The sequence below is a fragment of the Haloferax sp. KTX1 genome, from assembly GCF_902410085.1.
Taxonomy (GTDB): Archaea; Halobacteriota; Halobacteria; order Halobacteriales; family Haloferacaceae; genus Haloferax; species Haloferax massiliensis.
In genome coordinates this window covers 284926-342596 of record NZ_CABPRH010000003.1, presented here as the reverse complement: position 1 = coordinate 342596, position 57671 = coordinate 284926, and the positions used below count along the sequence as shown (strand labels likewise).

Sequence of the window (57671 nt, the reverse complement as noted above, 5' to 3'; positions counted from 1 at the left end):
CCCCGAGGTTGTAGTCGGGTTCCGGGATGGCGAGCTCGTCGAAGAACACGCCCGACATCGACTCGTCGTAGTGCTGGCCGGTGTGGACGAGCACCTCGTCGTGGTCGCGCCTGAGCGCGTCTGAGACGGGGAACGCCTTGATGAACTGCGGGCGCGCGCCGACGACCGAGAGCACCTTGAGACGGCTCATCGCCCCGGCCCTCCGTGCGGCGCGTCGGCCGCAATCTCGGGGTCGGCCTCGGTCTCGGATGCCCCGCCCCGCGGTCCGCTGCCGATTTCGTACACGCGGTGGCCGATGTCGCCGAGGGTGCCGCGGCCGTCGACGACGACGAGGTCGTCGAAGGCGGTCCAGTCGATGCCGTCGAACTCCTCGTGCGGCGTGACGACCACGGCCGCGTCGATAGCGCGGGTCGGCAGGTCGGCGAGCACGACGGGGGTCGCGCCGAACGAGGCGACGACCTCGTCGGAGAGCATCGGGTCGACCGCGAGGACGGTCGCGCCGAGGTCGTTCAGCCGGTCGATGACGCCCGCGGCGGGCGTCGCGCGGGTCTCGGCGACGCCGGGGCGGTAGGTGACGCCGAGGACGGCGACGGTCGCACCTTCGACGTCGCGTCCCGCCGCGGCCAGTTCGTCGCGGAGCTTGTCGGCGGTGAACGCCGGCATGCTGTCGTTGACCTCGCGGGCGGTCAGGAGCAAGGGTGTCTCGGCCTCAACCCGGCTCGTGATGAAGTACGGGTACCACGGGATGCAGTGGCCGCCGACGCCCGGGCCGGGCGCGTGGATGTCGCAGTACGGCTGGGTGTTGGCCGCGTCGATGGCCTCGGTCACGTCGATGCCGAGGTCGTCGCGGAGCCGCGCGAGCTCGTTGGCGAGCGCGATGTTCACGTCGCGGTAGACGCCCTCGAACAGCTTCACGGCCTCCGCGGTCGTCGCGTCGCGCACGGGAATCACCTCGTTCGAGGTAATCTCGCCGTAGACGAGCGCCGCGACGCGGGTGCTCTCGGCGTCGACGCCGCCGACGATTTTCGGGTGCGACTCGGCGATGTCGCGGAGCGCCCGGCCCGACGAGGTCCGCTCGGGGCAGAACGCCACGCCGAACTCGCCGGCCGAGAGACCGCTTCGCTCCGCGAGGTACGGGACGACGAGGTCTTTGCTCGTCCCCGGCGGGACGGTGCACTCGACGACGACGAGGTCGCCGGGCGCGAGCCCCCGTGCGATGCTGTCGAGGACGGCCTCGAACGCCGCGAGGTCGGGCTCGCGGTCGTCGGTCAGCGGCGTCGGGACGATGATGACGTGCACCGCGGCTCCCTCGGCCGCGGCGACCCCGTCGGTGGTCGCCCGGAGCGCGCCGCGGTCGGCCTGCTCGGCGACTAACTCGGGCAGTCCCGGTTCCTTCGCCACGTGGCACTCGCCGTCGTTGACGCCGCGGACCACGTCCTCGCTGATGTCGACGCCGGTGACGTTGCCCGTCGCGCGGGCGTAGACGGCCGCCAGCGGGAGGCCCATCTTTCCGAGGCCGTACACCGCGACGGGGACCTCGCCGGCGCGCAGGGCCCGCGTCTGTTCGTCGGCCGAGCGGTCGGAGCCGTACAACCCGGGGCGCTCGCGGCTCATCGCTGTCCCTCCGTGGTTTCGGTGGTCTCAGAGCTTTCCGCGGTTGCAGCGCCCTCGACGCTCCGAGCCGTCACCTCGGCGTCGGCCTCGATGCGCCGGGCGAGTTCGATGGCGCGCAGGCCGTCGGCCGGCGAGACGAGGACCGGGCCGCCGTCGGTCGCGGCGTCCACGAACGCCTGTAGCTCGCGTTTCAACGGCTCGCCGGTGGAGATCATCGGCTGTTCCATGACCACCTCGTGGCGGTAGCGGACGCCGCCGTTGTCCCGGAGGTAGTCCGGCCGCGACTGGCGGAAAATCTGGACCGACTGGTTCAGGTAGTCGACCCGGATGAGCCGGTCGCGCGCGGTGATGTCGAGGGTCCGCGTCTTCTGCTGGGTGAGCCGACTCGCCGTGAGCGACGCGATGACGCCGTTCTCGAAGGTCACCTGCGCCGTCGCGTACTGCTCGTCTGGCGTGGCGGTCGCGGCCACGCGGTCGACGTCGGCGTCGACGAGCGAGAGCACCACGTCGATGTCGTGAATCATGAGGTCCATGACGACGCCGTCGCCCATCTCGCGGTTCAGCGGCGGGCCGAGTCGATTCGCGGTGATGGCGATGGGTTCCACGCCGTCGAGGAGGTCGGGGAGGGCGCGGACGGCCGGGTTGAACCGCTCGATGTGGCCCACTTGGAGCACGACGCCGCGCTCTGCGGCGCGCGCGGCCAACTCCGCGCCCGCGTCGAGGTCGTCGACGAAGGGTTTCTCGACGAGCGCGTGGACGCCGGCGTCGATGCACCGCCGGGCGACCGACGCGTGATAGGGCGTCGGCACCGCGACCGTCACCACGTCCACGCGGTCGAGCAGGTCCTCGACTCCGTACGCGTCGGTGCCGAAGTCGGCGGCGACCTCGGCGGCGCGGTCGGCGTCCGCGTCGGCGACGCCGACCAGTTCGACGCCGCGCAACTCGGCGTAGACCCGCGCGTGGTTGGTCCCCATCGAACCGACGCCGACGACGCCCGCGCGGACCGGGCGCTCTCGGCCGCCGTCGGTGCGGCGTCCGGCGGGGTCTCGGCTCACCTCGCCACCTCCGCGTAGTTGGCGACCGCGGTCCCGACGCGCTCCACGTCGGCCTCGCTGAGCCCGGGGTGGACCGGGAGGGAAAGCACCCGCGTCGCGGCTTCCTCCGCGACAGGGGCCGACACCGCGAGGTGTTCGTACGCGGGTTGCTCGTGGACGGGTTTCGGGTAGTAGACGCCCGTGGCGATGCCCTTCGCGTCGAGGTACGACTTGAGGGCGTCGCGCTCGATACCGTCGCAGGCGACGGTGTACTGGTGGAAGACGTGGGTCCGGTCCGGCGGCGTGTGGGGCGTCGTGACCGGCGAGTCTTCGAGGTACTCCGTGAGCGCGGCGGCGTTCGCCTGCCTCGCGCGAGTGAACTCGGGGAGGCGTTCGAGCTGGACCCGGCCGATGGCCGCGGCGATGCTCGTCATGCGGAAGTTGTGGCCGACCTCGGCGTGTTCGTAGCCGGAGACGCGGCCGTGGTCAACGAACCGGGCGGCGCGATCTGCGACGTCCGCGCGGTCGGTGGTAATCATCCCGCCCTCGCTCGTGGTCATGTTCTTCGTCGGGTAGAACGAGAAGCACGCGGCGTCGCCGAGGGAGCCGACGCGCCGTCCCTCGACGTCCGCGCCGTGGGCCTGCGCGGCGTCCTCGACGAGCAGGAAGTCGTACTCCTCGGCGAGTTCCGCGAGGCGCGTCATGTCCGCCGGGAGACCGTAGAGGTGGACCGCGATAACCGCGTCCACCTGTTCGCCGGCCCGCAGTCGCGCTTCGAGCGCGTCGGGGTCGATGTTGTACGTCCGCGGGTCGATGTCGACGAAGCCCACCTCCGCGCCCGCGAAAGCGACGGCGTTGGCCGTGGCGATGAACGTGAAGGGCGTCGTCAGGACGCGGTCGCCGGGACCGATACCGAGGGCGTGAAGCGCGGCGTGGAGCGCCGTCGTTCCGTTCGAGGTGGCGACGCCGTGGTCGGCCCCGCAGTAGTCGGCGAACTCCCGTTCGAAGCCCCGAACCTCGGGGCCGTCGGCTATCATGCCGCTTTCGAGGACGGCGGCGATTCGGTCCCGTTCGGCCGCGCCGAGTTGTGGCGCGGCGATTGAGATGTGGTCTGAACTCATCGTCGTATCCTGTTTTCTCCCCGCAGTTGTTCCGGCAGGTCGCGGTGGACGGCGGGGACGCCCACGGCGAGGGTGCGCGGCGGCACGTCGTTCACGACGAGCGCGCCGGCGGCGACGAACGCGCCCTCGCCGATTGTCACGCCGGGGAGGAGCGTCGCGTTCGCGCCGATGGAGGCGTGGTTCTCGATTATCGGTCCGACGAGTTCCGCGTCGGTGCGGACCGGGTAGGGGTCGTTCGTCATCACCACGCCCGGCCCGACGAACACGTCGTCGCCGATGCGGGTGTTGGTGGGGATGTAGACGTTCGTCTGGATGCTCACGCGCGACCCGATGGTCGTGGTGCCGTCGACGACCGTCTCGGTCCCGAGAAGCACCTGGTCGCCGATGGTCGTGTGCTCGCGGACGAGGACGTTGTGGCCGGTGACGAAGTCGTCGCCGATGGTCACGTCGTCGTAGACGATGGTGCCGGCGCGGATTCGCGCCCGGTCGCCGATGACCGGGTCGTCGCCGTCGCCGTAGCCGATGGTGACGCCGTCGTCGACGTGGGATTCGACGCCCACCTCGGCGCTCATCGGCGTCCACCTCGCGTCGGTCGCGCTCCGTCGGCCGTCTGTGCCGACTCGGCGGACGGCCGGGTCGACTGGAAAATCTGGAATCTCATATCATGTCGGCGGGGAGTCTGCCTGCCTTAGCGAAATTCAGTCTCGGTGAGGGCTTTGTTATGGAGTGGTTGCCGCCCGAAATCCGGTCGCAGTCACTTCGTAACGCTGCGTCGGATTCCGGTCACAGAGCGCTTGAGAAGCCCCACACCGGGCACGCCGTCGCCGACCCAGAGCCAGAAGGCGCTCCCGAGCAACGCGAGTTCGAACGCGACCAGCACCCACGCCTCGGGCCGGCGGAGAAAGACGACGAAGCGGCGCAGGTAGAACCACGTCTGGGCGAAGAAGCCGCCCATCGACGACTCGCTCCCGTGGGACAGCGGCCAGAGGAACGCCCGAATCACGTCGTAGTTCCCGAAGAAAAAGCCGTTGTACAGCAGGTCAGCGGGGATGTGCGAGAGGTAGCCGAGGGCGAAGGCGACGCCGACCGTCGCCGCCCGGTAGCGCCGCGCGACGGCCACGACGACGACCGAGACCGGAACCGAGACGAGAATCGAGTGCGCCACCGAGATACCGCTCGGGAGGACGCCGAACGACCACGCCAGCGGCTTGTCGACGAGGTCGGGGAACTGCGTTCCGACGAGCACCGCCAGCGCGGCCCAGCCGTCGAGCTTCCGGCCGGTCGCCCGCGCCCACAGCGAGACGATGATGTAGCCGACGGCGGCGTGTTCCCACGGGAACATCAGCGGTCGCTCCGGGCGGTCGCGTCCGTGTCGTCAGTTTCTCGTCGCGGCGTGGTGGGGATACGTGTCTGAAACATCTGGGTTGTGGGGCGCGTCGCGGTCGGTCGTGGAGGCGAGAGTTCCGCCCGCGTCGGGTGCGGTGTTAGGCGATAACGGCGCGCGAGCGCCCGGTCAGGGAACCCGAGTGTTCGTCCGGGTTTTGTTATGGCGACCGTAACGGCTCCGGGGTGATTTTCGCGGCCGGAAACGGGCGGCGATTCCCCCGAATGCGGCGGGTAGACGCCGTATAACTACTCCCGCGGGGCGCGTGGCATTCCCAGAGAGTATGCGATACCTGTTCTTCACCAACACGCCCGCACACGTCCACCTCTACAAGTACGCCGTCAGAGAGCTTCAGGCGATGGGTCACGACGTGCTCGTCCTCGGCCGCGACTACGGCTGTACCACGGACCTCCTCGAATACTACGACCTCCCCCACGAGATTTACGGCTCCTGCGGGACGACGAAGTACTCGCTTTTCAAATCGCTCCCGTTCCACTACGTCAACATCTTCCGGGCCGTGCGGCGGTTCAAACCCGACCTCATCTTCGGGATGGGCGGCTACGCGGCCCACGCCGGGGCGGTTTCGCGGACGCCCGTGGTCCTCCTTCTCGACTCCGAGCCGACCTCGCTGGACCACGTCGTCTCCCGGCCGTTCGCCAAGGCGATTCTGACGCCCCACACCTTCGGGAAGGACCTCGCGGAGAACCACTACCAGTTCCGCGGGTTCAAAGAGACGGCCTATCTCCACCCCGACGTGTACGAGCCCTCGGTCGACGTGCGCGCCGAACTCGGTCTCGACCCCGACGAGAAGTTCGTCGTCGTCCGATTCAACGCGTTCGGCTCGCACCACGACGTTGGCCACGGCGGCTTCACCCCCGAGCGCCGCCGCGAACTCATCGAGATGCTGGGCGAGCGCGCGACCGTCTTCGTCCTCGACGAGAGCGAGGAGCGCCGCGACGGCGACCTCGACACCCGCCCGTTCGACTTCCACCCCGCGCTCGTCCACGACGTGCTCGCCGAGGCGAACCTGCTCGTCGCCGACACCCAGACGATGGTCACCGAGGCGGCGCTCCTCGGGACGCCCGCCATCCGGTCGAACTCCTTCGTCGGCGACGACGACATGGGCAACTTCATCGAACTCGAACGGCAGGGGCTCATCTCCAACCGCAAGTCGTTCGACGACGTGATGGCCCGCGCGGAGGAACTCCTCGCCGACGACGGCGCGAAGGCCCGCTGGGCCGACAAGCGCGACGCCTTTCTCGCGGACAAAGTCAACCTTACCGACGTCATCGTCCAAGTGGCGCTGAACTACGGCTCCGTCGAGACGGTGGACTCGCTGACGCGACACACCGTGCCGGCGTAGTCGTCGTTGCGCCATAGCTGGCCTCACGCCGCCGGCGGAATCGAAGCCCCACCCGCTGCTTCCGTCCGCCCCCGAAGACGGTCAATCGACCCATAACTAACCGCCGAACCGTCCAATTTTCGCGCATCGACCGGCGCGCGCCCGCGTCCGCCTCGACGCGTCCGTGACACGGAATCGGAATCCGCGATTCCCCGACCACGACCCGCAGAATCACCAGAACCAACCCATGAAGCCCAAGCAAACACTCCTCATCGTCGGCCCGAAAGGCACCGGCGGCATCGACCGATACATCACCGAACAACGTCGCTACCTCGAAGACCGGATGGACGTTCGCGTCTACACGCGCTACACCGCGCCGAAGGGCGAGGGGCTCGAACTCGCCGCGCGGATGCTCCTCTCGTCGCTCGTCGCCGTCGCCCTGTTTCCCTTCCAGCGACGCCCGGACATCGTCCACGTCCACTCGTCGCACACCTACTCGTTCTACCGCGCGGCGTTCTTCGCCCTGTTTTCGAAGTACGTCTGGCGCGTCCCGGTGGTCTTCCACATCCACGGCTCGTCGTTCGACGACTTCCTCGCCACCGACTCGCGGGCCGTCCGCCGACTCCAGTCGCTCGTGTTCGACGCCGTCGACGACGTGGTCGTCCTCTCGGAGTACTGGCGCGGCCTCGTCTCTCGCCTCGCCGGCGAGGAGAAAGTCCACGTCATGGCCAACGCCGTCGAACCCGCGGAGTACGACCCGGCGTACCCGACCGACCCCGTCCACCTCGTCTTCGTCTCGAACCTCATCGAGCGCAAAGGCATCCGCGAGTTCCTCGACGCCGTCGAGAGACTCGAATCGACGCCCGGCCTCGACTTCGAGGTGAGCATCGGCGGCCGCGGCCCCCACGCCGACCGCGCCGAAGCGGTCGCCGCCGCCTACGACAACGTCTCGTACCTCGGCTTCCTCTCCGAGGAAGACAAACGCGATCTCATCAGCCGCGGGACCGTGTTCGTCCTTCCGACGTACGCGGAGGGGCTCCCAATCGCCATGCTCGAAGGCATGGCTGGCGGCAACGCCATCGTGACCACGCCCGTCGGGAGCATCCCCGAGGTCATCACCGACGACCGCGGAATTCTCGTCGCGCCCGGCGACGCCGAGGAGTTGTCGCGGGCGCTCGCGCGACTCGTCTCCAATCCCGAGGAGGCCGTCCGCATGGGTCGGACGAACCGGGCGGCTATCGAAGAGCGCTACTCGTGGCAGTCGAACGCCGAGGAGTTGGTGGCGATGTACGCCGAGGCGGTGTAGCGCCGAGATCTCCGGCCTCTGTCTTTTTCGTGGGCGTTCCGCCGCCGGCGAATCTCGCCGGTGCCCCTTTGTACGTGTACGTGTACACTATGGGGACGAAGACAATTACCGTGACCGAGGAGGCGTACGAGCGACTCCGGGAGATGAAGCGGGGCGACGAGAGCTTCACTGACGTCCTCCTCCGGATGACCGGGGGAGACAAAGACGTGATGAAGGGCTTCGGTTCGTGGACGGAAAGCGGGCTTCGCGACGCGGTCGACGACGCGCGCGAAGAGTTTGACGACGACTTCGAAGAGCGGCAGGCGTCGCTGTGAACTGTCTGGACACCAACGCCCTCATTGATTACCTTGAGGGCGAACCGGAGATTGCGACGTTCTTGGAGACGAGCCAGCAACCCTACTTCGCGCCGACCGTCGCGCTCCACGAAATCCTCGTCGGCGCCGCGAGACTCCGGGGAGCCGAGGGGTCGAGCGAACCCGCGACGACTTGGACTGGTTGGAGCCGCTTCCGCTGACGTTCGACGGAGCCGCCGAAGCCGCCGAAATCGATGCCGAACTCCACGCCGACGGCGCTCCCATCGGGGCGCTCGACACGCTCATCGCCGGCTTCGCTCGCGAGGCCGGCGCGACGCTGGTCACGGCCGACGACCATTTCGACCGCGTCGACGGACTCGTGACGATCGATTACCGCGCCGCCGAGGACGACTGACTCGTCTCTGCCTCTCACCCGACGTCGCGTCGATCGCTCTGTCCGAGTCGCGTTCGATTTACGCCGACGTTAGCCCACCTGATCTGTGACGAACGTCTGGTGGTGGTGTAATCGGCTCCGTGAAGCTACAAGTCCACGCTTCAATCTCACATGGGGTTCGTCTGAAACTACTCATTAGCTATCCTCTGGAGAAGGACATAATGATGAATTATATCCAAATAATCAAGTTGGAGTGTCACAGGAGGGTTCAAGGGCACTGTCTAGTTAGTGACCTCGTCAACCGGCGTTCGTTCATCAAGCGCTTGATTCCGTCTTTGAACGCTTTAGTATTACACAAATCATATAAAAAATATGGGCACTCCCATGACTACCCGCCCACAAATCATCGAAGCAGTCGACCCGCATTTTGAGGGTGTAAATGATTTTTCGATGAGGTTTCGCTCATTATAACCAAGCCGACCACTCAATCCTAATCGAGACATGGCAGTCTGATAGACGTAGTCATCAACGAGAAATATAGTGTCTGATAGATCGTGTTTCTCCGAGAGTCGATGGAGAAACGCAGCAGGCGGATCAGTCCCATGTGTCCGAACAGTTTGGCGTCAAGAAGCAGTTATAGTAATCATTAGAATTATTTGCTCGGAGGCTGTTGCATGAGAGAGTGAAGCATCTCGACGAGATCTCCGTCGAGGAACTGCAAGACGCCCTCGACAACGTAGACGGGAAGAAGCCGACTCAACGGCTCTTAGCCGCAATTGCCTACAAGAACGGTGTCACGCAAACCGAGCTAGCCGAGTGGTACGACGTGCAGCGGCGAACGATCTACAGCTGGCTCAAGCGACTCGACACCGACGAGTCGCTTGAGCAGGCTGTCTCTAATGCTAAACGAACTGGGAGAACACGAAAAATATCAGATTCTAAGCAAGAAACATTCGAAGAGACGGTTCACGACCCACCTGAAGAGGCCGGGATCGACGCGCCGGCGTGGACGCCGGCGCTCGTCCAAGCGTATCTCGAAGAAGAGTACGGCGTCGAATACTCAATCCCGAGTTGCCGGCGGTTACTGAAAGAAGCGGGATTGAGCTATCAGAAACCACGCCGGAGAGCCGCCGAAGCCGACGAAGACGACCAAGAGGAGTTTCACGATGAGCTCAAAAAAAGCGGCGGGAGATGGACGCCACCATAGTCTGTATCGATCAAACCAAGAAATCTGTGCAAGTTGAGCCGCGTGCCGCGTGGTTTCCGCGCGGCACGCGGCCCTCGGTCGAACTCTCTGGACAGCGTGAGTGGACGTGTTTCCTCGGCGCGATCATCGAAGACGGTGATCGCTTCTTCTCCCGGTTCACTGAGTACGTTACCGCTGAACACGCGAAACATTTCATTTTAGCACTATGTAATGAATTCGAAGATAATCTGATCGTTATGTTGGATGGAGCGCCGTACTTTCAGGCGTCGGCCGTCACGGACCTGGCGGCCCGTGACGATCGCCTTCGTGACGTTCCCATCGTATTCGCCGGAGTTGAACCCTGTCGAGGAATGCTGGAGACAACTTGGCTCTCAGCAACCGCTTCTTTGACTCGCTCGACGAGCTTACAACAGCGATTGACACCGCTCTCGACCAACTCTCTGTGCCGGATATGAGTAATTACTTCTAAACGTTACTATAGTCTTGATTTTTATTGCAGCGCACAAGACTACTCGCTATTGATTTTGACCGCGGTCTCGTCGACCGCAACCCGATTCGGTTTTGCCTCGGGCGAGTTGTGACCACTACCAGCTAGTCGATGTATCCATTGCCAAGCAACTTGGTGAGAGTGTTCAACGTCGAGATATCGAAGAATTTGGCTCTGTTGAAATCCTTCAGCATTGACATTGGTGAGAACTACTCTCCCCACCGGGTCCTACGGATCCGATGCGAAACTAGCTTCTCAGCAAATCGCCAGGTGTAAAGAGGATTTCAACAGAGCCAAGAATTTCTTTTGTCTCTCTGAGTGAACAGCGGGTCGCGTGGAGCTAGACGGCGAACGCCCTGACGAACGTCCCCCAGAACGCTCTGCGTTCTGGTTGCAAACGAGACGCTTTGCGTCTCGTTAACGTCGCCGTTCGCTCACGCTCCCAAGTTTCTTCAAAATCCGTCTCAAAGCACTCGCTGAGTAGGTTGGCGAGTATCTTTCCAAACTCACTCAACGACCTGCTCGTTCCTCAAACTGGCTTAACTAGACAGTGCTGATTCTCCATCTCCTCGGCGTAGAACGCTCGTTTCAAGCGATTTTCCAGTGGGTACATCGGCTGGCTGACAGCGTCTCAGACCCACCGAAGGCGCAGCCGAGGCGGATCGCGGTTGACGAGACAGCTGTCAAAATCAACGGCGAGTGGTCTTGGTTGTACACTGCAATAGACCTCGATACAAAAGTGATTCTTGATGTCGCGTTGTTCAAACATCACGGGACTGATCCGGCGGCTGCGTTTCTCCATGGACTCTGCGAGAAACACAACTGTTCTGAGACTGTGTTTCTGGCCGATGATTTCGGCTATCAGACTGCATTCTCTCGATTAGGACTGAACACTCGAGTCGACTATTCGGAGCGAAACCTGATTGAGAAGTGGTCTCTCACGTTCAAAATGAGGGTCGACCGTTTCCATAATTCATGGGTGGGCAGTCGGCTGAGCGTCCGCCAGTGGCTTGCAGTTTTCATTCACTACTATAATTTTCAGCGACCACATCAATCGCTCAACGGTCGAACGCCAGCTCAGGAGGTTAACTAGACAGTGCCGACTGACATCATACTTAGTGTTCATCTGACCTCTGCCATGTGAGAACACCATATTGTCTGAGTGACGTGGCATTTAGCACGTCAGCAATTGCAAACGCTCTGAGGGAGGCCTATATCTAGTCTTCGCATATTGGAACGGCCCTTACTCATCAACTACCACGATCCGTCTCCCCAAAAAATGTCGTATTATTTTTACTATTGTCTGCAAATGGACAAATATTGCTGTCGACACGGCTCCAGAATAGACAGACAGTTGCCATCATACGGTTCAATGGGCTATTTAATCCTCGAATTCAGATACTTTTGGCCTACCTAAATCGCAAACCCTATATAATTTAGGCCGACCTAAACAAATGATGGAGAATAGGAAATTAACGCGGCGTACGACCCTAACGATTGGAGCCACCGCGCTCGCGGGGCTCACGGGACTCGCCGGATGTACCGGCGTAGCCGAGGAAATCGGGGGCGATAGTGAGTCAACATCACTCCGAATCGCAACTGATTCCGATCCGAGCTCGCCGCTAAATATCTACGTGAGTAGCGGCAGTTCGTTCGACTGGCTGAAGGACCTCGTGTACGACCGCCTGCTCGCGCCGTCGCCGTACGTCGAAGATCCGATGCCCGGGTTGGCGACGGAGACGACGCAGATCGACGAGACGACGTGGACCGCGACCGTTCGCTCGGACGCGACGTGGCACGACGGCGAACCGTTCACCGCTGACGACGTAGTGTTTACTTATCGCTACTTCCGCGACGCCGAACCGAATCGCTACACGCACCACGTGAGCGACGCGCCCGAAATCGAGACTATCGAAGCGGTCGACGACGAAACGGTCCGGTTCGAATGTGCGTACCCCGCGCCGACGCTGGCGGACATCACGTTCGCAGACCTCCCCATCCTCCCGAAACACATCTGGGAGAACGTCGACGACCCCTACACGTACGCTGAGTACCCGGTCGGAACCGGCCCGTACGAGCTGGTCGACTACGAGGCGGGCGAGCGACTCCGGTTCGTCGCCAACGACGACTACTTCGGCGGGACACCGCTCGTCGACGAGCTACTGGTGCCAATAATCAAAGATCACTCGACCATCTTCACGGCGTTGGAGACTGGCGAAGTCGACACGGCAAACGTCGAGGTTCCGCCTGAGGCCATTGATCGGTTCGAGTCTTCGGAGTCGGTCGACGTTGTTCAAACTGATTGGCTTTCGCTCGTCGAAATCCGAATCAACTACGAGCGCGAGCCGTTCGACCAACATGCGTTCCGTGGTGCGGTCTCGGACGCCATCGACCGGGAAGCGATTACGGAGACCGTCACGCTCGGGATGGCGCGCCCCGGCGTCGAGGGCTATCCGCACCCCGAATCGCCGTGGACCGCACCCGACTTGTCGACGCCGTACGACCCCAAGGGTGCTCGGACGACGCTCGACGAACTCGGCTTCACCGACGACGACGGCGACGGCGTCCGCGAGACGGAGGCCGGCGACCCGCTTTCGTTCTCGCTGAAAGTCGCATCGAACCAGCCCACGTGGATTCGCGCCGCCGAGATGGTCGCTGCCGACCTCCTTGAGGTGGGCATCGACGTCGAGGTCAGGACGCTCGATCCCGGTTCGATTGGGAGCCTGTTCGGCTCACGCGACTTCGATATGTACATCAGCGACATCTCGCCGCATGGCGTCGCCGACCCCGACCAGTTCGTCATGTCCCACCGCTCGGGCTACCTCTGGCGGAACGACATCGACTACCCCGAATGGGACGCCCTCTACGAGGAGTGGCGACAGACGACGACCGTCGAGGCCCGAAAGGAGGTGCTCTTCGAGATGCAGCGCCTGTTCAACAGCCAGCCCACGTCGCTCGTGTTGTGGTACCCCGAGCCGCACTGGGGCTACGGCTCCGAGGCGCACGACGCGTGGGCCGAGTCGCCCGGCTTCGGCATCCATCACAAGTGGTCGCTCCTCCCCGAAGACGAACGCGGCACGGCCGTGACCCGGTCGTTCGACTGATCCCATGACCGCGCACCTCCGGGCGGTCGGACGCGGCGTCGTTGAGTACGGTGCGACGCTCCTTGCGGCGCTGACGGTCAATTTCGCGCTCCCGCACCTCGCGCCGGGCGACCCGCTTCGGTACGTCGTCGGGCAGGCAGTCGCCGACCTATCGGCCGCCCAGCGACAGGAACTGCTGGCGACGTACGGCCTCGACCAGCCGCTTCACGCCCAGTACGCCGACTACCTGCTCGGAATCGTGCGCGGCGACCTCGGCTCGTCGGTGATGTTCGGGCGGCCGGTCGCCGCCGTCATCCTCGAACACCTCCCCTCGACGCTCGTGCTCGTCGGTCTCACGCTCGTCGTGTCGACGCTGATGGGGGCGCTCCTCGGCGCGTGGAGCGCGTGGAACGAGGGGTCGGAGACGGACGCGGTGCTCCTGACCGCCCTGGTCGCCGCCAACTCGACGCCCGCGTTCTGGGTCGGGATGCTGTTCGTCTCGGTGTTCGCGTTCCGGCTCGGGTGGTTCCCCTCCTACGGCATCGCTTCGGTCGCGGGGACGACGGGGTTCTTCGACACGCTCGTCGACCGCGCGATGCATCTCGTGCTCCCGCTTGCCACGCTCACGCTCGCCCGCACCGGCGGCATCTACCTCGTTGCCCGCGGCTCGGTCCTCACGACGACGGACGCCGACTTCGTCCGGTTCGAGCGGGCGAAGGGGCTCTCGGAGCGAGCGATTCTATTCAGACACGTGCTCCCGAACTCCCTGTTGCCAATCTACACCCGCTTTACGCTCCAGTTGGGAACGCTCGTCGGCGGCGCCGTCGTCGTCGAGACCGTGTTCTCGTATCCCGGGCTCGGGATGCTCGTCTACGACGCGGCGCTCGCCCGCGATTACCCGCTCTTGCAGGGTGCGTTCCTCGTCCTCACCGTGACGGTCATCGCCGCCAACGTCCTCGCCGACGTCACGTATCCGCTCGTCGACCCGCGAACCAGCGTCACGAACCGGGAGGGCGGCGCGTGAGCGCGACCGCCTCCAGACTCGGCGGCCTCGTCGCCGCGGCGAGCACTCTCTCGCGGCGCGACTGGCTCGTCTTCGTCGGCGCGGCCGGCGTGCTGTCTATCGGCTTCGTCGCCGTGTTCGCTCCGGTGCTCGCCCCGTATCCCGCGGACGTCGCCGTCGGCGACCCCTTCGAAGCACCGAGTCCGGCCCACCCGTTGGGGACGGACGACGCCGGGCACGACCTCCTCTCACTGCTCCTCGTCGGCGCGCGCGTGTCGCTTTTGGTCGGTCTGCTTGCCGGGTCGCTCGCGGTGCTCGCCGGCCTCTTCGTCGGCGTCTCGGCGGGCGTCGTCGGCGGACGGACCGAGACGGTGTTGATGCGCGTCGTCGACGTGGTGTTGACCCTCCCGTTTTTACCGCTGGTCATCGTCGCCGCTGCGGTGCTCGGCCCGAGTCTGGCGACGACCGTGGGCGTCCTTGTCGCCGTGATGTGGGCGCGTCCCGCCCGAGAGCTTCGCTCGCAGGTGCTCTCGATTCGAGAGCGGACCTTCGTGCGGGCGTCGCGGGCGATGGGCGCGTCGCCGACCTACGTCGCCCGCCACTACGTCGTCCCCGCGCTGTTGCCCATCGCGGTCGCTCAGTTCGCAAAGGCCGCGAGTTCGGCGATACTCCTCGAAGCGTCGCTGAGTTTTCTCGGCCTCGGCGACCCGACCGCGCCCTCGTGGGGGACGATACTGTTTTACGCCCAACAGCGAAGCGCCTTCCTCACCGACGCGTGGTCGTGGTGGGTGCTCCCGCCGGGCGTTGCCATCGGCGGAAGCGTGCTCTCGTTTACGTTCCTCGCGCTCGGCATCGAGCGACGAACCGCGGGCGACCGGCGGGCCGCGACCGCCGACGACGACGGCCCGGAACTCACCGTGTTACCGCCGAATTCAGATTCGGCCCCGGTTCTCGACGTGGACGACCTCACCGTCGTCTACGGTGACGACGATGCCGCCGCGACCGCCGTCGACGGCGTGAGCCTCTCGGTCGACCGCGGGGAAACCCTCGGCGTCGTCGGCGAGTCGGGGAGCGGAAAGAGCAGTCTCGCGCTCGCGCTCCTCGCTCTTCTCGACCCGCCCGGACGGGTCGCCTCGGGGGCCGTGACGCTCCGGACCGACCGCATCGACGACGCGGGGGCCGGCCGGTCCCCGACGATGGCCGACTTCCGCGGGGACGCCGTCGCGTTCGTCCCGCAGGAGGCGATGAACGCGCTCGACCCGAGGCGGACGCTCCGCGAACAGGTCGTCGAGGCGGTGGTCGCCCACTGCGACTGCTCCCGCGACGACGCCTGCAAACGCGCCGAAGACGTGTTGACGGACGTGGGGTTAGCCGCCGAGAGCCACGGCCGGTACCCCCACGAGCTAAGCGGCGGGATGCGTCAGCGGGGGGTCATCGCCGCCGCCCTGGCGAACGACCCGGACGTGCTCGTCGCTGACGAACCGACAACCGGCCTCGACACGGTGACGACGATTCGGCTGCTCGACCTGCTGGAGTCGCTCCAAGCCCGACTTGGGTTCTCGCTCGTCATGGTCACTCACGACCTCTCGTCGGTCGCTCGTGTCGCCGACCGAATCGCCGTCGTTCGAGACGGACGTATCGTGGAAGTCGGCGAGACCGACAGACTCCACGAGTCGCCCGACCACCCGTACACGAACGAACTGCTCGGCGCGCGACCGACGCTCCCGTCTGATATCGGCGCACTGCGGGGCGCTCCCGGGGACCCCACTACAATCACAGATTCGAGTCTCGCGGGCGACGCCTACCTCGAATACGACGGCGTTGCGAAGTCGTACGACGGCGAGGCGGTGTTTCGGGAGGTACACCTCCGCGTCAGCCGCGGCGAATCGGTCGCGCTGGTCGGTGAGAGCGGTGCAGGAAAGAGCACGCTCGGTCGTATGACCGCCGGACTAGTCACCCCCGACGAGGGGACCGTCGCCGTCGAGGGTCGGTCGGTCCCGTCGTGGGCCGCGACTGACCACACGTCGCTCGGGCGGACGGTCCACTATCTGTTTCAGGACCCCTACGCCTCGCTGTCGCCGAACCGAACGGTCGGGCGCGTCGTTCGTGAGCCGCTCGACATCCACGAAATCGACGAGCTGGGCGACCGCGACGCCCACGTGCTCGACGCGCTTTCCGATGTCGGCCTCACGCCGGCCGAAGACTACGCCCGACGGCGACCCACCGCGCTCTCCGGGGGCGAGCGCCAGCGCGTCGCCATCGCTCGCGCCGTCGTTCTCGAACCGGCGGTCCTCGTCGCGGACGAGCCCACCTCGATGCTGGACGCACCGCTCCGCCGCGATCTCTTGGAACTCCTGTACGACCTCGTCGCGGCCCGAGACATCACACTGCTTCACGTGACACACGACATCGCCGCCGCCAGCGAGTTCGCCGACAGGCTCGCCGTCCTCGCTGATGGTCGCATCGTCGAGAGCGGCCCCCCGGCGACGCTCCTTTCGACGCCGTCTCACGAGGAGACGCGAACGCTCGTCGACGCGACGAGGGCGCTCCACGCCGGCAGGTCACCGACAGCGGCAGAAGCGAACGCGGCTGACGCCATCGCTGAGAACGCGCCCGCCAAGGGCGACGAAACGCACGCAGAACGATGACAACCGACTACCGATGACGACATACGAATCAACGCGACCGCGACCAGCGACGAACGGCGGCCAGACCGAGGCGACTGGGACGGCACCGCCGACTGGGGACGGGGCATCACCCGTCGGGTTTCTCGACCCTGACGACTGCTTTACGCGCCCGTTCTGTCAGACGCCGTTCGTCCGCGAGTACCTCGTCCGGATCGACCAGTACGACCTGCTTGAGACCGATCTATCCCGATTTGCGGGCGTGGTGGTATCCAGCCACGCCGACCAAGACTACCTCTACCGTCACCGCGACGTGATTCGAGAGTTCCTTGACGCGGGAGGCGTCGTCGCCTTCAGCGGGCACCTCGCGACCCGGTGGCTCCCCGGCGCGGAGCCGTTCGTCCCCCGCGATATCGAGGACCACACCGACTACGTCGTGCGCGAAACCAGCTCGCACCCGGTGTTCGAAGGTGTCTCGATGGACGACCTAACCTACCAGCGGGGTGTCTCCGGCTTCTTCGCCCGCGGGCACAACCCACCGCCGGACCACACGACGGCGGTTCTCGAACTCCCCGGCGGCGAGCCGGTCGTCTACGTCGACGACGAGACGACCGGCGGGACGATTTTCGCCCACAGCGGCAACGACCTCATCGGGTTCGGCCGCCGGGAGACGAGCGCCGCTCGGGTCCCCCGACAACTCGTCTCGTGGATTCGAGCGGAGGCACACAGCAACGCGGCTAACCCGTCACCGGCCCGAAACGGGGAGGAACACCGATGACACGCCTCGCCGCGCTCTACAGTGGGACCGCCCCACAGCGCCGGACGCTCTTGGACTCGGAGTACGCCTGGTACGTCGACGAGGTCGTTCACGTGCGCGACCTTCCGATGGCCGACCTCTCGGCGTTCGACCGACTACTCGTGCCATCACGACTCCACCTCGGCGCGCTCCACGAGGGGCGCGACGCCATCTTCGACTTCCTCGACGGCGGCGGTGACGCGGCGGTCTTCGGCAGCCAGCCCGACCCGTGGCTCCCCGAACTGTCGTGGACCCATCGCCCGACGAACTTCTGGTGGTGGCTCGACCCCGACAGCGACAGCGGCCTTCGGTTCCCGCGCGACGACCACCCGTTCTTCGAGGCGGTCCCGCCCCGCGACTGCACGTGGCACTTCCACGGGGCGTTCGACCCACCCGCGGGCGCGGACGTGCTCGTGACCGACGTCGACGGCGACGCGGTCCTCTATCTCGACCGGGAGACGTGGGCCGGCGACCTCGTCGTGACGACGCTTGACCCGACGTATCACTACGGGTCGTACTTCATGCCCGCCACCGACCGCTTCCTCGCGGGGTTCCTCCCGTGGTTCCGCGATGAGTTCTAACGGACCGCGAACCACCGCGGTGACTGCGGCCGTCGCCGTCGCCATCGCCGCCTGTCTGCTCGTCGGCGCGACGGGTGTCGGAAGCGCGCACCTCGACCACGACGACTCGACGCCGACCGAACCGCTCGAACCCGACGAGGTTCCCGCGTGGTTCACCCCCGCCGTGGGCAGACTTGGTCTCGCCGTCGGCGGTGCCGCGGTCGGCGGGGTCGTCTCCGGGCGGGCCTCGAAGCGGATCGGCTGGGCCGGCATCGCCGTTGCCGCCGCTCTCCTGTCGGTCGCCGGCGCGGCCGACCCCGCGTGGTTCTGACGACGCTTTCGTTTTCTCTGCCCGTCGCGTCGAGCGGACCCATCCGACGACACTCGCCAGACGCCCGCCGCCCGACGTTCACTCGGCGAACGGTATCGTCATCGGATCCATGTCGAGGAGCGCCGTCTCGTACCCCTCGTGACGGGCCGTCTGGGGCGGCGAATCGACAGTTATGGTGAACTCGTTGCCTGCGTCCACCGAGTGGACGACGGCCCCGTAGTGATAGGCGAGGTCCGAGTCGAGCGTCGCCTGGAGGTAGCCGTCGAAGACCGTCTCGCCGTCGCGTGTTAGCGTCCCCGACAGCGCCATCTGAGGTAGCATATACCGATTGTACGGCGTCCGCGGAGAGACGGCGACGTACGTCTCGTCCGCCGTGCCGCCGAACGGCGTCGCGTCCGCGAGCGTCGTCACGACGAAGACGGCGTCACCGCTCGTCGCCGTCCCCCGGACCGTTCCCGGGAGGTCGCGTTCCGCCGGGACCTGCGTGCTTGGAAGCATCTCCATGGCCATCGGTTCGACAGCACCCGCTGTCCCCTCCTCGTCGGTGGGGATGTTCGACACCATAATATCGTCGAGCGCCGATTCGGTGAACTCGAACTCGAAGGAAAACGAGACATCTCCCCCGCTGTCGGCGAGCGCCCCGGTTCGCCGAATCGACGGCGATCCGACACGCACGTCGATGTCGAAGACGCCCTCACTGTTGAGCGCGACGTTGTCACCAAAGTGAAAGCCCATCGGCTGTGAGAGCATGGGCCACGGCGAGAGTTCCGAGACGGTCTCGCCGTCCTGTGTGAACGTCAGTTGCGGGTTGCGGTCCGGCGGAACGATACTCGTCTCTGTATGCCAGACGATGGGCATTACGTGCACGGTGTCCTCGGGCTCGATGGCGACGGTCGTCAGTCCATCGGGCTTGACTAACCAGAAGCGGTGTGGGTACGTGTATGCGAGTGCGCAAGTGTAATCACCGACCGATTGCGTGCCGACCACGTCCATGCCTTCGAAGTGAGTCGGCAGATAGACCGCGTCCGGTCGGTCTTCGACCAACGGGGGCTCGCCGGACGACGCGGTGGAGTCGTCGTTCGGCTCGGTCGCCGCGGCACCGGCGTCTCCGGAGCGCCCCCCGCCGAGGCAGCCCGCGAGACCGCTGACAGAGAGTCCCCCGACCATCCGGAGGAGGGTGCGTCTACGCACGAGGCTCCTCCCTCGCCGAGTCCTCCTCTCCCGTTGACCCATCCGCGGGAGCCGCCGGCGGCAGCGCCCGTAGACGGCGCGGGGGGACGAGGAAGTTCCCCCGCCGTACGGTGCGAACGTACTGCAAAATGCCGTTGTTATTGCGCTGGCCGACAGACGACTTCTCGGCAAGGTCCGTCCCGTTCATTGCCTCTCGCGTCGTCACGAAGTCAGAGATTCCCCGCTGTAGTGAGAGGAAGTGAAGCCCCGCGTGACTACCGTCGGTCGAGTCGAAGTCGCGTCTGAGGAGAAGCGGGCTGTCGCCCTCTCGCGCCCGGGCGACTTTCTGCGTGTGTCCGACGATGCCCGTCTTGCGGGCGGTCTCCATCGTGCCCCCGCAGTCGCCGACGCCGCTGTCGGTTCCGAGGTTATCACCGACGCCCTCTATACGGTCGTTTTGGGCGTGGTACGGGCAGAACATCTTCGCTTCGCGCTGCCAGCGGTCGTCCTGCGTGTACCACTGGTCGAGATTGAGTTTAAGCCGTGAGATATGTTGCGTCGTTCCGCCGGCGAACGGACCCGACTGGATAGTCACACGGTCCTCGCTCGCTTGGTTCTTTTCGAACCCCGATTTGAATCCCATGAACAGCGGCGCGTCTTCGGGGACGCTGTCGGACGGTACGCCGTCGACGTCGGCATTTTGCGCTGGCAGTCCCTTACCGACGAATCCGGTTCGCCGGTCGACTACCTCAAACGCGTCGGTCAGGGTCGCGATTGGCTGGTCGACGCCGTTGAGCGTCGAACGCCCGTCGGTCAGCGCTGTCTCGGATCCGAGGACCACGTTCGCATGATCGCTAGCGAGATGGAGAACGGCGTCCGGTTCGTCGAATACAGGGTCTTCGAAGGGCGATAGCGCCTCCGGTCGCGGTACGTCGACCGTTGAGGGTAGTGGATCGTCGAATCGGTCGAAGTATACTGGCGAGTAACCGACGGTCAGTAAGAGTCCGTCACTGCTTCGCTCGTAGGCGCGCTCGACCCCGCGAAGCGCCGTTTCGACGGCTTCTCTGCCAGTGTCGGTCGGTCGTCCGTCCGACTGGAGGTCAAAATAGAGGAGGAGATGGTGTCTCGGGGCGACAACGTTCCCATAGTCATCGCGTGGGAGAACACGGTTCCACGCATGTTGCTGCACGGGATGCGACGACAGGTCGGCGGGACCGCGCGGAACGTCATCACCTTCTCGACTGAGACATGCGCTGAACGCCGCCACGCCGCCTGCGGCCACGGCGGCTTTCAGGAACGCCCGCCGGTTGAGTTCGTCGCTTTCTGAATCGTCAACAAATGGCGGTACTCTATCCGCTGGGCAGTCGTGAGGGTTGTTTTCTTCATCTCTATCTTCGTTTTGGACGTGTTCATTCTGGTGTGGTCGGTAGCAAGTGTCCTGCTCTGACATCATTTTTTGGTCGGCCTAAAAATGTATAAAACTGCTGAAACTGTGGGGTAACGAGAGTGATTCGCTGGCCTCAACCACAGCTTATCTTAGCGATGTTGATGGTGTGGCGAACAGATACTGCACCGGCTCAACTCACGAGAAGACAGTCTGTCTGTAGCGTGGACTGTGAACTAGTATGACACCGTTCCATATCTCGAATACCGCAGTACGGATCTGACCAAGACGCCAGATGTTGGTCGGTCTAGTGTAGCAGGTCTTGTTTTAACGAAATTCCGGTGTGAAGTGACCTCCAAACCTCTCAAGAACAACAGTATACGTGATCTCTGGTGTATTGTAGTGGGCTTGAACGTTCGAGCTGAGGGGCACTGTCTAATTAACCTCCTGAGATGGCGTTTTTCCGTCGAGCGACTGGTGCGGTCGTTGAACATCATAATAATGAAAGAAAACTGCAAGACTCTGGCGGACGATCAGCCGACTTCCCACCTATGAATTGTGAACACGGTCGACTCTCATTTTGAACGTGTGAAACCATTTCTCAATCAGATTTCGGTCTGTGTAGTCGACCCGGCCGTTCAGCCTTAATCGAGAGAATGCAGTCCTATACCCGAAAGAATCAGCCAGAAAACACCGTCTTTGAACAGTCATGCTTCTCACAGACTCCGTGGAGAAACGCAGCCGCCGGGTCAGTTCCATACGCTTGAACAACGCAACGTCAAGAATTACTTTCGTGTCGAGGTTTATTGCATCGTACAACCAAGACCACTCTCCGTTGATTTTGACAGCAGTCTCGTCGACTGCGACCCGCCTCGGCGTTGCCTTCGGCAGGTCTGCGACGCTGTCAGACAACCGATGTACCCACTAAAAAACTGCTTGAAACGAGCGTTCTACGCCGAGCAGCCGAAGAATCGCTTCTGTCTCTCTAATGAAAGACCGGCAGCATGGAGTCGGACGGCGAACGCCCTAACGGACGTTCCCAGAAACCGGTGGTTTCTGGTGTACGAACGAGACACGAAGCATCTCGTCAACGTTCGAAAGACGCTTGCGTCTTTCGAGCCCACAAAATCGCTCTGCGAGTTTGGGACGTCGCCGTCCGCTCTCTCTGCCAACATTCAAGCGTAGCAGTGTCTAAACTCCGTTGAGCAGGTCTGAGAGTAGCATGAATCACTAGCTTTTCGACCGTGAAAACGCTAGCAAGCACTACTGCCGCCGCACGAATTATCGTGTTCAGACACTCAAAGCGACGGCTCTCGTCGATACTCAAACCCAAGCTGTTCTCGACGTTCATTGTACGACCGAGAAAACCCACGACACACAACTCGGCTGGCAGGTCGCCTGCCGCAACGCAGGCGACCTGCACAGCCTCGCCGCCGACAAAGACTACGACTGGATGCAGTTACGCGAAAAACTACGCGAAGAATGCGTGAGACCGCTGATTAAACATCGCATCTTCCGGCCCATCGACCACGCGCATAACGCGCGGGTCGATGGGCCTCGATACCGTCAAGATCGATGTGTGAGACCGTCTTCTCGTCGATCAAGCGCACGCACGGCGACGCCGTGCGTGCGCGAACGTGGTACCGTGAATTTCGTGAACTCGTTTTGAAATGTGTCGTTCACAACATCAAGCGTGCCGCAACATAGCCAAATCAACCGCTGTATGGCGATTCACCAGAGCCGTGAACTGGAATACCGGTTGGGACGGCCTTGATGACAACCGCGCACAGTGGCATCGAAAACCCACTCCACTCGACGTGTGGATGCGGGCACACGCTTTTAGACTCGTTCGCGGTTGGGGCTGTAAGCAACTCTCAGACTGGTTTGATGACTCTCTTGTGCGCTCTCGGCGACAACCGTCGCGCTGAAGTTCACGCCTTTCAAAGGGAAGCCATGCATTGGACTGTCGTGCAGACGCCCTCCCCTCACGAGAGTGCGTCGAGATGAACGCTCAGCGAATCGTCGCCGACACCGTCAGGAACGGTTACCGCAACCTCGTCGGCACGGTTGTAGTGAGCGTGTTGGTTTCGCTCTCCGTACTGCCCCTCGTGGCCATGCTCTTCGTCGGGTCACCGCTCGCGGTCCTTACTGGACTGTGGGCGACCACATTGCTCTCCGGTGTCGGCCTCGTCGTTGGATTCCGGTTCGCGTCGACGGTCGCCGAACGGGGCGTTTCAGTCCCAATCTGGTCCGAAGTTCGGGCCGGCGTCGAGGCCCCTCGAACCGGACTGTTACTGGGCGGACTTACATTTCTCGTCGTGCTCGTCTCAATCGGTCTCATGACGATTGTCCCAGCCGGGCTAGCCCCCTACGCCACTGGCGTTGCCGCGTCCGCGTTGGCCTGCTGGTATCTAGTCGTCGGGTTCGCCAGCCCGGAACTCGCTGCGCTGGCCCCCTTGAGAACCGCGCTCCGAGCGAGTCTCGCGCGACTACTGAGCGCGCCATCGGCAGTCGTCCTCTTCACGATTGTCTCCCTTGCGTGTACGCTTGTCGCGGGCGTGACGGTCGTCACAGTTGGCTTCTTCCTTCCGGGAATTCTCTGTCTACTGGCCGCTCACGTTACCGTTGCCGTCGATGAAGACCGGGACGCCGCGTCCGTTTGAGCCTACGCCGTCGACTCGCGGTCGTCGTCTTCGTTTTGCACGATGACTGACGCGTGGTGCTCGCTCTCGACCGTGGCGACCCTGACGATATCGGTCCCAACCAGTTGGACGAATCCCGGGAGAACGAGAATCGGCGCAATGACGAGCGGAACCGCAAGTAGCGTCCACCCGATCGACTGAACGAGAATCCACCCGGCGGCCACCGGTTCTTCGAGGATGAGGGTCGCGGCATCAACGAACGCATCGCGGACGTCACGTGAATTCTCGAAGGCGGCCCACAGTGTCAGGACATAGATTACGAACACGAACCACGCAACCACGAGATAGACGCCCAGCATCGAGACTGCGAGACTAACCACGTCGCTCCCGGGGAGCGACAGGAGCGTGAGCGCGACGACGGACACGACGAACGTGCCCACGCCGATGGCTGGTCCGATACGCCGTGCGTCTCGCAGTCCCTCCCAGAAGTAATCGGTCCCCAGCGAGACTTCACGTTCGAGGATGACGATCATCAACCGCGCGCCGCCCGCTCCAACGAATCCCAGCATGAACGAGGAGAGCCAGAGGCCGGCGAGCGCGCCCAGTACACCCGCGACGAGCAGCCCCGTCAGGAACGGGAGCAACGAGACCGTCACCCCGACGCTGACCAGCACGACTGCGAAGGGATTACGTATCGTCAGCCGCGCGCTCCTGACGACCGAACTAGCGTATTTCATACTACCCGTCCATCGGCCAGATTCAATACTGCTACGGTTGCGTAACCGCCACCCCGACCGGAGCACGGTCGTAGATGCGCCGACTGCGGCCGGTTCATCGCTCAGACTCCGCCCCAGTCGTCCCGGAATGCGTTGTATCCCGACGGACCGTCGCGGGCCACTGCTTGCAGCGGGTCTGAGTCTCCAGCGTGTGCGTCGCCCCACTCGTCAAGGACGTCGCGGAGTTCCGTCGCGACGTCGCCGTGCTCATCGATCACGTTCTCTTGTTCCCACGGGTCGTTGTTCATGTCGAACAACTGTTCTTCCGGAATCACGCTGTCCCACATCCCGGGGTGGTACGTCTTAATGTACTTCCACTGGTCGGAACGGACGGCCCGCTGAGCGGTGTAGAGGCCGTGGTCGACTACGATGTGGTCCCGCCACGACTCCTCGGTCCCCTCGACGAGCCCTCGAAGCGACCGACCTTGCCACCGGGCAGGACGTTCGAGACCTGCGTAGTCGGCAATCGTTGGGGCGATATCGACGTTCGTGACGAGTTCGGTGCGGACAGCATGCTCCCTCGACGCGTCAGCTGGTGGTTTCACGATGAGTGGGACGTGCTGGGTCCCGTCGTGCGTGCTCCAGTGTTCGCGGTAGAGGCCGTGTTCGCCGAACTCTTCGCCGTGGTCCGCCGAGAGAACGATAGTCGTGTCCTCGTACAGTCCCAGCGATTTCAGTCGTTCGAGCAGGAGTCCGACCTGCTCGTCTGCATGCCTGATTTCGGCGTCGTAGTGGGAGAGCATCTCGTCGAGTGCCGCCTTGTCCTCGATGCCCATGTGCGTGGCCGAGTGCCAGGCGTCCCACCCCTGGTGTCGCTCGATTTCGTCTTCCGTCGGATAGGGATGCGGGTCGAGGTCGCGGAACCGCTCTATCTGTTCGTCCGTACGGTTGTACGGCGTGTGGGGGTCCCACATCTGGACGTAAAGGAACGTCTCGTCGTCGACGCCGCGGTCGAGGACCTCCAGCGCACGGTCGATGACGTACTCCGCCTCGATGGCTTGGAAGATATCGGTGTTCGGCGACCGAGGCTGGTGGTACTCCGACCACACGTGGTAGAACCACGGTGCGGGGTGCTGCGGAAACGAACCGATGCCGACCGACCGCTGGCCGTTCTCGTAGAACAGTTCCGGGAGCGTGTTCCACTCTTCGACCGGGAGCGCTTCGCCCGGCCCGCCGGCCCAATCGACCATCGTCGCCGGATGCCGGAGCTGCTGTGACGCCTTCCCGTGCGTCTCGACTCCGTTATCGACGCCGTATCGACCCGTAATCGTTCCCGCCCTTGACGGGATACACGGGGAGTTCGCGCAGTACGCCCGCTCGAATACGACGCCGTCGGCCGCAAGTGCGTCGATGTTCGGCGTGGTCTCTCCCTTGTAGCCGTACGCACCGACGTGGTCCGGACGAAGCGAATCGATGTCTATGTAGAGAGTTGGCACGGTCGCACAGAGTGAGCCATCTCGCTTGAATGTTCTGCCTGTTCAGCGGAAACCGCCCCCACGAAGGGGAACCGGGGCCTCCGTCACGAACGGTGCGTTCGACCGGCAGATTGATGACCTCGACGCGACTGTCTCGACTCGATGCCACGAGACGACTTCCCGCGGCTTGGACTAGGGACATACTCCGACGACCACCGCGAACAGTGGCGCGACAACGTCCGGACAGCGCTCGACGTGGGCTTCCGACACGTCGACACCGCGCAGGTGTACGAGAACGAACAGTACGTCGGCGAGGGGATCCGCGACTCTGACGTGGCCCGCGACGACATCTGGCTCTCGACGAAGACCGTCCACCACGACGTGCCGTCTTCGACAGAGCAGGTTCCCGCGGCCATCGACGGCTGTCTCGACCGGCTCGGTGTCGATTACGTCGACCTGTTGTACGTCCACTGGCCGTCCGGAATCTACGACCACGAGGCCGTCCTCCCCGCGTACGACGATGCCTACGAGACCGGCAAGACTCGGTACATCGGGCTCTCGAACTTCACGCCCGAACTCCTCGACGAGGCGATGGATACCCTCGACGCACCGCTGTACGCCCACCAAGCCGAGATGCATCCGTTGCTCCCGCAACGAGAGCTAGTTGCCCACGCGCAAGAACACGACTACACCTTCGTCGCGTACTCGCCGCTCGGGCAGGGGTCGGTGTTCGACGTCCCCGAACTCGTCGAGGTGGCGGAGAAACACGACGCCACGCCGGCACAGGTGAGTCTGGCGTGGATACTCTCACACGACAACGTCGCCGCCATTCCGAAAGCCAGCAGCCGTGAGCACATGGCTCAGAATCTCGCGGCGCGGGACCTCGATTTGGACGAGGAGGATATCGCGCTGATCGACTCTATCGACCGCCACCACCGGGCCATCGATCCCGACCACGGTCCGTGGAACTGGGACGACGCGACGCACGGATAGCGCCCCCACACCTCGGGCGGGCGCGTTCACCACCCGAAACTATAACCCGCTACCGAGGGACCCGCAGGTATGGAGTACACCACCTTAGGTACTACCGGCGTGACCGTCAGTCAGCTCTGTCTGGGTTGCATGAGCTTCGGCAGCGGTCGCGAATGGATGCTGTCGGAAGACGAAAGTCACGAGATAATCGACCGCGCCATCGAACTCGGAATCAACTTCTTCGACACGGCCAACGTCTATTCGACCGGCGAGAGCGAGGAGATCCTCGGCTCGGCGCTCGAGGAGTACGACCGGGACGAGCAAGTCGTCGCCACGAAGGTGTACGGTGAGATGGGCGACGACCCGAATCAACAGGGACTCTCCCGCAAATCTATCGAACAGGAGCTGTCCGACTCGCTGGACCGCCTCGGGATGGACACCGTCGACCTCTACCAGATTCACCGTTGGGACTACGATACACCGATCGAGACCACGATGCGGGCGCTCGACGATGCTGTTCGGCGCAATCAGGTGCGCTACATCGGCGCGTCCTCGATGTGGGCCCACCAGTTCGCCGACGCGCTCCACACGAGCGAGCGACTCAACCTGGAGCGGTTCGTCACCATGCAGAACCATTACAACCTCGTCTATCGCGAAGAGGAACGTGAGATGCTCCCGCTCTGTGAACGGGAGGACGTCGGGGTGCTCCCGTGGAGTCCGCTGGCCGGTGGCTATCTCGCCCGGCCGCACGAGGAACTCGAAACGACGACTCGCGGCGAGGAAGTCGAGAGCTACGGGCACGGCTACCACGAGAACGGCGGGCAAGAGGTCAACGAACGAGTCGAGGAACTAGCCGATGACAAGGGAGTTACGATGGCTCAGATCGGGTTGTCGTGGCTGCTGCACAAAGACTGGGTCGACGCGCCCATAATCGGAACGACGAGTATCGAACACCTTGAAGACGCCGTCGAAGCGGTCGACATCTCACTGTCGAACTCCGAGATGGAGTATCTCGAGGAGCCCTACGAACCGATTGCCGTCTCGGGCCACGAATAGCGCGCCATCCGACTGTCGCGTTTTCTCGGTCCTCGCACTCTTCGCTTTCGATGCACACCTTGGCTCGGACTCGGAGTGACGAGTATCGCTGGCCGCGATGGAGTCTCCTCTCGGGTGAGTATCAGGTTTCGGCGTGACGAGTTGGTCGTGCTGTGCGGACCACAGCCAGAATTCACTCATATTCCGACATTGCCGGATAACACTGTGTCTCATGGTTGCATACGCCACAGAGTAGCCGATAGTAAATTACGTAACTACGCTTGTAATTGCCAACGGCGTCCAGATTATTACCTCTCTCAGTAAAATAAAACCACTCCAGCAATCGAGGCCGACTGAGATTGATTTTCGCACACAAATTCCCCAGGACACCCATCTCAACAGTTCTCTCCGTCGAGCGCTCGCGCAGAGACAATTACGATCATTCGTGATTAACATGATAATCCGTCCGGCATTACCGAAATTTGGGGAACACTACGCCCATCCCGTCTGTCCGTAGTGGTCGTGGCGCGCGACGAACGTGCTGACCATCCGGACCATCATCGGCACACTTGACGACAATCCACGTCCAGTACACCCCATCTGAGCGGTTCGTTGTACACCTGTTCGTGAGGAGACCCGATTTCGCGCCTGACGCCGAAAGCGGTCGTCACCGACCGTTTCCGCGGCTACTGCCTCTGTCTATCGCCCGCGTTCCGATTGAATCGCACCGCGCAAACCGACTCAGTCGGTCAGTCCGTGCGTTCGCCGTTCGACGGCGGGGCCACTGTCTATCGCGCACAGTGATGGATTTGAACTCGGCGCTCCGCCGCACGGACCCTCGATCCACACCGCACCGCTCTGCGACTGGGACTGCGATTAAGTTCACGTGAATTCACGATAGTGGACACGCCGACGTCGACGACCGCAGTTTCGACAGGATTTGCGTCTGTTTGCGGATGTTTGTCACACGAGAACGCTGTCGGTATCGGTCGGTCGCGTCTGGTATTACCGGACGGCGCGTCCCGCATGCGTAACAAGCAATCTGGTCGTTACCACATCGAACACCGAGTGGGTACAGATTATACGGCACCAACCGCTGTGGACGCCGACGCTACTCAGGAACTGTCTCACGGAACGGAACGGAGACGTAGAACCGGTTGGTTGCATCAATGGACGGGTGTCCCAAGCCGACGAGTCCGTGTGCTAGCGGCAGGATATGGACATCGATGGAGAGGTCCGTACCACGGATTGGTTCATGAATCCAAACGTTTATTATAGTTACTTACAACGTACATTACGTATGCCAAATAGTGACATTCGGGATTCCGGAGAGCGGAGTACAAAAACGGGGCGACGGGTGACCCGTCGTAATTGGATCCAGATGGCCGGCGCGACCGGCGTCGCTGCGCTCGCTGGGTGTTCTGGTGGCGGTGACGGCGGCAACGGCGGCAGCAACGACGGTAGCGGTGACGGTGCCACGGCAGGTGGCGACGGTGGGATGACCACCATCGAGTACTGGCGCTGGCCTCACTCAACCGAGCCGTCGAACACCGGCGAGGACGAGATTGTGCAGGCGTTCAACGAGGGTCCCGGCGCCGAGCAGAACATCCGTGTCGAGCAGGTGACCAACCCGTTCAACGACCACAACCAAGCCCTACGGACTGCGATCGGCGGGAACGATGCACCAGCGATCGCGTGGACATTCCCGGCCCAACTGTACGACTACTCGGGCAAAGATCGGTCTACGATCGAGGAGAACGCGCCGTTCGCCTTCGTCGACCAGTACATGGAAGACAGCTTCCGGAACCAGTTCTGGCAGCCCTTCTGGGACTGGCAGGAGTCTCGCTTCGGTGGCCTCGTCGGTGTGCCGTTCATCTCGGCAATCCAACCCGGACTCATGTACGTCAACGTCGACGCGTGGGAAGCCGCAGGCCTCGGGGAACTGCCACAGGATAGCTGGAGTTACGAGGAGTACCTCAACGCCGCAGAGCAAATCGACGGCACTGAGGTCAACGGGACCTCGGTCAACGGCGTCGGTGTCGGACTCGGCGACGCTGTGTCGGCGGCGCAGTGGGACGCGTATCTCGAACAGCTCTCGCGGACCGCCGGGAGCCTCATCGGCTCCGGTTACCTGAACGAAGACGACGAGTACACCCTGACGCTCGCGTCGGACCCGGAGGTGGAAGCGTGGAACACGTTCTGCGGGATTCCAATCGCGAACGGCTGGACTAACAACCCCGGCGCGTACACCCGTGACGGGATTCAAGACCCCTTCTCGGCCGGCCAGATCGGACTGCTCCCCCACGCGACGTTCTCGCGTGTCGAGTTCTCTCAGGCCGACGTGAACTTCGAAATCATCCCCTTCCCGACTAAGGACGGCAACGACAACATGCCGGTCTATGGTGCCGGCGGATGGGAAGTGATGTTCTCCGCGTTCAGCGAGAACGTCGGCGGCCAGCCCGAAGAGGCATGGGAGTTCATCAAGTTCCGCAACAACGCCCGCAACCAGTACAACTGGTTCAACACGTCCTCGCAGACCGTCCCGAACCAGGAGGCCTACCAGATCATGCAGGACGAGGGCGTGTCCGACTTCGTTGAGTCCAGCGGAGGGCTTGACGTCATGGACCGAACGAACGAGGCGATGAATCAGTACGCGGCACAGCAGGAAGCCATCAAGAGCCGCTACCCCGATATCAAAGTGACCGAGGCGGGGTCGCCCGTCACGACCGCACCAAAGCTCGTCGGCAGCGGCCGCGTCCACGAGGCGGTCGGCGGCGCGCTTCAGCGCCTCAACCAGAACGGCAATCAGAACGTCGAACAGATCTTCACCGATGCCGAAAACACGTGGGCAGATCTCATCGCGGACTCTGACGATGCCGCGTTTGCGGAATCCAGCCGTGGATACAACAACCCGACCCCTGGAGCCAGCCCGCTCTAGACGGTCGGCTTGTAGTCACTCTCTGGTTTGACTGACGTCAGTTCCCGAGTCGAGATTTCACAGGTATTCAAGAAGAGTTCGTCCCCGTTTTTCGCCGACGAGTTACGTACTGTCTGTCGTCGACATTCGTTCGTGTATGGACAGTCGTGTCCTCCTCGTCGTTCAGTGATACCCGACCCAACACGGCGAGCGTATCGTCTCCCGCTGCCAATAAAAGATCTCTCGATTTCTGCTACTCGTCACCACCTCGCAGGCACTACCGTCATCGGGTCGCTGTGAGAGCGCGCCACCGCCGCGACCGCTCGTTCGAAAGTGGGACCAGGGGGCGCGTCAGTTCTCGACGATGAACTCGAACGCACCAGTGCCGATCTCGACGAGGAGGTCGTCCTCGGCGGTTTCGACCGAGCGGATGCCGTCGGGTGCGCCCTCGGAGAGCGGAATGCCCGACTCGGTGACTTCGAGTCCGGCGGCGTCGGGGAGCCGAACCGTCGCAGCGCCGTTCCACGGGACGGTCACACGGCAGTCGTATCCTCCATCGGTCCGCTCCCAGGCGACTTCGAGGTTACCAGCTTGCGTCTCAAGCGCGGCGTCGACCCAGTCGAGGTCATCGACCATCGACGGTGCGACCGTCACGTGGTCTGTGACCGGTTCGTCACCCAGTTGGATTCCGGCGAGCACCTCGTAGAAGAACTCCGAAATGTGGACGAACGGAGAGTGGTTGAACGAGTTCATCCCGTCACCGATACGGGTGTCGCTGTCCCAGCGCTCCCACATCGTTGTCGCACCGTTGCGGGCCATGTACACCCAACCGGGCCGTTCGGGTTGGGTGACGACCTCGTAGGCCAGTTCGTCGTAACCATGGTCGGCCAGCGTGTGAATCAGCGGGCGCGTGCCGAGGAATCCCGTTTTGAGCTTCCCACCGTCGCTCTCGACCTTCTCGGCGAGGTTCGCGGCAACCTGCTCGACGTGTTCGTCTGGAACCATCCCGAGGAACAGAGGAACGGAATAAGAGGACTGTGTTCCCGGTCCGTACTCACCCGCTTCGGGGTCGAAGAAGCGGTCGTTGAACGCGGAGGCGATGTGCTCGGCGCGCTCGCGGTAGTTCGCGGCGTCGGTGTCGTTACCGAGCACGCTCGCAATCTTCGCAAATGTATCGGTGACCTGGTAGACGAACGCCGTGTTGAACAGGTCGTGGGGGAGTCCCACACGTCCGTCCGTGTTCTCGAAGGCCAGCCAGTCGCCGTACTTCCCGTAGTCGTCCGGAACGATTCCATCGTCGGCGACGCCAGTCCAGTAGTCGACGTACTGGCGCATTCCCTCGTACTGCTCGTTGAGGATTCCCTCGTCACCGTCGTGGCGGTAGAGATACCACGGAACCATCACGCGCGTAATCGACCACGTCGGGTCCGCAGGGTCCTCGAAGGCCTTGTTCGGGATGACGTCGGTCACGTAGCCCATGTCGGCGGCGACGTCGTCGTGGTCGCGGGCCCACTTCTCGTCGAAGCGGACGGCGTCGAAGTTGAACAACAACGAGCGCGTCGAGATGTGGCCGTCACCGGTCCAACCGAAGCGTTCGTCGCGCTGGGGGCAGTCCTCCGGGATGGAGTGCGTGTTACTACGCAGTCCCCAGACGGCGTTGTGTTGAAGCTGATTGAGGTCGTCGTTCGAACAGCTGAACTCACCGCGGCGGTCCATCGCCGTCGAGACGACCTTCGCCGTGACGGCGTCGGGGTCGAACTCGCCGGGATGGCCCGACACCTGCGCGTAGCGGAAGCCGTGATAGGTGAACCGCGGCTCGTAGGTCTCGTGGCCGTCTCCGCGGGCGACGTAGATATCGGTCGCGTCGGCGGTTCGGAGGTCGGTCGTCGAGAGGTCTCCCTCCTCTGTCAGGACCTCCGCGTGGCGCAGGACTATCTCGTCGCCTTCGTCGGCACCGTCGATAGCGATTTCCAGCCAGCCGGTGAAGTTCTGACCGAAGTCGAGAATCGGCCCCTCCGGGTGGTCGTAGACCTCGATGGCGTCGAACGTATCGACGACACTCATCGGTTCGATTCGCTCGGGTCGAAGCGTCCCTCCCGGTTCGCCGACGACGACGGCTTGGTCCCAGTTCGAATCGTCAAAGCCGGCAGTCGCCCATCCGTCCTGTTCGCGCCGCGCGTCGTAGTGCTCGCCGTCGTAGATGTCGTTGTCAAGCAACGGGCTCTCCGTAGCCTGCCAGTTGCCGTCAGTCGAGAGCGTCCGGGTGCGTCCGTCCTCGAACTCGATAGAGAGCGTCACGCGAGCACGTGGCGACCCATCGGCGACCCAGTAGGCCCCCTGCTTGGCAAACCACCCGCGACCGAGCCACAGCCCGATTGCGTTCTCGCCCTCCGAGAGCTGTTCGGTCACGTCGTGGCTCGAATAGAGGACTCGCTTCTCGTAGTCGGTCCACGCCGGGTCGAGCTTGGCGTCACCAATCTGCTCGCCGTTGACCGACAGTTCACCGTAGCCGACAGCGGCGGTGTGAATCCGCGCCGAGGCGACTGCCTCGTCGAGGACGAACTCGGTTCGTAACTGCGGTGAGGACGACGCCATCCGCGACTCTGTATAGCCGTTCACGAGGTGGTCGCGTCCCCACGTCTCCGCCTCGACCGTCGAGGAGGCGGACACGTCGGCGCCCGCGGTGAGATCTTCGTCGCCGTCACGCACTGTGAGTCCGGCGAGCGCGAAACACTGCCACGTTCGGGCAGCTTCGGTCAGGCGGTCACTACCACCGCTGTGTACCGGCGTGTCCACCTGCTGGGACGCTTTGACTTCGTACAGGTCCGTCGCCGTGACACGAACGTACCGGCCGCTCGCGTCGAGGCCCTGGTGCGTCTGAACCGTCGCCTCGCCGTCTTCGGGTGTCCCGTCTTCCACTTTCTGTTCCTTCTCTTCGAGCGTCGCTTTGACGACGACTTCGGCGTCCTCGAACGCGGGGTCGTCACTCACCTCGACACGGTAGGAGGCGGGGAAGCCGAAGCCGTCCAGTGGGTTCTCGGACCACGATAGCGTGACCGCGGTCTCGTCGGGCGTTCGAATGACTGTGACCGGGTTCGTGGGGTGGAGCGCGACCTCGGACACGTTGGTGCGGTCGCCGAGGTCGAGTTGAACCCACTCCTCGCCGTCGTCGCCCGAGAGATGCCACTGGCTCCGCCAGCCGTTCGTGTCACCTCCGTCGGGTTGGTGGGAAATCCACTCGCCGTGCCAGTCTTCCGGTCTGAGGGCGGTCCCGAACTGAACAGGGTCGGCCCAGTCGCTCTCCCCGTGTTCGGTCCAGACCTTCACAGACCAGTAGTAGGTCTCGTCAGAAGCCAAGGATGGGCCCTCGTAGACGACATCCGTCGCCGTACCGGACTCGACGGTACCTGAATCCCACATGGCGCCCTCACCCTCGGACACCACCTCCAAGTCACGACCGACGACCAGTCGGTAGGCAGTCTGTGTACTGTCTCGCGCGTCGGTCGCCAGTCGCCAAGCGAATCGGGGTGGCCGTACCGGGTCGACGTTGACTGGAGACTCCTCGTACTCGACGCGAAGGTCGACCGGTCGCTGCAACTGCTCGTTTGCGGACATGGTAGTTACCACCATTCCAGCCTTGTTAAATCCTTCCACACTGTCTGTGGGTGTCGATACTGAGCCAACAACGATTCGACACAAAACAGCGTTACCGTTGCGTCCATCCCGCCCGCAGAAAAGAAACAGAGGCACCAGTGAGGCGTTCCCCTCGGTAGTTAGGCTTCCGTGCGCTCCGCTCCGGCGTCGACCTCGTTTGCGGGTTCCCCGTTCGGTGGGGCACCGCGCGTGATGAGCGAATCACCACTGTTCGGGTCGAACACGTGGATTTCGCTCTGCGGGAACGATATCTGTATCTCGTCGCCGGGTTCGATTTCCGTGTTGCGGTCGACGCTAATCGTCGCCTCATTGCCAGCGATTTCGGTGTAGAGGTATGTCACGTCGCCCAGCGGCTCGACGACGTTGATTTCGACGGTGAAGCCGTCTTCTCCATCGACGTCTTCCTTGCTCAGAATCTCCTCGGGACGAATCCCCATGACGAACTCCGACCCGGCGCCGGTCAACTCGTCGTCGATTTCCTTCGAGACGTGTACTTGGAAGTCATCGGTCGACAGTGTCCCGTCGTGGAGTTCGACGTCGAAGAAGTTCATCGAGGGTGAACCGATGAATCCGGCGACGAACTGGTTCTCCGGCTCCTGATAACATTCTGCCGGCGTGCCGATTTGCTGGAGTTCGCCGTGGTTGAGGATGGCGATTCGGTCGCCCATCGTCATCGCTTCGGTCTGGTCGTGCGTGACGTAAATCGTCGTCACGTCCAGTTCCTGCTGGAGGTCCTGAAGCTCGGTTCGCATCTGGGTCCGGAGCTTCGCGTCCAGATTCGACAGCGGCTCGTCCATCAGGAACACTTCGGGGTCGCGGACGATGGCACGGCCGAGTGCGACGCGCTGTTGTTGCCCACCGGAAAGCTCACCGGGCTTCTTGTCGAGCAGGTCCTCGATGTCCATCACCTCGGCGGCGTTTACGACGCGGTCGTCGATTTCGTCGTTCGATAGTTCTGTCGTCATCCGAAGCCCGAACGCCATGTTCTCTCGAGCGGTCATGTGTGGGTACAACGCGTAGTTCTGGAACACCATCGCCATGTTCCTGTCTTTCGGTTTCCGCTGGGTCACAGGTTCGCCGTTGAGGACGATTTCGCCGCTCGTGGGCTGTTCTAACCCCGCAATACAACGAAGCGTCGTCGACTTCCCACACCCAGAGGGGCCGACGAGAATCAGAAACTCACCGTCGGCGATGTCGATATCGATGTCGTCGACGGCCACAACGTGTTCGCCACCCACCTCTCCGAACTCCTTTCTAAGCATCTCTAAGTTAAGCTCTCCCATGGATGTTGGACTCATGCCTCCCCCGTGCATTAAGTTTTTTCCCATTTCGGAGTTACTAGTCACCTTCGACGACCTGACTCTGCCGACGAAATGGGGCCGCACCCACGGGGCGCGGAATTCCGACCGCCTCCGTTCGGGATGTTGGCGCACGTCTCTTCGATCCATCCGCCACCGTGATGTAGACGACGAGCGGGGGACGTTCGCGCTTCGGCAGGTAGAGGTCAAGTTTCATCTTGCGGCCACCGCGCTCGGTGTAGGTGACTCCCTCGTGAACAGTGACTTGATCCATGCTATCACGAAATAGGTCGGCCTGATTACAAAAAGATACGCGAACTCTCCACCCCCATTCAACGCGGGATGTACCCACGATACGTCACTGACTCACCGTTGATAGCCGCGGTTTACGACACCCGAAGAATGGTGTGGAGAAAAAGCCCGACGTCGCTCAGCCCTTCAGGCCGCCGAGAACGAAGCCACGGACGTAGTACTGCTGCATCGAGACGAACAGCACGACCATCGGGATGAGCGTCAGCGCCGCGGCGGCCATGAGCGGTGCCCAGAGCGTGCTGACCTGGCCCTGGAAGTAACCCAGCGCGACCGGGAGGTTGTACAGTTCCGCGTCACGTGCGAGCACCAGCGGCCAAAGGAACGAGTTCCAGACCGTGATGAACGTGATGATGCCCAGCGTGACGAGTGCGGGCTTCATCATCGGCACGACGATACGCCAGAAGACCCCGAAACGGGAACAGCCGTCCATCAACGCCGCGTCCTCCAGCGAAGAGGGGAGCGTTTTGATGAACTGGCGCATCAGGAACACCCCGAAGCCACTGATCGTGTGTGGGAGGATGATACCCAATCTGGTGTTGACGAGACCGAACTCGTTGAACATCAGGTACACCGGGATGAACAGAATCATGGGCGAGATCATGATCGTCGCCAGCACGGCGGCAAAGGTCACGTCGCGCCCCGTGAACTCCAACCGGGCGAACGCGTAGCCCGCCAGCGAGTCGAAGACGAGCACGACCAGCGTCGCGCCGCTCGCGTACAACAGCGAGTTCAGGAAGAACCCGAAGAACCCGCGGTCGAGGAGGGCCGTTCGTCCAAGCCAGACGTCAACGTAGTTGATGAAGCTCCACGTCTCGGGGATGACCTTCGGCGGTACGACCGGGAGCCAGCCGTTCCCCATCATCGAGACCGAAATCATCAGCAGGTACGGTCCCGCCGTGAATGCAGCGATGACGAACAGATACACGTGCGCCCCGAAGCGCTCAAGTTTTCCCTTCGTCGTATCGGGATTCTCGAAGATGGTCTCGTGATCGGAACTCATCGGTGGGCCTCCGTCTCTCGATGGCTGTGTTTCTGGTGGCAGTTCATTGGTAGTACTCCGCGTTGCTCTGCAGTGGTTTGTAGGTCGCCAGTGCGATGAGCGCAGTGACGATGAACATCAGGATAGCTGCGGCCGCAGACTGGCCGAAGCTGTTGTATCGGAACGCCAGCTGGTAGATGAAGTACGACGGGACCATCGTCGCGTTGAGCGGACCACCCTGCGTCATCACGAACACCGCACCGAAGCCCATCCGCAGCACCAGCACGAGCTGGATGACGATGAGGAAGAACGTCGTCGGTTTCATCAGTGGCCAGATGATATAGCGAACCTTCTGATACTTGTTAGCGCCGTCCATCGCGGCTGATTCCATCACCGACGCTGGAAGTCCCGCCAACGCAGCCATGTATATCAGCATCGAGAGCCCGAAGCCCCACATCTGGGACATGATGATGGAAGGGAGTGCGAACGTCGGGTCCGAAAGGAAGGGAACGTACGAGCTTATCACACCCAATTCGAGCATGATAGCGTTGATTATCCCACCCTCGTTGGGGAACAAGACCAGTTTCCAGACGATCGCCCAGATAATCGGCGGCCCAGACACAGGGACGAGGAACGCCACACGGTAGAGCGTACTCCCTCGGAGTTTCTCCCTGAGCAGCAGTGCCGCCGAGAAGGAGAATATGATATTCGTCGGGATGACGATTCCCGCGAGAAGAAACACGTTTCTCAGCGAGGTCCACCACACGTCTTGTCCGAGCACCCACACGTAGTTCTCCAGTCCGATGAACTCTCCCGGGAGGTTCACGAGATTAGAGTCGGTGAAGCTCAGATACACCGCAAACGCCATCGGGAACCCAATGACGAACAAGATGATTGCGAGCTTTCCCAGCACGAACGCCCATCCCTCGATGAGCTCCTGCTGTCTTAGCGAGAGGTTGTCGACGCTGAACCGCGATTGGTCTTTCAGTTTATTGATATCTATTGAACTCTCCTGTGACTCAGAGGCCATCGGTGAACCACCCCTGTTGCCTCACATCTGGTTCGAACGCGAGACGTGGAAAACCGACAGTTACCCTCGTGTTGAGTACCCAAGACGTGCCGTCTAGGCCTTCCGGCGGTGCAGCGTTGCAAACTGCCATATAGTGACGACCAACGGAGTTTGGTATGATAAATGTTTGCATTCTTGACTTGCGAGACGAAGACGATTCGCGGCCGAAACCCTCTGAGACACCGGTAATCGGCATATTCAGATTTCGCACGTCCCGTGCCACCACAACTCACGCGCGTGTCAAGTGGACACGCTTCACAGCGGGCTCGCACAGCGTCTTGACGAACGTCAGACTCCGTTGTCTTGGTTGGATTCGCTCGGATTTTGTCTGCTGTTGCGACTATTGGGCGCCGATTTTTCCGCCATCATCGGAAATTGACTCTCTACCGAGAAAATCCCAAATCATTGATTCATGTTCAATGATAGTTATGGTTATGGGTTCAAATTCTGTCTGGGGCGTGAGCTAGGATACTAATTCGGTTTAGAGTAGTGATTTATATAGGTCTATTTTTCACAACAATTCCGCTATCGCCGGAAACAAGCAAACACAGCGCGACTCATTACAGAGATACGTATGTAATCTCTCCCACGAATGCGCGAAGCAACCTCGTGACTGGGAGAGATGGATGTTGAGAGCTATCCGACGATGACGGAACTATTGATCCAAATACGGCCTCGAGAACTGGTTCGCCTCGGTGGTTCTTTTCGGTCTAACACGGCTATTGTTTGAGATGCAGTCTATTATTTCCGGTAGGAAAAGTACAAAACGGTGTCCCGTGAGAGAGTAGTCACGAATGTCGCCCGACATATCTTCGATAGTCGACAAACTCACACTTGCAGAGAAGATTCAACTGCTTCGCGGAACCGTTGATCCAGATGGGAAAGCCACGGGGTTTGTCGCTGGAGTCAGCAGACTCGGCATTCCGCCGTTGCGCATGGTCGATGGACCACTTGGTGTTCGAGCGATGAACGAACGGGCGACGGCATTTCCCGCATCGATTGCGCTCGCCGCCTCGTGGAGGCCGTCACTCGGTCGTGAGTTCGGGAAGGCACTCGCCAGAGAGGCCGCCGTTCACGGTCAAGACGTCGTCCTCGCTCCCGGGGTTAACATCCAGCGAGTACCGCTCGGTGGGCGGAACTTCGAATACTACAGTGAAGACCCCCACCTAGCCGCACGAATCGCTGTCGGAACTATCGAAGGTATCGAGTCCGAGGACATCGGGGCGATGGTCAAACACTACGTTGCAAACAACCAAGAGACGAATCGGTACGAAATCAGTGCCGAAGTCAGCGAACGGGCCCTGCGAGAAATCTACCTGCCGCCGTTCCGGGCAGCGGTGCAGGAGGCAGAGGTGACGTCGGTGATGACTGCGTACAACCGGGTGAACGGCGTTCACATGAGCGACCACGCGTACCTACTCACCGATGTACTGAAAGGCGAGTGGGGGTTCGAAGGGTTCGTCACCTCTGACTGGTGGGGCACGCGCAGTACGGTCAAGGCGGCACGTGCCGGCCTCGACATTGAGATGCCCGGTGTCGAACCAGAGGAGTTCGTCCCGGACAGCGTCGACGCGGAGAATTTACCCGAGACGTTCCCACCGGTTCCCGAGGCCACGGCGCTGTTTGGTGAGCCGCTCCGGGAGGCCGTTGAGGCTGGTGACGTAGACGGTGCGGTCATCGACGACAAAGTCGAACGGGTTCTCCGGGGGATGGACTCGATCGGGTGCTTCGACGAGCGACCCGACGGTGCAGTTGATACACCGGGCCACCGAACACTCGCCCGAGATATCGCCACACAGGGCGCAGTCCTGCTCGAAAACGACGGGGTGCTACCGCTGGAAGACGCGGATTCGATTGCGGTACTCGGACCGAACGCAGACGCCGCGAAAATCGGAGGCGGGGGGTCATCGGAAGTTTCTGCGTTCACCCAAACGTCGCCGGTCGATGGGCTCAGTTCTCGTGGGGTGGATGTCACCTTCGAACGAGGAATCCCGTCGATTACGGAGTCGACGTTCTTTAACGAGACCGACGACGCCGAACGCTCCGAGACGAGCATCGACGTTGCGGTTGACGCTGCCGCCAAGGCAGACTGTGCCGTCGTCGTCGCACAGGACGATGCCACAGAGTTCGTCGACCGGGATGGACTCGAACTCCCCGGCCGTCAGGACGAACTCATCGCTGCCGTGTCCGAGGTTGCGGAACAAACTGTCGTCGTCCTCCGGACGAGCGGTTCGGTGACCATGCCGTGGCTTGATTCCGTCGACGCGGTACTCGAAACGTGGTATTCTGGACAGGTAGACGGTGAGGCGGTAGCTGACCTATTGTTCGGAGACGCCGAACCGGGTGGCAGACTCCCGATGACGTTCGGGCGCTCAGCCGAGGATTATCCAATGGATGATGAGGCGAGGTTCCCTGGTCTCGACGACGAGGTTCGGTACGACGAAGGTATCTTCGTCGGTTACCGCCACTTCGACGAACACGACATCAAACCGCTGTTCCCGTTCGGACACGGACTCACCTACACGACGTTCGAGTACGGCGAGCCATCACTCACGGAACACGCAGACGAGATCTCCGTAGAGATACCAATCCAGAACACGGGGACTCGCGAGGGAACAGACGTCGTGCAAGTGTACGTCGAGAAGTCCGCTGCACCAGTCCCGACGCCAAAGCGCGAACTAGTAGCGTTCGAGGCGGTGTCGGTAGAAGCGGGTGAGCAGGAGACGGTAACGGTGACGCTGGACCACTCCGACTTCGCATATTTCGACGAACGGGAAGGATGGACGGTTGTCCGCGGTAAGATGACCGTTTCTATCGGCCGGTCTTCTCGGGACATCCGTCTACAGACCGAGATAAGTATCTGAAGCACCATTACTGTACGAAAGTAATGGTATGACACCCCCGGCCCGTTCATGATACCCTCCGTTGACGCGCTCATAACGACGAAATGAGATACCTCCGTCACAACCGGTTGATTCGGACCCGTTGTATTCAACTATAGTAATCGTTAGAACTTTTTACTCAAAATCTCTTGCAAGAGATAATGAACCATCTTGACGAGATTTCCGTCGAGGAATTGCAAGACGCTCTCGACAACGTGGACGGAAAGAAGCCGACACAACGGCTCTTAGCAGCTATCGCGTACAAGAACGGTGTCACGCAGACCGAGCTAGCCCAGTGGTACGATGTTCAACGCCGGACGATCTACAGCTGGCTCAAGCGACTCGACACCAACGAGTCGCTTGAGCAAGCCGTTTCTGATGATAAACGAACTGGAAGGAAGCGAAAACTTTCAGAAACACAGCAAAGCGAATTTCAAGAGACCGTCCACGAACCTCCTGAAGAAGTCGGGCTCGACGCGCCGGCGTGGACGCCGGCGCTTGCCCAAGACTTTCTCGAGGAAACATACGGCGTCGAGTATTCAATCCCGAGTTGTCGGCGGTTGCTGAAAGAAGCGGGATTGAGCTATCAGAAACCACGCCGGAAAGCCGCCGAAGCTGATGAAACCGAGCAAGAAGCATTCTACGAAGAACTCAAAAAAAGCGGCGGGAGATGGACGCCACCGTAGTCTGTATCGACCAAACCAAGAAATCCGTGCAAGTTGAGCCGCGTGCCGCGTGGTTTCCGCGCGGCACGCGGCCCTCCGTCGAACTCTCTGGCCAACGCGACTGGACGTGTCTGCTGGGTGCGATCACCGAGGACGGTGATCGCTTCTTCTCACGATTCGAAGAGTACGTTACCGCTGAACACGCGAAACATTTCATTTTAGCACTATGTAAAGAATTTGAAGATGACTTGCTCGTGGTGCTGGACGGGGCGCCGTATTTCCAAGCGTCGGCCGTCACGGACCTAGCGGCCCGTGACGACCTCGCATTCGTGACACTTCCATCGTACTCGCCGGAGCTAAACCCGGTCGAAGAGTGTTGGAGACAGCTGCAAAAGGCTCTTAGCAACCGCTTCTTTGACTCGCTCGATGAGCTAACAACAGCGATCGACACCGCTCTCGACAAACTCTCTGTTCCTAAAGTGAGTAACTACTTCTAGTGCCTACTATAGGCCCTTTGATACTAATTCCTGAGCGGCAGGTCCCGTTGAAACCCTCAGTCGCGGATGGTTTGCTGACTCGATGAGAAATCAGCTATCCAATCAGAGCGTGGATCAACTTTGGGAGAGTAAGACCTGAAATCGTTCCCAAGGAATTGATTTCACTCCGACCTCAGCGAATCGACTGTTAGATACTACGACCGCAACTCCCGACACCGGGACAACGTCCGCACTGTTGGGCTGTACCTCAAAGAAAATCGGAAGATGGAGGGTCTGCCGGTCGCGACCGGTGAGCCGGAGTTCGCGAATACTCGACTCCCCCGGTCGATGATGACACGATCGTCGCCGCGCCGGCGTCGCGAGCGCCCCACGAAGTGCTTGAGGTCGCCCCCGACGCGCCGGACCACGTCGTCCGCGGCGCGTATCGCGATCTCCTGCAGGAGTGCCACCCCGACAAGGGCGTGTCTCGCGAGGAGTTCGTCGAGTTACAGGACGCGAAGGAGGCGATGCTCTCGTGATCAGCGGAAGAGAACCACGCCCAACCTAGTGCTAATTCGACTGGTCGATTGAGCGCAACAATTGTATAAGACCCGTTACAAGAATCCTACAACAAGGACATAGACTGATGGTCATCTCATTCAGCAACGATATCGCCTGGAGACAGCTAGTCGACCATGGTGAAGTCGTGACGTTCAGAAAGAGTAGGCGGAAAAACCCGAACGGAAAGACATGGTGCAACCGTGGAAGGGGGCAAACAAAGGAATTCGACGTCGTCATTGAGGAGATTGGCCAAGCAAAACCGATACACTCCCACCTCGAAGACTACGTGTCTCTGAGCGGATTTGACGACTGCTACGATTGGATTCGGGCAATCGAGAGTCTGAATGGCAGTAAACCCGAGTTCGGCTGGCTGTACCGCGTGAAGCCCGTACCCGGTACCGAACTACCCTCACTTGCGAATCCCGTATAGCTGAAACCTGCAAAACATTAATTATCGTAACGTTTCATCCTGATAGCATTATGCCAGAGAGGGAACGGTGTCTCTTACTGTGCATGGCGTACCCGGACTACAGTCAAAAGTACGGTGCGACCGTGTGCATGGCAGGGATCACAGAGAGTGGGGACCTCCGTCGAATCTATCCAGTCCCGTTCGATACGTTTCGAGAGGTCGGGTTTAAGAAGCGGAGATGGATCGAGTACGACCTCCGTGAGAAGGGCGATTACAGAAAGGAGAGTTACAAGATCGATCCAGATTCGGTCACAGTACACGATTTCGAATCGTACGAGGACGTCCGCGACCGACTCGAGGAACGAGCTACTACGATTGACGAGTTAAACCGTCGGAAAGAAAAAGACGAGACGTCGCTTGGCTTCGTGAAACCACAGCCGACCGACTTCGTAATCAGCGAAGACGAGGATCGTGCGAAGCGCTCAAAGAAGTACAAGCAGCAGACGACGCTGACTGGCGCGAACATGCCTGTTGAAGTGCTCCCACACATGCTACGTTACCACTTTAATTGCGGAGAGGGCTGCACGACAGATCACGAGATCATGTGCGAAGATATCGAAACTGGTCAGCTCTATCGAAGGATGGCTGATAAGTACGACTCACTCGATGTGATCGAAGAGAAGATGCGAACAAGGTTTGTCGACTGGATGATGGAAAACAGGGACTTGTATTTCATGATGGGGACCCACTACAGTTGGAAGACCTGGTTAGTAATCTCCGTGTTGTATCCAGAGGCTCGTGTAGACCATGACCTGGAACAGTGGATGTGAGTGATCTCTTGGGTCCTGGATAAACAAGCGACTCCACAGAGACTGACACTTCGCAAAGAAATTTTACGCAACCCTCTCCGACTACTGACGAGGCGGCTGCTTTCCACGCCGGAACTGAATCCCCATCCAGATGACAACGTGGATGATCGTGGCTGTCGCTGCAGCTGTCTCTATTGCTGTTACAGGACTCATACTGAGCGGGCCGCCTTTCGGCGACATCTACGACGACTCGCTACAACGGTTAAGAACCTTCGTCGTTTGCACAATGAGTTATGCAACCTGTTGGTGGTTCGTTTACAGAGTAGACGAAAAGAACGACGAGTCGTTGAGAGCCACCCCGCAGACGCCGTCACCGTCTCGCGGATCAGCCCCACTTGGGCCAATACCAGACAGACAGCCGCCAGCGACCGGACGGGGACGAGGTCGACGCCGCCGGTCTACGCCCCGGCGCCGGAGAGGGCGAGGGAGAAAGAGGCGATGCTTAGTGGCCGACAGCAAGGTATTGTTGACTAACCCGTGCTCTAGGAGTCGCGGTACCCACGTGGCGTATCACTTGTTCTGTGGTGGCGGAGTTTGTGGTGTCTGTGAAGTGTGTGTTCGGTCTGCTTGGAGGACTACAAAATCGGAGAACAGATACTGAATGTAGAACTCACGGTAGTCTGAACGCACGCGTTCAAATGTTCCATACGCACCTCCAATGATGAACACAGCCCCATAGAAGGTTATTGAAGAGGGCACACCAAGCGAGCCGTAGTATGTTTGGTACTCGACTATGCCGTTTAGCGCTCCAAGCTCTGAAAACAGGGCGTACCCCATGAAGACGACTGCAACAACGAACGAGCCAACCCAGATGCTCCGATAAAAATCCAGTACCGCCTGGAACGTCCGCGACCGACCTCGCGCGTCCATGTGAATGTATGACCGGACTAGCGTATAGAGCGCATCCAATTCATCATCGTGTTTTGAGCCTAGGTTCTCCCATTTCTCAGGAAGGTTCTCAGGTTCGAACGCGTCCAAGCAATCATCGTAGAATTCCCTTGCCAGATCAGGGGACAGGCAGCTCGGGTCTTTCAGTTCTGCTCGGAAAATCTGGCGGTGGGTCACCGCACCTGCCTGCTGCTCTGCCCAGAGAGCTGCCGCATGGATGCCCCTTCCAACTACGAATCCACCGATAATTACAATGGCAACTGTGGCACCAGTTGGTGTCGGCATATTCTTCGGGTAGAACGGGAGTAGTCCCAGAATCACTGCTGCACCTGGTATGAAGATACTGAAGAAATCATAGAGATCAAACCGCCGTGTCCCCGCATTCAACATACACTATATGTCAATCAGTCTTTCAAAATAAAATCGCCGGTAGTTATATGTCATTCACGTAACGATAGTATGATAGTTGCAGAATCAAAACTGTTGATAGCGATCACAGGAACGGGATCCACATGTCCACTGATGAAGCTCAAGGCGGGGTGTCGAACATTGAGTCGTTAGCAAAAGGTATCGATGATGCGTTCATGCGACTCGTGTATCTGAGCCCATTCGCCCTCGCCGCCCTCCTCTTGTGGGAGGACGCTCAGGGCTACGGAGTCTGGGCGATGGTTGGTGGAGTCGTCATCGCAGTCGTCTGGGCGCTTCTGGATTAACCGCCGAAAAGTGAATTTTTACGCAGCCCACCCCAACTACTGTTGAGCCGGCTGCGGTCCACGTCGTCGGATCTGAATGGCAAACCAGGCGATGACGTAGATGATCGTGGCCGTTGCTGCTGCTGTTTGAATCGCAGGTACAATTCCCATAGCGAGCGGCCGCCTTCCGACGACATTTCTCCGTAACATGCGTCAGTGATTAAGGGCTTCGTCGTTGGGGGGAACGCCACCGCGAAGATGAGGCCCGCTAACGCCCGGGATTTTTTGATTCGCATTCATGGGTTCGAGGGTGTTTGGTCGGTCCGCGACGGCCCCTCTCGACGTCGCGGGCCCGGTAGAGTTGGTAGTGCTCGCCCCGTAATTGGTGGAGGTCATCGCACAGAGGTCCTGATTTATCTGTGTGTCGTGCTTACCTGTTGGCTAAGATGACTTTCCCAAGTGGCCTGGCTCCCGAACTTACTGATGGCGTGATGAAATCAATCGACTACTGGAAAGAATATCGAGGGCAAGTCGTGAGGATTGAGCAAACAGAATTCGAGGTCCGCGATGGCGACCCACAAAAAACGACGAGGATAACGCACGGCGTGGAAGGAACAGTAGCCAAAGTGATGACTCTGCCACCAGGGTTCCTGTTGGAAGATGCAGTATACTTCTCTAACCCCGAGAAACAGTCGTTAGAAAATGTCCCCACCGGTGCGTCGTACCGGGACGACGCAGGTGAAATGTTCGTCTCCTTCGACAGCATCGAGCGGATGGTTTTCCCGAACCGGTGACGGAGAGAATCCTCGCTGGGCGGGAACGCTTATCAAGAATGCTCACGATGTAGTGACAACACCATGCCAGAACTGCTCTATTTCATGTGGTTGCTCTCCAGCGGCGACTACCTAACGCAGTTGCTCACTGGGTTGTCTACCGGAGCGCTGGCCGTTGTGATCTCTCCGGTGGTGTTCATCGTTGGAGCGATTATCACGTACGTCTGGGCCAAGCAGAAAAGACCGGGCCGGACTCGACCGGTCACCAGACGGTAGGTGTTGCGGGACCCTTTCCTTGGGAGCGTAACGGCGCCTTACCACAGGAAGCTGAGTAGTCGGCGTCATGGACGTGCTCGAACTCATTCGAACCGCCGCAGCAGTCCTGAACAGCCTCCTCGACCTCTACCGAACCATCCGGTCCGACGACGAAGAAGAGTGATCAGAACTGGTCGACGACGTGCCGACGCTTCCGCAGCTCCGTCGTAGGTCGTGCCGTCGACGCCGACGTGCCAGCCCCTTCGGCGATGCTCTCTGGCGAAGCCCATCATGAGGGTGGTAAATTAATAGCCAACACCTATTCGTCAATCATCTCACGGAGACGTATCGTGCGTTCGTTCAGCGTCTCCAACGCTTGGGAATGGCTCTCAACTTCAGACTCTAACGCCGATGTCCTCTCCTCCAAAGTTGAAAGCCGGGACACCGCCTCATCGAGGTCCTCAACAACCATTGATAGCTGGTCCCCACCGTCGCTGTCCTGCTCGTCCGCGAGGTGGTCGACGCGGCCGTGCAGGTGACTGAGCGCCGTCGACAAGTCCGACACCTCATGCCGTAGGTCAGCCACATCCTCCTCGGAGACGCCTACTCGCACTTCGGTCTGATCGTCGAGGTCGCGGGCAACCCGCTCGCCCTCCTCAGTCAGCGCATACACGTTCGCCGGGATTGGTGCGCCGACGTGTTCCTCACCGACCTTCTCAATCAGTCCTAGCTCCGCCAACGACCGCGCCTGCTTGCCGAGGTTCGAGGTCGTCATCTCACCTATCATGCTCTTGATGTCTGACGTATTCCCTCGCCCACCACGGTCGTCGAGTGCCGACAGAATCTCCCGCTGGGTATCGTTCAACTGCTCCATATCCAACACGAAACACGCCCCCTACAAAGCCATGTTCCCTACGGAACGCCTTACGGAACGATCGGCGCGAGGAAACAATGGCCTATGCGAACCAAACCACGCCAAGCGACGACCGGTGGGGCAGGCAGGCCGAGCGTACGAGAACAACCAGGGAACGAGCGACGACGAGAGGCGACACCAGTCATATCACAAAGCAGAGAAGACACCCGACAGAGCGACGATGAAGACACCGGGGGAACGTCACGAACCCCCCGGCGGTGACGCGGTCAGCGTCACCATGACACCGGGCACGGCGACGAGACTGGGACGTCGCAGTGAGAGAGGGACAACAGCCACAGCAGGAGCGACCACGTCGAAAACGACGCACGACCGTGGCGGCGAAGAGAGCGACGACCAGGACGGCAACGACGACGAACAGATACCAGACAAGCGAAACACGACCCGAGGGCCGACGTAATAGTGACCAGCGAGAAGCGACCGGATAGCTCACGAGATTGCGAACGACGGTAACGACGACGACATCAACCACGTCGACGACGACTCACAAAGCATGCCAGTGACCGACAACCGATGACGGTGACGACGCTGAGCGCTGATATGGCGCCACATGAGGGGCGTGGACTGTGGTTCCGGCGGTGGAACCCCAGGGCGACAGGAGTACAACCGACCTCCAGGCGATGGAGACGACGACCGTGGGGACACCGGCCTGCAAACGTGATTCTGAGCTCCCAGTGGTAGTGACGAGCAGACTGCGACGGAAACCGGCCCTCAGTGCCATCAGTCACCTCCAGAGATGAGGAACGATGTGGAGGCCTGCCAGCAAGGCAAATGCACCAGGGACCGACTGTGAGCGATTACGAGTGGACCCCTGACCCGTCGAGGCCGATGCCCACCGACCCCGTGCGTGACCCACCCGCCTACCATGTCTACGAGCGCGATGCACTCCCGGGACATCTCGCGCTTATCGCGAACGTTCTCGCCGATATCGGTCAGTCTGAGGGGATCTCTGACGTGACCCTCTCACATCATGCCGTCCAGTCGTACTTCTGCAAACTCACGGGCGACGAATGGACGGTTGCGACGGGTGAGATTCGACAGCACGTCGACGACGCCGACGGGTACCGGCTAGCCAAACAGTCACTTATCGATGGTTACGAGACGCGTGACGTATTGGTCGCGACGACGGCTCTGGACCGTCAGCGCATCAAGGCACTCGTCGATGCGTTCCATAGCGACACCATCCCCCAGACGGCCTACGACGAACTCGCTGACTGTTCGGAACTTCGCGTCTCACTTCCGGCAGAGGTGGTGCAGGACACGCCTCGGGTCGAACGACTCGATGGACGGGAGGACGAAGCAAATGGGACACAGGTCTACTGGTACACAGGAGAGGAGGGGTTGGTTTACGACCTTACAGGAGGTGGGCTTCGCAGGATGGACGACCAGTCTGGAGACAGCTCTCTTTGATCTATCTTTTTTCAAGGCGAGAATCCCGCCCTTTAGGGCGGGCGTGAAGCGGACAACTCCTACGTGAACCACCGTCGGTTGCAGGCCGAATACCCCACGACTGCAAACCTTTCTTAGAATTGGGTGTGTAGAAATTAGTACGGCCAAATGAAGTACAACCTCGAAACCGGGCCGCACACGGTCTACGCGCTTCAATATCACTTCGTGACCGTCACGAAGTACCGCGCAGACCTACTCACCGACGAGATAGCCGAACGCATCGGTGGGATTGTCAGCGACATCTCCGAGGACTTCGGCGTGAACATCCAGAACGTCAACGGCGTTCCGACCACGTTCACATTCTGTTCACGGCGAAGCCAACGACCGACCTCACCAAGTTCATCAACTCGCTCAAGGGCGTTACGTCCCGCCAAATCCGTGACGAGAATCCCGAGGTTCGGCAGGCGCTCGACAAAGCGTTCTGGCAACCGGGATACTTCCTCGCCACCACCGGCCAAGTGAGCATCGACGTACTCATGAACTACGTCGAGGAGCAGTAGCGTGTCTCCGACCGTCACGAAGACGTTGCAGGCGACGTTCGCGCCACCCACCGCGCACAAGCAGTCGAAACTGAACGACCTGCTCGAAACCTACCGTGACGGTCTGCAAGAGGCGTTCGACGCCGGGGCGAGTACCATGTCGGCGGTGAGCGACATCGTGACGCCCTACGACCTCCCGTATCAGGCGAAAGCCGCACTCTGCAACTATACCCGAAACTCCACAAGACGTACAATGCCAAGGAGTTGGACGACGGTCACCCGATACGGCTCACGAACCAAGCCGCGAAATTCGACCACTCCGAAGAACGCGAGTACGAGTTCACGTGGTGGGTCCCCCGTCCCGGTCGGGGAACGAACTTCTGGATACCGCTCCGCATCAATCCCGAACAGGAAGGCCTCTGCACGACCTCGTATCGGAGGACGCGAAGGCGGGCGAGATATGGCTTTAACAGCACCGGAAGAACTGGGTACTGCACGTCACCGTCGAGTACCCGGTCGAAGAACCAGCGACGGACGGTGACGCCACGCACATCGGCTTAGACATCGGAGAAACCGCCCTCATCACGGGCTGTGCCCTCAAGGACGGTTCTCCGACTGACCCGTTCGTGTGTAGCGGAAGCAGAGCGAAGCATCTCCGCAAAGAGATGCACACGACCCTGAAACGACTCCAAGAGCGTGACGTATCCGAGTGGCGTATTGAAGACCGATTCAACCACTACCAGAACGCTCTCACCGACATCGTGGAAAAGGCGTCTCGACAGGCTGTTGAGTACGCCACACAGTTCGAGAACCCGGTGTTAGTGATGGAGGATTTGACGTACATCCGCGAGCGTCTCGACTACGGGAAGTACATGAATCGTCGGCTTCACTCGTGGGCGTTCGCCCGACTCCAAGGGCGAATCGAGGACAAGGCGACGGAAGCAGTCATCCCGGTCGTGTACGTAAATCCGGCGTACACGTCGCAGACGTGCCACTTGTACCACCGCATCGGTCGGCGGGCCTCTCGGGTCGAGTTCCGGTGTCCGAACGAGAATTGCCACGTTTCGACGTTTCAGGCCGAGATCAACGCTTCCGCGAATATCGCACGACGGGTTGACCCGTGGGGAGAGAGCATCCCGCTTGACAAGGCGGAACGCGATGGCTCGCTTCGGGATGGGAGCGGTTGTGACACCGCCACGACTCACCGTGAGAAGAGCGTACCAGCGCAGATGACGCTCACGGCCTACGAAGAGTCGGAACCCTCTGCCAGCGACGACTAACTGGTATTCCCCATGCGTGGGAAGCCTCGCCGTAAACGGCGAGGAGGATGGCACACGAACTCGCGTCGGAGACACGAGTACGTCGTCAATCAGTACTCTACACCTGGAGGGATGTCTCTTGACTGCCTGACTGCTTTCCGAATAATTGGCATTACATCACCTGACCAGTTGTCCATTTCTAAGAGATGTTTGACCCGAATCCACCGTGCGAGCCCCAAGTCACAAAATCTTGACATAAGTACTGGACTAAACATTGGTGGGTAGTGTCCGTCTCCATTAGGCGAAAAATCGACAACAGTCATCGAAGATGCGTCAATGCTGAGAATTCCATTTGATTCATTCAGATGAACCATTACAAGTGCTTCGTCAAATCCTTCGGTTGATGGGTCTATCTTTTCGATATTGCAGTTTTGACAGCGTACCGCATCAGGTAACCACTCGGTGGGTGGAGTAAATATCCGCTCAATGTTTGGCATATCGGCGACTCGAACCACGTCGTACTGCACAGGCTGATCAATTTTGACGTCGCCTCCGCAGTATCACACACATGCGCCCCTGCGACGCGTTCGCCGTGGATATGGCTTTTCAGTTGAGTAGTATCCAGCTCCGGTGGTGTTTCTGCCATCTTGTTCTTGACTTCGACCGGCGTTCTATAGACCACTACCGTTGTGGGCCTCAAAAGTCCGATCTGTTGGAGCCATTCAACTGACGCGGTAATGCGGGATCTCTTTCCTCAAGGAACCACTCGTCTTGCGGTTCCCAACGAATAGCGCGACCCCTTCGAAGACACAATCTCCGAGTGGCAGCATGGTTGCCAAATCGCTATCGAATGGCGTAAGCAAGTGCTCAGCGCTTTTTACGGGATCAAGTGCCGCCATGATTCGCAACTCATTTTCCTCTAGCAAAGCCCACCGAGAGCCCCCGACCTCAGTCGGCCGGTTGCGGCGCGTCTTCGGCTTCCGCCACACTCGCAGTTCCGCGCTCGCCTTCGCGGTCGATGTACTTGCGGACCCAGAGTTCGCCGGTGATGATGCCGGAGATGGCGCTCATGTGTTCGGCTTCGCCCGTGAGCTCCTCGCGCTGGAGGCAGCGAATCTCGTCGGCGTCGAAGTACGGGCGCTCGCACGCGGAGTCGAGCAGGTCGTCGACCCGCTCGCGGAGCGCGCGGTTCGTCCGGTACCAGTCGCCGATGGTGGAGCGGCCGCCGTAGGTGTGGACGTCGCCGACGAGGCGCTCGCGGATACGGTCGACGGAGGTGCCGACGACGAAGCCGGCGGCGTGTTGCCACATCGGGCGCGCCGGGGGGACTTTCGTCCGCTCGTAGGGGATGGCCGCGAGTCGGCTGTCGAGGCGGCGGACCAGTTCGACCTTCGGGTAGGCCGTCCCGGCGGGAATCTTCCCGTCGGTGAACGGAATCGAGCCGACGCGGTGCGAAAGCGGCATCCGCGTCACGGCCCGGAGGAACTCGGTGTCGCTGAAGGGGACGCGGGTGCCGGCTTGGCTCTCGGCGATGGGGTTGCTGGCGAAGTCGCACCGCGGGAAGTAGTTGCGGTAGTAGCAGTCCATCGCGGTGCTGTAGAGGTCCGGCTGGTCGCTCTTGCGCACCTCCTCGCGGTAGGTCGTCATCGGGTCGAAGTCGGTCCGCAGGAGCCGGCGGGCGTCGTCGACGTCGATGCGGTGTTTCGCGCGGTAGAGCGCGGCCTCGGGTGATTTGCTGCCTTCGACGGCGGCCCGGCCGATACCGTCGCCCATCATCCCGCCCTGTCCGCAGCCCTCGATGAGCACGTCGGGCATGTCCTCGATGTTGAACACGTTCGCGAGGTTGACGAACGTCGAGAGGCCGACCATCCCGCTGGTCAGCTGGACCGACGTGTCGAGGGTGTCGACGAGCGCGTCAGACGTGACGGGCACGCGCCTGTTTTCGAGACCGAGCACCGCCGAGACCTTCGCGGCGAGTTCGAGGTTGCTCCCGTTGGCGGGGTTCGAGTCGTAGGTGTAGGTCGTGAGGTCGTGGTAGCGGCTGAGTTCGCCCGCCATCGAGCGGCTGTCGAGGCCGCCGGAGAGCCACAGGCCGATATCGCCGTCTATCGTGTCGGCCATGTCGGCGATGACGTCCTGATAGGCCGCGGTGAGGTCGTCGAGGTAGGAGTCGTCCGGGCTCTGTTCGAACGTGTGGTGCCAGTACGACTCGATTTCGGGCCCCGAGTCGGCCCGGTAGTCGAGAATCGCCCCGGAGGGGAGAAACTTCACGCCCTGGACGAGCGTCTTGTCGCCCCAGACGTGCCCGATCATGAGCAGGTCGCTGATGGCGCGTTCGTCGACCTGCGGGTCGTCGAGGAGGGTCGTCAGCGCGCCGACCTCGGTCCCGAAGGCGAACGGTTCGCCGTCGACGTAGAAACACTGTCGCGTCCCGAGTTTGTCGCTGGCGAGCACGACGCGCTCGTCGTCGCCGTCGACGCCGACGACGAGGAACGAGCCGTCGAGTTCGGGAAGGAGGGCGTGCGGGTCCTCGAACAGTCGGGCGAACAGCCCATCGGCGTCGAGGTCGAGTTCGTCGAGGTTCGTCACCGCGCCGTATATCGCTCCCACGCGCGGCCCGTCTTCCCAGACGGTACAGCCGTGGGGGTCTCGCGCGCCGTGGTGGAGGACCGAGACGCCGAACCGGCCGGTCGACCGCGTCGCCGACTCGTACCAGTCTTCGCGGTGGAGTTCGGCCGCGCAGGCGTCGAGCGTCGCCGGGTCGACCGCGCCGCCGACGAAGCCGGTCATCGGCGGCCCTCGCTTCCGGTTCGCTTCGCGGGCTGTGGCGTGACTACTGTGAGTGACATCGTTGCCCGATATCCGTGTCCGTCGGGTTTTGTTATCACGCACCTATACGTCTCGGAGACGGCGTCGAGCGCCGCCGAACCGACCGGAATCGCGGTTCGAACGGCTCCAGATGCCGGGGAGACCCCTCGACGAGCGGTTCTGCGACGGCTGTCGGTCCGAAACGGAGGAAGAACGGCTATACCGACCGCAGAGGCCGATTACACGCTCAATAACAAACTACGCTACTCGCCTCTTCTCACGCGATGATGCAACGTGATTCGCGGCTCACGAGAACGCTCCTCCTCGTCGGATTTCTCGCGATAGCCGTCGGTATCCTCGTCGCTCGCGAGTCGCCGGCGCGCGCGTACGAGGTCTCAATTTATCAGTCGACCCCGGCGATGTTCTGGGTCGGTGTGGCGGTGGCAGTGCTGACCGCGCTGGTCGTGGTCGTCCGTGAACCCGACAGCCGATACGCGTTCGGCGGAGTGGCGCTGGGGGCGCTCGCGATAGCCGCGGTCTCCGCTCTCCCGCTCGTCAGGGAGTACTACTTCTACGGCTTCAACGACTCGCTGACGCACCTCGGGTGGGCGAGGTCCCTCGTCTCCGAGTCGCTGACTCCGCTGGACATCGTCTACCCGAGCGGCCACGTGTCGGCGGGGATGTTCAGCGCCGCCCTCGGCGTCGAACTCACCACCGCGATGATGCTCGTGGTGTTTTTCGTCTCGGTCGTCTACCTCGTGTTCGTCCCGCTTCTCGTCTCGCTCGTCGTCCCCGACCGGCGGGCGGTCCTCGTCGCCGTGTTCTCCGCACTGTTGTTCCTGCCGGTGAACCTCAACGGGTTCAAGCTCATGTTCTTCCCCTACTCGCTGGCGTCGTTCCTCGGACTGGTGCTTCTGTACCTCTTTTTCAGACACCAGTTTTCCGGCACCGACGCCGTCGAGAGCCGGTGGCGCGGCCACGTCACGCCCGTCTCCGCCCTGTTCGCCATCGGGACGGTCGCGCTGGTGTCGTACCACCTGCAAGTGGCCGTCAACTACCTCGTGTTGTTCGCCGTCGCCGCGGCCATCCAACTCGTCCAGCGCTGGCGGACCCCGGACGCCGTCGCCGACCAGCGTCCGGTGTACGGCCTGACTATCGTCTTCGCCGCGGCGTTCGCCTACTGGCTGACCCAGTACACCGTCGGCTTCTCGACGGGCGGCCTGTTCGTCGAGGGCGTGCTCGGTATCCTTTCGGGCGGTTCCGCGGCCGGCGCGGCCATCTCTCAGCGCACCGGCTCCGTCACCGCCGTCGGCGGCGGTATCTTCGACGTGTTCGTGAAGCTGTTCCTCGTGAACGCGGTGTACGCCCTGATAACCCTCGGCGTCTTCCTCGGCGTCCTGTTCGGGCGGCTCCCACAGCTCTCCGCCCAGGGCCGGTCCATCCTGCGGACGCTGACGTTCAGCCTCGTCGTGTTGGTGCCGTACTTCTTCGCGCACCTCCTCGGCGTCATCTCGGAGACGAACTTCTTCTTCCGCCACGTCGGCTTCGCGATGATTCTCTCGACCGTCGTCGGGAGCGTCGGGCTGTTCTACGCCTTCGAGTGGCTCTCGGGGACGGCGTACTGGTCGAAGTACGGGTCGGCCGTCAAGGCCGGCGCGCCCGTCGCGACGGCGCTCGTCATCGGGCTCACGCTCATGGTGATGTTCCCGTCGCCGTACATCTACCTCCCGTCGAACCACGTCCCCGCCCAGCAGATGGGGGCGTACGACACCGCCTTCGGGATGTCGGACGAGGACGTTCGGTACGTGGGCATTCGCGGGAACCCCGACCGCTTCGTCGACGCGCTGCCCGGCAGTCCCACGCCGGCGCTCGGCTTCACGACGCCCGACGAGGCACTCACCGACTTGCCGGACTACTACGACGGCCCGCGGTATCTGATGGTCTCGAAGACCGACCACGACCGCGAGGTAATCGCCTACCGCGAACTCCGGTACTCCGAGGCGAACATCACGGCCGTCCGGGACCAACCGAACGTGAACCGCGTCATGTCGAACGGCGCGGCCGACCTCTACTACGTGTCCGGGTAGCCGCCCCGACTCCGGGTTTCGTTTCGCGTCGGCTTCGAACTCGCCGGTGTCCCTCGCTCGCCGGCGTCAAAGAGCGCCTAATTCCCGCGCCCGCGGGGGCCGTTTCCCCCGCTGAAGCCAGTAGCGAGTCAATAATTAATCGCCTCCTGAGCCGATGTGTAGCCGAGTGTTACCGTTCGTGAATACGCCGAGTCGCCGCCGAGACGGCGGCCCGAGAGGTGCCTTCGATGAGAGATAAGATTCGCTCGGTCGTCCGGACGATTCGCCGCCGGTTCGTCCCCGGCGACGACGACGGCGACCTCGCAGAGCGGACGGTGAAAAGCGGGATGTGGGTGTCGGCGATGAACGTCCTCGACCGGGTGCTGAAGGTCGTGATGTTCATCGTCCTCGCGCGGCTGCTCGGCCCCGAGGCCATCGGGCTGATGGGCATCGCGCTGCTCACCATCTCGGCGCTTCTGAGCCTGACGAACCTCGGCATCGACGCCGCGCTCATCCAGCGCGTCGACGACGACGTCGACGAGTACCTGAACACGACGTTCACGCTCGAACTCCTCCGCGGCCTGCTGATGAGTTCGATTCTCTACGTCGCGGCCCCGTCGCTCGCCTCGCTGTTCGGCGAGCCCGCCGCGCGCGACCTCATCCGCGCCATCGCCTTGGTCCCGATATTCCTCGCGGTTCGGAACCCCGCGATGGTCTACTTCAAGAAGGACCTCGCGTTCCACAAGGAGTTCGCCTACCGGGTCAGCGGGACGACCGCTTACGTCGTGGTCGCGCTCGGCTACGCCGCGGTCAGCCCGACGGTCTGGGCGCTCGTCTTCGGCTACCTCGCCGACGCGGGCGTCCGGTCGGTCGTGACTTACTTCCTGCACCCGTACCGGCCGCGCCCCGCGCTGAACCGCGCGTACGCCGCCGAACTCATCGGCTACGGGAAGTGGGTCACGGGGTCGTCCATCGTCGAGTTCCTCTACGGACAGGGCGACGACGCGGTCGTCGGCTGGCTCCTGACGGCGACCTCGCTCGGCTACTACCAGCTCGCCTACCGCATCTCCAACGCGCCGGCGACCGAAATCGCCGTCGTCGTCTCCAGCGTGATGTTCTCGACGTACTCGAAGCTCCAGGAGGACCAGCGCGCCCTCCGCGAGGCGTTCTTCAGCACCTTCCGGCTCACCGCCTTCGTCGCCCTGCCGATGTCGGTCGGCATCTACCTCGTCGCGCCCGCGTTCGTCGGCGCGTTCCTCGGCGAGGACTGGCTCCCGATGGTGCTCGCCATGCAGATTCTCGTCGCCTACGGGCTCTTTCGGACGCTCTTCGCGACGTTCAACCCCGTCTGGCGCGCCGTCGGCCGTCCCGACGTACAGACCAAACTCGGCTTCCTCAGGGTCGCCCTGCTCGCGATAGCCATCGTTCCCGCGACGAGCGCCTACGGCATCGAGGGGACGGCGCTCGCGGTCACCGGCATCCTCGCGTTCCCCATGGTCCCGCTCTACGCGCGGGAGATGAAACGGACGCTCGACACCACCTACTTGCGGTTCCTCCGGGAACTCTCGTACCCCGTCGCGGCCAGCGGCGCGATGGCGCTGGCGGTCCTCGCGGCGCAGAACCGCGTCGGGTCGCCGCTCGTCGAGTTCGCACTGCTCGTCGCGGTCGGCGTCGTCGCCTACGTCCTCAGCGCGGCGTCGCTCATGACGCTCTTCGACTGGCGGGTCAAACACACCCTCCGGGAGCTCGTCTCGGTGATGTCGAAGTGACGCGGTGACGCCGGCGCTCGGCCGCCCCCGACGAGTCCGACGAGGGGTCGATTCGACTGACTCTCATTGCTAGCTGAACCTCGACGGTGAATCAAACCTATCAGAACCTCGTCAGTAAATGTGGGAGCGGTGAAACGAACGCCCTCGCAAGATTCGGTGGGCGATTAATTACCAGTTCACAGTCGATTATCTGCGAGGTAGCGCCGATTCACGGCTCGAACGCGGTTCGACCCCGGGA

The 57671-nt window shown here is 61.8% G+C and carries 47 protein-coding genes and 7 pseudogenes (1 of these 54 running past the window's edge); 32 read left to right on the top strand and 22 right to left on the bottom strand.

The genetic code is table 11. From position 1 onward, the window contains the following. From wecB to FY251_RS07790, 6 genes are all read right to left on the bottom strand, one after another. On the bottom strand, positions 1–190 hold the beginning of the coding sequence (gene wecB / locus FY251_RS07815; protein WP_148414202.1) for a non-hydrolyzing UDP-N-acetylglucosamine 2-epimerase. The gene continues 896 nt to the left of window position 1, outside the view; only the first 190 of its 1086 coding nucleotides appear in the window; the start codon lies at positions 188–190; its stop codon lies beyond the left edge, outside the window. Next, positions 187–1614 carry a nucleotide sugar dehydrogenase gene (locus FY251_RS07810; protein WP_148414201.1) on the bottom strand — a complete coding sequence of 476 codons (1428 nt, stop codon included), beginning with the start codon at positions 1612–1614 and terminating at the stop codon, positions 187–189. The genes wecB and FY251_RS07810 overlap by 4 nt, the downstream gene beginning before the upstream one ends. After that, positions 1611–2669 (bottom strand): Gfo/Idh/MocA family protein, encoded by a 1059-nt coding sequence (locus FY251_RS07805; RefSeq protein WP_148414200.1) that lies wholly within the window; start codon positions 2667–2669, stop codon positions 1611–1613. The genes FY251_RS07810 and FY251_RS07805 overlap by 4 nt, the downstream gene beginning before the upstream one ends. Then, positions 2666–3769, bottom strand: coding sequence for a DegT/DnrJ/EryC1/StrS aminotransferase family protein (locus FY251_RS07800; protein WP_148414199.1), 1104 nt, complete (start codon positions 3767–3769; stop codon positions 2666–2668). Before FY251_RS07800 ends, FY251_RS07805 begins: the two co-directional genes overlap by 4 nt. Beyond that, positions 3766–4341: an acyltransferase gene (locus FY251_RS07795; protein ID WP_148414198.1), complete on the bottom strand. Its 576-nt coding sequence runs from the start codon at positions 4339–4341 to the stop codon at positions 3766–3768. Before FY251_RS07795 ends, FY251_RS07800 begins: the two co-directional genes overlap by 4 nt. A gap of 182 nt (positions 4342–4523) precedes the next feature. Beyond that, entirely contained in the window at positions 4524–5111 is a 588-nt protein-coding gene (locus FY251_RS07790) for a metal-dependent hydrolase (RefSeq protein ID WP_148414197.1), read from the bottom strand. A gap of 325 nt (positions 5112–5436) precedes the next feature. Between FY251_RS07790 and FY251_RS07785 the strand changes: the two genes are divergently transcribed. From FY251_RS07785 to FY251_RS23065, 5 genes are all read left to right on the top strand, one after another. Continuing rightward, positions 5437–6516, top strand: coding sequence for a DUF354 domain-containing protein (locus FY251_RS07785; protein WP_148414196.1), 1080 nt, complete (start codon positions 5437–5439; stop codon positions 6514–6516). Between the two features lie 226 nt (positions 6517–6742). After that, positions 6743–7801, top strand: coding sequence for a glycosyltransferase family 4 protein (locus tag FY251_RS07780; protein WP_148414195.1), 1059 nt, complete (start codon positions 6743–6745; stop codon positions 7799–7801). Between the two features lie 89 nt (positions 7802–7890). Then, complete coding sequence (locus FY251_RS07775; RefSeq protein ID WP_148414194.1) at positions 7891–8115, top strand: antitoxin VapB family protein; 225 nt, start codon at positions 7891–7893, stop codon at positions 8113–8115. Continuing rightward, positions 8112–8315, top strand: coding sequence for a hypothetical protein (locus FY251_RS23070; RefSeq protein ID WP_255516637.1), 204 nt, complete (start codon positions 8112–8114; stop codon positions 8313–8315). The genes FY251_RS07775 and FY251_RS23070 overlap by 4 nt, the downstream gene beginning before the upstream one ends. Beyond that, on the top strand, positions 8288–8509 hold the full coding sequence (locus FY251_RS23065; RefSeq protein ID WP_255516636.1) for a PIN domain-containing protein: 222 nt from the start codon (positions 8288–8290) through the stop codon (positions 8507–8509). The genes FY251_RS23070 and FY251_RS23065 overlap by 28 nt, the downstream gene beginning before the upstream one ends. Positions 8510–8769: 260 nt before the next feature. Here FY251_RS23065 and FY251_RS07765 read toward each other — a convergent pair. Further along, positions 8770–9122 (bottom strand): annotated as a pseudogene (locus tag FY251_RS07765) (IS6 family transposase); the annotation flags it as partial. Positions 9123–9170: 48 nt separating this feature from the next. On the opposite strand from FY251_RS07765, the pseudogene FY251_RS07760 reads away from it, so the two are divergent. Then, positions 9171–10164: pseudogene (locus FY251_RS07760) on the top strand (IS630 family transposase). Between the two features lie 42 nt (positions 10165–10206). Here the strand turns inward: FY251_RS07760 and FY251_RS24220 are convergent. Then, positions 10207–10678, bottom strand: a pseudogene (locus FY251_RS24220) (hypothetical protein); the annotation flags it as partial. A 51-nt stretch (positions 10679–10729) separates the two neighbouring features. On the opposite strand from FY251_RS24220, the pseudogene FY251_RS07750 reads away from it, so the two are divergent. From FY251_RS07750 to FY251_RS07720, 7 genes and pseudogenes are all read left to right on the top strand, one after another. Further along, positions 10730–11275: pseudogene (locus tag FY251_RS07750) on the top strand (IS6 family transposase); the annotation flags it as partial. A 541-nt stretch (positions 11276–11816) separates the two neighbouring features. After that, positions 11817–13286, top strand: coding sequence for an ABC transporter substrate-binding protein (locus FY251_RS07745; RefSeq protein ID WP_255516635.1), 1470 nt, complete (start codon positions 11817–11819; stop codon positions 13284–13286). A 4-nt stretch (positions 13287–13290) separates the two neighbouring features. Next, the gene (locus tag FY251_RS07740) at positions 13291–14289 is read left to right on the top strand and encodes an ABC transporter permease (protein ID WP_148414192.1); all 999 of its coding nucleotides are present in this window, start codon (positions 13291–13293) and stop codon (positions 14287–14289) included. Next, complete coding sequence (locus FY251_RS07735; protein WP_148414191.1) at positions 14286–16916, top strand: ATP-binding cassette domain-containing protein; 2631 nt, start codon at positions 14286–14288, stop codon at positions 16914–16916. Before FY251_RS07740 ends, FY251_RS07735 begins: the two co-directional genes overlap by 4 nt. Before the next feature lie 13 nt (positions 16917–16929). Then, positions 16930–17670: a phosphate starvation-inducible protein PhoH gene (locus FY251_RS07730; RefSeq protein WP_148414190.1), complete on the top strand. Its 741-nt coding sequence runs from the start codon at positions 16930–16932 to the stop codon at positions 17668–17670. Next, positions 17667–18269, top strand: a complete 603-nt coding sequence (locus FY251_RS07725) for a hypothetical protein (RefSeq protein WP_148414189.1) — start codon at positions 17667–17669, stop codon at positions 18267–18269. Before FY251_RS07730 ends, FY251_RS07725 begins: the two co-directional genes overlap by 4 nt. Beyond that, on the top strand, positions 18259–18579 hold the full coding sequence (locus FY251_RS07720) for a hypothetical protein (RefSeq protein ID WP_148414188.1): 321 nt from the start codon (positions 18259–18261) through the stop codon (positions 18577–18579). Before FY251_RS07725 ends, FY251_RS07720 begins: the two co-directional genes overlap by 11 nt. A gap of 78 nt (positions 18580–18657) precedes the next feature. On the opposite strand, the gene FY251_RS07715 is transcribed toward FY251_RS07720, so the two are convergent. The 4 genes from FY251_RS07715 to FY251_RS23360 form a co-directional block, all read right to left on the bottom strand. Continuing rightward, positions 18658–19770 (bottom strand): hypothetical protein, encoded by a 1113-nt coding sequence (locus FY251_RS07715; protein ID WP_148414187.1) that lies wholly within the window; start codon positions 19768–19770, stop codon positions 18658–18660. After that, positions 19763–21031 carry a Dyp-type peroxidase domain-containing protein gene (locus tag FY251_RS07710; protein WP_148414253.1) on the bottom strand — a complete coding sequence of 423 codons (1269 nt, stop codon included), beginning with the start codon at positions 21029–21031 and terminating at the stop codon, positions 19763–19765. The genes FY251_RS07715 and FY251_RS07710 overlap by 8 nt, the downstream gene beginning before the upstream one ends. Before the next feature lie 537 nt (positions 21032–21568). Further along, entirely contained in the window at positions 21569–21682 is a 114-nt protein-coding gene (locus FY251_RS23365) for an integrase core domain-containing protein (RefSeq protein ID WP_369333706.1), read from the bottom strand. Continuing rightward, positions 21683–21952: a DDE-type integrase/transposase/recombinase gene (locus FY251_RS23360; protein WP_369333707.1), complete on the bottom strand. Its 270-nt coding sequence runs from the start codon at positions 21950–21952 to the stop codon at positions 21683–21685. It lies immediately after the preceding gene. A 445-nt stretch (positions 21953–22397) separates the two neighbouring features. On the opposite strand from FY251_RS23360, the pseudogene FY251_RS07700 reads away from it, so the two are divergent. Together FY251_RS07700 and FY251_RS07695 are read left to right on the top strand one after the other, a co-directional pair. Then, positions 22398–22840 (top strand): annotated as a pseudogene (locus tag FY251_RS07700) (transposase); the annotation flags it as partial. Positions 22841–23136: 296 nt separating this feature from the next. After that, positions 23137–23796, top strand: coding sequence for a hypothetical protein (locus tag FY251_RS07695; protein WP_148414186.1), 660 nt, complete (start codon positions 23137–23139; stop codon positions 23794–23796). Positions 23797–23798: 2 nt separating this feature from the next. Here the strand turns inward: FY251_RS07695 and FY251_RS07690 are convergent, their stop codons facing one another. Continuing rightward, positions 23799–24512 (bottom strand): hypothetical protein, encoded by a 714-nt coding sequence (locus FY251_RS07690; protein ID WP_148414185.1) that lies wholly within the window; start codon positions 24510–24512, stop codon positions 23799–23801. A 101-nt stretch (positions 24513–24613) separates the two neighbouring features. Next, entirely contained in the window at positions 24614–25987 is a 1374-nt protein-coding gene (locus FY251_RS07685) for a sulfatase (protein WP_148414184.1), read from the bottom strand. Between the two features lie 141 nt (positions 25988–26128). On the opposite strand from FY251_RS07685, the gene FY251_RS07680 reads away from it, so the two are divergent. The 3 genes from FY251_RS07680 to FY251_RS07670 all read left to right on the top strand — a co-directional run bounded on the left by FY251_RS07680 (position 26129) and on the right by FY251_RS07670 (position 30911). Continuing rightward, on the top strand, positions 26129–26959 hold the full coding sequence (locus FY251_RS07680; protein ID WP_148414183.1) for an aldo/keto reductase: 831 nt from the start codon (positions 26129–26131) through the stop codon (positions 26957–26959). Positions 26960–27028: 69 nt separating this feature from the next. Continuing rightward, a complete protein-coding gene (locus tag FY251_RS07675; RefSeq protein ID WP_148414182.1) occupies positions 27029–27994 on the top strand; it encodes an aldo/keto reductase in 966 nt (321 codons plus the stop codon). Positions 27995–29273: 1279 nt separating this feature from the next. Further along, positions 29274–30911 carry an extracellular solute-binding protein gene (locus tag FY251_RS07670; protein WP_187367369.1) on the top strand — a complete coding sequence of 546 codons (1638 nt, stop codon included), beginning with the start codon at positions 29274–29276 and terminating at the stop codon, positions 30909–30911. Positions 30912–31241: 330 nt separating this feature from the next. Here the strand turns inward: FY251_RS07670 and FY251_RS07665 are convergent, their stop codons facing one another. The 4 genes from FY251_RS07665 to FY251_RS07650 form a co-directional block, all read right to left on the bottom strand. Continuing rightward, positions 31242–34505 carry a family 78 glycoside hydrolase catalytic domain gene (locus tag FY251_RS07665; protein ID WP_148414180.1) on the bottom strand — a complete coding sequence of 1088 codons (3264 nt, stop codon included), beginning with the start codon at positions 34503–34505 and terminating at the stop codon, positions 31242–31244. Between the two features lie 158 nt (positions 34506–34663). Then, complete coding sequence (locus tag FY251_RS07660; RefSeq protein WP_148414179.1) at positions 34664–35827, bottom strand: ABC transporter ATP-binding protein; 1164 nt, start codon at positions 35825–35827, stop codon at positions 34664–34666. 445 nt (positions 35828–36272) lie between these two features. Continuing rightward, positions 36273–37154, bottom strand: coding sequence for a carbohydrate ABC transporter permease (locus FY251_RS07655; RefSeq protein ID WP_148414178.1), 882 nt, complete (start codon positions 37152–37154; stop codon positions 36273–36275). Between the two features lie 43 nt (positions 37155–37197). Then, positions 37198–38163, bottom strand: a complete 966-nt coding sequence (locus tag FY251_RS07650; RefSeq protein ID WP_148414177.1) for a carbohydrate ABC transporter permease — start codon at positions 38161–38163, stop codon at positions 37198–37200. A gap of 833 nt (positions 38164–38996) precedes the next feature. Here FY251_RS07650 and FY251_RS07645 point away from each other — a divergent pair. The 5 genes from FY251_RS07645 to FY251_RS07625 all read left to right on the top strand — a co-directional run bounded on the left by FY251_RS07645 (position 38997) and on the right by FY251_RS07625 (position 44025). Beyond that, complete coding sequence (locus FY251_RS07645) at positions 38997–41066, top strand: beta-glucosidase (RefSeq protein ID WP_148414176.1); 2070 nt, start codon at positions 38997–38999, stop codon at positions 41064–41066. Between the two features lie 179 nt (positions 41067–41245). Next, positions 41246–42246, top strand: a protein-coding gene (locus FY251_RS07640; protein ID WP_148414175.1) for an IS630 family transposase whose coding sequence is annotated in 2 segments (ribosomal slippage) — positions 41246–41738 and positions 41738–42246 — 1002 coding nt in all. Because the reading frame shifts where the segments join, the coding sequence is not laid out codon by codon here. Between the two features lie 374 nt (positions 42247–42620). Then, a complete protein-coding gene (locus tag FY251_RS07635; protein WP_255516634.1) occupies positions 42621–42764 on the top strand; it encodes a J domain-containing protein in 144 nt (47 codons plus the stop codon). A gap of 107 nt (positions 42765–42871) precedes the next feature. Beyond that, a complete protein-coding gene (locus tag FY251_RS07630) occupies positions 42872–43216 on the top strand; it encodes a hypothetical protein (protein ID WP_148414173.1) in 345 nt (114 codons plus the stop codon). 83 nt (positions 43217–43299) lie between these two features. Further along, a complete protein-coding gene (locus tag FY251_RS07625) occupies positions 43300–44025 on the top strand; it encodes a hypothetical protein (RefSeq protein WP_148414172.1) in 726 nt (241 codons plus the stop codon). Positions 44026–44574: 549 nt separating this feature from the next. On the opposite strand, the gene FY251_RS07615 is transcribed toward FY251_RS07625, so the two are convergent. After that, positions 44575–45342, bottom strand: a complete 768-nt coding sequence (locus tag FY251_RS07615; protein WP_148414171.1) for a hypothetical protein — start codon at positions 45340–45342, stop codon at positions 44575–44577. A gap of 122 nt (positions 45343–45464) precedes the next feature. On the opposite strand from FY251_RS07615, the gene FY251_RS07610 reads away from it, so the two are divergent. From FY251_RS07610 to FY251_RS07600, 3 genes are all read left to right on the top strand, one after another. Then, positions 45465–45665: a hypothetical protein gene (locus FY251_RS07610; RefSeq protein WP_148414170.1), complete on the top strand. Its 201-nt coding sequence runs from the start codon at positions 45465–45467 to the stop codon at positions 45663–45665. Between the two features lie 425 nt (positions 45666–46090). Then, a complete protein-coding gene (locus tag FY251_RS07605; protein ID WP_148414169.1) occupies positions 46091–46438 on the top strand; it encodes a hypothetical protein in 348 nt (115 codons plus the stop codon). A 63-nt stretch (positions 46439–46501) separates the two neighbouring features. After that, positions 46502–46693 carry a hypothetical protein gene (locus tag FY251_RS07600; RefSeq protein ID WP_148414168.1) on the top strand — a complete coding sequence of 64 codons (192 nt, stop codon included), beginning with the start codon at positions 46502–46504 and terminating at the stop codon, positions 46691–46693. A 298-nt stretch (positions 46694–46991) separates the two neighbouring features. Here the strand turns inward: FY251_RS07600 and FY251_RS07595 are convergent, their stop codons facing one another. Further along, a complete protein-coding gene (locus tag FY251_RS07595) occupies positions 46992–47546 on the bottom strand; it encodes a chromosome segregation protein (protein ID WP_148414167.1) in 555 nt (184 codons plus the stop codon). A 115-nt stretch (positions 47547–47661) separates the two neighbouring features. Between FY251_RS07595 and FY251_RS07590 the strand changes: the two genes are divergently transcribed. The 4 genes and pseudogenes from FY251_RS07590 (at position 47662) to FY251_RS07575 (ending at position 50811) form a co-directional block, all read left to right on the top strand. Continuing rightward, positions 47662–48003 (top strand): hypothetical protein, encoded by a 342-nt coding sequence (locus FY251_RS07590; RefSeq protein ID WP_148414166.1) that lies wholly within the window; start codon positions 47662–47664, stop codon positions 48001–48003. Positions 48004–48431: 428 nt separating this feature from the next. Further along, on the top strand, positions 48432–49013 hold the full coding sequence (locus tag FY251_RS07585) for a hypothetical protein (protein ID WP_148414165.1): 582 nt from the start codon (positions 48432–48434) through the stop codon (positions 49011–49013). A 147-nt stretch (positions 49014–49160) separates the two neighbouring features. After that, positions 49161–49552, top strand: a pseudogene (gene tnpA / locus FY251_RS07580) (IS200/IS605 family transposase). Position 49553: 1 nt separating this feature from the next. After that, a pseudogene (locus FY251_RS07575) lies at positions 49554–50811 on the top strand (RNA-guided endonuclease TnpB family protein). Positions 50812–50900: 89 nt separating this feature from the next. On the opposite strand, the gene FY251_RS07570 reads toward FY251_RS07575, so the two are convergent. Together FY251_RS07570 and FY251_RS07565 are read right to left on the bottom strand one after the other, a co-directional pair. Continuing rightward, complete coding sequence (locus FY251_RS07570) at positions 50901–51287, bottom strand: hypothetical protein (protein WP_148414164.1); 387 nt, start codon at positions 51285–51287, stop codon at positions 50901–50903. 451 nt (positions 51288–51738) lie between these two features. Further along, positions 51739–53580 (bottom strand): asparagine synthase-related protein, encoded by a 1842-nt coding sequence (locus tag FY251_RS07565; protein ID WP_148414163.1) that lies wholly within the window; start codon positions 53578–53580, stop codon positions 51739–51741. A 302-nt stretch (positions 53581–53882) separates the two neighbouring features. Between FY251_RS07565 and FY251_RS07560 the strand changes: the two genes are divergently transcribed. Beyond that, the gene (locus FY251_RS07560) at positions 53883–55685 is read left to right on the top strand and encodes a hypothetical protein (RefSeq protein WP_148414162.1); all 1803 of its coding nucleotides are present in this window, start codon (positions 53883–53885) and stop codon (positions 55683–55685) included. A 227-nt stretch (positions 55686–55912) separates the two neighbouring features. After that, positions 55913–57433 (top strand): lipopolysaccharide biosynthesis protein, encoded by a 1521-nt coding sequence (locus FY251_RS07555; RefSeq protein WP_148414161.1) that lies wholly within the window; start codon positions 55913–55915, stop codon positions 57431–57433. Positions 57434–57671: the final 238 nt, after the last annotated feature.

Excerpts from the sequence above, each read along its gene's own strand:
- FY251_RS07675 (WP_148414182.1), top strand. The coding sequence starts at position 27,029 with ATGGAGTACACCACCTTAGGTACTACCGGCGTGACCGTCAGTCAGCTC.
- FY251_RS07560 (WP_148414162.1), top strand. The coding sequence starts at position 53,883 with ATGATGCAACGTGATTCGCGGCTCACGAGAACGCTCCTCCTCGTCGGA.
- FY251_RS07795 (WP_148414198.1), bottom strand. The coding sequence starts at position 4,341 with ATGAGCGCCGAGGTGGGCGTCGAATCCCACGTCGACGACGGCGTCACC.
- FY251_RS07740 (WP_148414192.1), top strand. The coding sequence starts at position 13,291 with ATGACCGCGCACCTCCGGGCGGTCGGACGCGGCGTCGTTGAGTACGGT.
- FY251_RS07670 (WP_187367369.1), top strand. The coding sequence starts at position 29,274 with ATGCCAAATAGTGACATTCGGGATTCCGGAGAGCGGAGTACAAAAACG.
- FY251_RS07660 (WP_148414179.1), bottom strand. The coding sequence starts at position 35,827 with ATGGGAGAGCTTAACTTAGAGATGCTTAGAAAGGAGTTCGGAGAGGTG.
- FY251_RS07695 (WP_148414186.1), top strand. The coding sequence starts at position 23,137 with ATGAACGCTCAGCGAATCGTCGCCGACACCGTCAGGAACGGTTACCGC.
- FY251_RS07785 (WP_148414196.1), top strand. The coding sequence starts at position 5,437 with ATGCGATACCTGTTCTTCACCAACACGCCCGCACACGTCCACCTCTAC.
- FY251_RS07630 (WP_148414173.1), top strand. The coding sequence starts at position 42,872 with ATGGTCATCTCATTCAGCAACGATATCGCCTGGAGACAGCTAGTCGAC.
- FY251_RS07790 (WP_148414197.1), bottom strand. The coding sequence starts at position 5,111 with ATGTTCCCGTGGGAACACGCCGCCGTCGGCTACATCATCGTCTCGCTG.
- FY251_RS07680 (WP_148414183.1), top strand. The coding sequence starts at position 26,129 with ATGCCACGAGACGACTTCCCGCGGCTTGGACTAGGGACATACTCCGAC.
- FY251_RS07775 (WP_148414194.1), top strand. The coding sequence starts at position 7,891 with ATGGGGACGAAGACAATTACCGTGACCGAGGAGGCGTACGAGCGACTC.
- FY251_RS07810 (WP_148414201.1), bottom strand. The coding sequence starts at position 1,614 with ATGAGCCGCGAGCGCCCCGGGTTGTACGGCTCCGACCGCTCGGCCGAC.
- FY251_RS07610 (WP_148414170.1), top strand. The coding sequence starts at position 45,465 with ATGTCCACTGATGAAGCTCAAGGCGGGGTGTCGAACATTGAGTCGTTA.
- FY251_RS07615 (WP_148414171.1), bottom strand. The coding sequence starts at position 45,342 with ATGTTGAATGCGGGGACACGGCGGTTTGATCTCTATGATTTCTTCAGT.
- FY251_RS07690 (WP_148414185.1), bottom strand. The coding sequence starts at position 24,512 with ATGAAATACGCTAGTTCGGTCGTCAGGAGCGCGCGGCTGACGATACGT.
- FY251_RS07570 (WP_148414164.1), bottom strand. The coding sequence starts at position 51,287 with ATGCCAAACATTGAGCGGATATTTACTCCACCCACCGAGTGGTTACCT.
- FY251_RS07625 (WP_148414172.1), top strand. The coding sequence starts at position 43,300 with ATGGCGTACCCGGACTACAGTCAAAAGTACGGTGCGACCGTGTGCATG.
- FY251_RS07655 (WP_148414178.1), bottom strand. The coding sequence starts at position 37,154 with ATGAGTTCCGATCACGAGACCATCTTCGAGAATCCCGATACGACGAAG.
- FY251_RS07725 (WP_148414189.1), top strand. The coding sequence starts at position 17,667 with ATGACACGCCTCGCCGCGCTCTACAGTGGGACCGCCCCACAGCGCCGG.
- FY251_RS07600 (WP_148414168.1), top strand. The coding sequence starts at position 46,502 with ATGCCAGAACTGCTCTATTTCATGTGGTTGCTCTCCAGCGGCGACTAC.
- FY251_RS07555 (WP_148414161.1), top strand. The coding sequence starts at position 55,913 with ATGAGAGATAAGATTCGCTCGGTCGTCCGGACGATTCGCCGCCGGTTC.
- FY251_RS07595 (WP_148414167.1), bottom strand. The coding sequence starts at position 47,546 with ATGGAGCAGTTGAACGATACCCAGCGGGAGATTCTGTCGGCACTCGAC.
- FY251_RS07650 (WP_148414177.1), bottom strand. The coding sequence starts at position 38,163 with ATGGCCTCTGAGTCACAGGAGAGTTCAATAGATATCAATAAACTGAAA.
- FY251_RS07565 (WP_148414163.1), bottom strand. The coding sequence starts at position 53,580 with ATGACCGGCTTCGTCGGCGGCGCGGTCGACCCGGCGACGCTCGACGCC.
- FY251_RS07720 (WP_148414188.1), top strand. The coding sequence starts at position 18,259 with ATGAGTTCTAACGGACCGCGAACCACCGCGGTGACTGCGGCCGTCGCC.
- FY251_RS07730 (WP_148414190.1), top strand. The coding sequence starts at position 16,930 with ATGACGACATACGAATCAACGCGACCGCGACCAGCGACGAACGGCGGC.
- FY251_RS07665 (WP_148414180.1), bottom strand. The coding sequence starts at position 34,505 with ATGTCCGCAAACGAGCAGTTGCAGCGACCGGTCGACCTTCGCGTCGAG.
- FY251_RS07585 (WP_148414165.1), top strand. The coding sequence starts at position 48,432 with ATGCCCACCGACCCCGTGCGTGACCCACCCGCCTACCATGTCTACGAG.
- FY251_RS07800 (WP_148414199.1), bottom strand. The coding sequence starts at position 3,769 with ATGAGTTCAGACCACATCTCAATCGCCGCGCCACAACTCGGCGCGGCC.
- FY251_RS07780 (WP_148414195.1), top strand. The coding sequence starts at position 6,743 with ATGAAGCCCAAGCAAACACTCCTCATCGTCGGCCCGAAAGGCACCGGC.
- FY251_RS07605 (WP_148414169.1), top strand. The coding sequence starts at position 46,091 with ATGACTTTCCCAAGTGGCCTGGCTCCCGAACTTACTGATGGCGTGATG.
- FY251_RS07645 (WP_148414176.1), top strand. The coding sequence starts at position 38,997 with ATGTCGCCCGACATATCTTCGATAGTCGACAAACTCACACTTGCAGAG.